This is a genomic window from Krasilnikovia sp. MM14-A1259 (genome assembly GCF_047159535.1).
Classification (GTDB): domain Bacteria; phylum Actinomycetota; class Actinomycetes; order Mycobacteriales; family Micromonosporaceae; genus Actinoplanes.
This window is the reverse complement of record NZ_BAAGAJ010000002.1, coordinates 2,348,859-2,406,529: the sequence shown is the minus strand read 5'-3', so window position 1 is coordinate 2,406,529 and position 57,671 is coordinate 2,348,859. Positions and strand designations below refer to the sequence as shown.

The 57,671-nt window shown below is 72.8% G+C and carries 52 protein-coding genes (1 of these 52 only partly in view); 43 read left to right on the top strand and 9 right to left on the bottom strand.

Translation table 11 applies throughout. From position 1 onward, the window contains the following. Positions 1-252: 252 nt before the first annotated feature. From ACMCNK_RS10485 to ACMCNK_RS10475, 3 genes are all read left to right on the top strand, one after another. Entirely contained in the window at positions 253-2,664 is a 2,412-nt protein-coding gene (locus ACMCNK_RS10485; RefSeq protein WP_412736196.1) for a protein kinase domain-containing protein, read from the top strand. Between the two features lie 526 nt (positions 2,665-3,190). Then, a complete protein-coding gene (locus ACMCNK_RS10480; protein WP_412736195.1) occupies positions 3,191-3,448 on the top strand; it encodes a hypothetical protein in 258 nt (85 codons plus the stop codon). Positions 3,449-3,571: 123 nt separating this feature from the next. Next, positions 3,572-4,474 carry a sigma-70 family RNA polymerase sigma factor gene (locus ACMCNK_RS10475; RefSeq protein WP_412736194.1) on the top strand — a complete coding sequence of 301 codons (903 nt, stop codon included), beginning with the start codon at positions 3,572-3,574 and terminating at the stop codon, positions 4,472-4,474. Positions 4,475-4,485: 11 nt separating this feature from the next. Here the strand turns inward: ACMCNK_RS10475 and ACMCNK_RS10470 are convergent, their stop codons facing one another. Genes ACMCNK_RS10470 through ACMCNK_RS10460 form a run of 3 tightly spaced genes read right to left on the bottom strand, consistent with a single transcriptional unit; the run spans position 4,486 to position 6,784 of the window. Next, positions 4,486-6,078 carry an urease subunit alpha gene (locus tag ACMCNK_RS10470; RefSeq protein WP_412736193.1) on the bottom strand — a complete coding sequence of 531 codons (1,593 nt, stop codon included), beginning with the start codon at positions 6,076-6,078 and terminating at the stop codon, positions 4,486-4,488. Next, positions 6,075-6,485, bottom strand: coding sequence for an urease subunit beta (locus tag ACMCNK_RS10465; protein WP_412736192.1), 411 nt, complete (start codon positions 6,483-6,485; stop codon positions 6,075-6,077). The genes ACMCNK_RS10470 and ACMCNK_RS10465 overlap by 4 nt, the downstream gene beginning before the upstream one ends. After that, positions 6,482-6,784: an urease subunit gamma gene (locus tag ACMCNK_RS10460; RefSeq protein ID WP_412736191.1), complete on the bottom strand. Its 303-nt coding sequence runs from the start codon at positions 6,782-6,784 to the stop codon at positions 6,482-6,484. The genes ACMCNK_RS10465 and ACMCNK_RS10460 overlap by 4 nt, the downstream gene beginning before the upstream one ends. Positions 6,785-6,985: 201 nt before the next feature. Between ACMCNK_RS10460 and ACMCNK_RS10455 the strand changes: the two genes are divergently transcribed. The 11 genes from ACMCNK_RS10455 to ACMCNK_RS10405 all read left to right on the top strand — a co-directional run bounded on the left by ACMCNK_RS10455 (position 6,986) and on the right by ACMCNK_RS10405 (position 22,060). Beyond that, positions 6,986-8,230: an alanine racemase gene (locus ACMCNK_RS10455; RefSeq protein ID WP_412736190.1), complete on the top strand. Its 1,245-nt coding sequence runs from the start codon at positions 6,986-6,988 to the stop codon at positions 8,228-8,230. A gap of 91 nt (positions 8,231-8,321) precedes the next feature. Continuing rightward, entirely contained in the window at positions 8,322-10,124 is a 1,803-nt protein-coding gene (gene aspS / locus ACMCNK_RS10450) for an aspartate--tRNA ligase (protein WP_412736189.1), read from the top strand. Positions 10,125-10,166: 42 nt separating this feature from the next. Further along, positions 10,167-10,904, top strand: coding sequence for a hypothetical protein (locus ACMCNK_RS10445; RefSeq protein ID WP_412736188.1), 738 nt, complete (start codon positions 10,167-10,169; stop codon positions 10,902-10,904). 78 nt (positions 10,905-10,982) lie between these two features. Further along, positions 10,983-12,425: a replication-associated recombination protein A gene (locus ACMCNK_RS10440; RefSeq protein WP_412736187.1), complete on the top strand. Its 1,443-nt coding sequence runs from the start codon at positions 10,983-10,985 to the stop codon at positions 12,423-12,425. Further along, the gene (locus ACMCNK_RS10435) at positions 12,422-16,009 is read left to right on the top strand and encodes a hypothetical protein (protein ID WP_412736186.1); all 3,588 of its coding nucleotides are present in this window, start codon (positions 12,422-12,424) and stop codon (positions 16,007-16,009) included. The genes ACMCNK_RS10440 and ACMCNK_RS10435 overlap by 4 nt, the downstream gene beginning before the upstream one ends. An 83-nt stretch (positions 16,010-16,092) precedes the next feature. Further along, positions 16,093-16,542 carry a DUF948 domain-containing protein gene (locus tag ACMCNK_RS10430; RefSeq protein ID WP_412736185.1) on the top strand — a complete coding sequence of 150 codons (450 nt, stop codon included), beginning with the start codon at positions 16,093-16,095 and terminating at the stop codon, positions 16,540-16,542. Positions 16,543-16,596: 54 nt separating this feature from the next. Beyond that, the gene (locus ACMCNK_RS10425; RefSeq protein ID WP_412736184.1) at positions 16,597-16,893 is read left to right on the top strand and encodes a hypothetical protein; all 297 of its coding nucleotides are present in this window, start codon (positions 16,597-16,599) and stop codon (positions 16,891-16,893) included. After that, on the top strand, positions 16,893-19,574 hold the full coding sequence (gene alaS, locus ACMCNK_RS10420) for an alanine--tRNA ligase (RefSeq protein WP_412736183.1): 2,682 nt from the start codon (positions 16,893-16,895) through the stop codon (positions 19,572-19,574). The genes ACMCNK_RS10425 and alaS overlap by 1 nt, the downstream gene beginning before the upstream one ends. 19 nt (positions 19,575-19,593) lie before the next feature. Then, complete coding sequence (gene ruvX / locus ACMCNK_RS10415; protein ID WP_412736182.1) at positions 19,594-20,055, top strand: Holliday junction resolvase RuvX; 462 nt, start codon at positions 19,594-19,596, stop codon at positions 20,053-20,055. Continuing rightward, the gene (gene mltG, locus ACMCNK_RS10410) at positions 20,052-21,227 is read left to right on the top strand and encodes an endolytic transglycosylase MltG (protein WP_412736181.1); all 1,176 of its coding nucleotides are present in this window, start codon (positions 20,052-20,054) and stop codon (positions 21,225-21,227) included. The genes ruvX and mltG overlap by 4 nt, the downstream gene beginning before the upstream one ends. Then, positions 21,224-22,060: a shikimate dehydrogenase gene (locus tag ACMCNK_RS10405; RefSeq protein WP_412736180.1), complete on the top strand. Its 837-nt coding sequence runs from the start codon at positions 21,224-21,226 to the stop codon at positions 22,058-22,060. The genes mltG and ACMCNK_RS10405 overlap by 4 nt, the downstream gene beginning before the upstream one ends. A gap of 90 nt (positions 22,061-22,150) precedes the next feature. On the opposite strand, the gene ACMCNK_RS10400 is transcribed toward ACMCNK_RS10405, so the two are convergent. Further along, positions 22,151-23,347 (bottom strand): multidrug effflux MFS transporter, encoded by a 1,197-nt coding sequence (locus tag ACMCNK_RS10400; RefSeq protein WP_412740811.1) that lies wholly within the window; start codon positions 23,345-23,347, stop codon positions 22,151-22,153. Between the two features lie 166 nt (positions 23,348-23,513). Between ACMCNK_RS10400 and aroC the strand changes: the two genes are divergently transcribed. Both aroC and ACMCNK_RS10390 read left to right on the top strand, forming a co-directional pair. Then, positions 23,514-24,692 carry a chorismate synthase gene (gene aroC, locus ACMCNK_RS10395; protein WP_412736179.1) on the top strand — a complete coding sequence of 393 codons (1,179 nt, stop codon included), beginning with the start codon at positions 23,514-23,516 and terminating at the stop codon, positions 24,690-24,692. Further along, positions 24,692-25,195, top strand: a complete 504-nt coding sequence (locus ACMCNK_RS10390) for a shikimate kinase (protein WP_412736178.1) — start codon at positions 24,692-24,694, stop codon at positions 25,193-25,195. The genes aroC and ACMCNK_RS10390 overlap by 1 nt, the downstream gene beginning before the upstream one ends. 61 nt (positions 25,196-25,256) lie before the next feature. Here the strand turns inward: ACMCNK_RS10390 and ACMCNK_RS10385 are convergent, their stop codons facing one another. Further along, complete coding sequence (locus ACMCNK_RS10385) at positions 25,257-26,327, bottom strand: glycoside hydrolase family 26 protein (RefSeq protein WP_412736177.1); 1,071 nt, start codon at positions 26,325-26,327, stop codon at positions 25,257-25,259. A gap of 301 nt (positions 26,328-26,628) precedes the next feature. On the opposite strand from ACMCNK_RS10385, the gene aroB reads away from it, so the two are divergent. Genes aroB through nusB form a run of 4 tightly spaced genes read left to right on the top strand, consistent with a single transcriptional unit; the run spans position 26,629 to position 29,193 of the window. Next, a complete protein-coding gene (aroB, locus tag ACMCNK_RS10380; RefSeq protein ID WP_412736176.1) occupies positions 26,629-27,705 on the top strand; it encodes a 3-dehydroquinate synthase in 1,077 nt (358 codons plus the stop codon). Further along, positions 27,702-28,160: a type II 3-dehydroquinate dehydratase gene (gene aroQ, locus ACMCNK_RS10375; protein ID WP_412736175.1), complete on the top strand. Its 459-nt coding sequence runs from the start codon at positions 27,702-27,704 to the stop codon at positions 28,158-28,160. Before aroB ends, aroQ begins: the two co-directional genes overlap by 4 nt. Positions 28,161-28,201: 41 nt before the next feature. Continuing rightward, on the top strand, positions 28,202-28,759 hold the full coding sequence (efp, locus tag ACMCNK_RS10370) for an elongation factor P (RefSeq protein WP_412736174.1): 558 nt from the start codon (positions 28,202-28,204) through the stop codon (positions 28,757-28,759). Positions 28,760-28,782: 23 nt separating this feature from the next. After that, positions 28,783-29,193: a transcription antitermination factor NusB gene (nusB, locus tag ACMCNK_RS10365; RefSeq protein ID WP_412740810.1), complete on the top strand. Its 411-nt coding sequence runs from the start codon at positions 28,783-28,785 to the stop codon at positions 29,191-29,193. Between the two features lie 218 nt (positions 29,194-29,411). Here nusB and ACMCNK_RS10360 read toward each other — a convergent pair whose 3' ends face one another. Further along, entirely contained in the window at positions 29,412-29,900 is a 489-nt protein-coding gene (locus ACMCNK_RS10360) for a transcriptional regulator (RefSeq protein ID WP_412736173.1), read from the bottom strand. Positions 29,901-30,193: 293 nt separating this feature from the next. On the opposite strand from ACMCNK_RS10360, the gene pyrR reads away from it, so the two are divergent. The 17 genes from pyrR to ACMCNK_RS10275 all read left to right on the top strand — a co-directional run bounded on the left by pyrR (position 30,194) and on the right by ACMCNK_RS10275 (position 49,930). Next, positions 30,194-30,751, top strand: a complete 558-nt coding sequence (pyrR, locus tag ACMCNK_RS10355; RefSeq protein ID WP_412736172.1) for a bifunctional pyr operon transcriptional regulator/uracil phosphoribosyltransferase PyrR — start codon at positions 30,194-30,196, stop codon at positions 30,749-30,751. Next, positions 30,748-31,668 carry an aspartate carbamoyltransferase catalytic subunit gene (locus ACMCNK_RS10350; RefSeq protein ID WP_412736171.1) on the top strand — a complete coding sequence of 307 codons (921 nt, stop codon included), beginning with the start codon at positions 30,748-30,750 and terminating at the stop codon, positions 31,666-31,668. Before pyrR ends, ACMCNK_RS10350 begins: the two co-directional genes overlap by 4 nt. After that, positions 31,668-32,936, top strand: a complete 1,269-nt coding sequence (locus ACMCNK_RS10345) for a dihydroorotase (protein WP_412736170.1) — start codon at positions 31,668-31,670, stop codon at positions 32,934-32,936. The genes ACMCNK_RS10350 and ACMCNK_RS10345 overlap by 1 nt, the downstream gene beginning before the upstream one ends. Beyond that, on the top strand, positions 32,933-34,048 hold the full coding sequence (gene carA, locus ACMCNK_RS10340; protein ID WP_412736169.1) for a glutamine-hydrolyzing carbamoyl-phosphate synthase small subunit: 1,116 nt from the start codon (positions 32,933-32,935) through the stop codon (positions 34,046-34,048). Before ACMCNK_RS10345 ends, carA begins: the two co-directional genes overlap by 4 nt. After that, complete coding sequence (carB, locus tag ACMCNK_RS10335; RefSeq protein WP_412736168.1) at positions 34,048-37,359, top strand: carbamoyl-phosphate synthase large subunit; 3,312 nt, start codon at positions 34,048-34,050, stop codon at positions 37,357-37,359. The genes carA and carB overlap by 1 nt, the downstream gene beginning before the upstream one ends. Beyond that, on the top strand, positions 37,356-38,390 hold the full coding sequence (locus ACMCNK_RS10330) for a quinone-dependent dihydroorotate dehydrogenase (protein ID WP_412736167.1): 1,035 nt from the start codon (positions 37,356-37,358) through the stop codon (positions 38,388-38,390). The genes carB and ACMCNK_RS10330 overlap by 4 nt, the downstream gene beginning before the upstream one ends. Before the next feature lie 41 nt (positions 38,391-38,431). Further along, the gene (locus ACMCNK_RS10325) at positions 38,432-39,685 is read left to right on the top strand and encodes an adenosylmethionine--8-amino-7-oxononanoate transaminase (protein ID WP_412740809.1); all 1,254 of its coding nucleotides are present in this window, start codon (positions 38,432-38,434) and stop codon (positions 39,683-39,685) included. A 19-nt stretch (positions 39,686-39,704) separates the two neighbouring features. Further along, positions 39,705-40,535, top strand: coding sequence for an orotidine-5'-phosphate decarboxylase (pyrF, locus tag ACMCNK_RS10320; protein WP_412736166.1), 831 nt, complete (start codon positions 39,705-39,707; stop codon positions 40,533-40,535). Between the two features lie 183 nt (positions 40,536-40,718). Beyond that, entirely contained in the window at positions 40,719-41,036 is a 318-nt protein-coding gene (gene mihF / locus ACMCNK_RS10315) for an integration host factor, actinobacterial type (protein WP_130508107.1), read from the top strand. Between the two features lie 32 nt (positions 41,037-41,068). After that, positions 41,069-41,668, top strand: coding sequence for a guanylate kinase (gene gmk, locus ACMCNK_RS10310; RefSeq protein WP_412736165.1), 600 nt, complete (start codon positions 41,069-41,071; stop codon positions 41,666-41,668). A 51-nt stretch (positions 41,669-41,719) separates the two neighbouring features. Further along, positions 41,720-41,983 carry a DNA-directed RNA polymerase subunit omega gene (gene rpoZ, locus ACMCNK_RS10305; RefSeq protein WP_130508105.1) on the top strand — a complete coding sequence of 88 codons (264 nt, stop codon included), beginning with the start codon at positions 41,720-41,722 and terminating at the stop codon, positions 41,981-41,983. Between the two features lie 99 nt (positions 41,984-42,082). After that, complete coding sequence (gene coaBC, locus ACMCNK_RS10300; protein WP_412736164.1) at positions 42,083-43,297, top strand: bifunctional phosphopantothenoylcysteine decarboxylase/phosphopantothenate--cysteine ligase CoaBC; 1,215 nt, start codon at positions 42,083-42,085, stop codon at positions 43,295-43,297. A 65-nt stretch (positions 43,298-43,362) separates the two neighbouring features. Further along, positions 43,363-44,553: a methionine adenosyltransferase gene (metK, locus tag ACMCNK_RS10295; protein ID WP_412736163.1), complete on the top strand. Its 1,191-nt coding sequence runs from the start codon at positions 43,363-43,365 to the stop codon at positions 44,551-44,553. 35 nt (positions 44,554-44,588) lie between these two features. Then, positions 44,589-46,712: a primosomal protein N' gene (locus ACMCNK_RS10290; RefSeq protein WP_412736162.1), complete on the top strand. Its 2,124-nt coding sequence runs from the start codon at positions 44,589-44,591 to the stop codon at positions 46,710-46,712. Between the two features lie 242 nt (positions 46,713-46,954). Then, positions 46,955-47,518: a peptide deformylase gene (gene def, locus ACMCNK_RS10285; RefSeq protein ID WP_412736161.1), complete on the top strand. Its 564-nt coding sequence runs from the start codon at positions 46,955-46,957 to the stop codon at positions 47,516-47,518. 4 nt (positions 47,519-47,522) lie between these two features. Then, positions 47,523-48,449 carry a methionyl-tRNA formyltransferase gene (gene fmt, locus ACMCNK_RS10280; protein ID WP_412736160.1) on the top strand — a complete coding sequence of 309 codons (927 nt, stop codon included), beginning with the start codon at positions 47,523-47,525 and terminating at the stop codon, positions 48,447-48,449. Further along, positions 48,446-49,930 carry an RsmB/NOP family class I SAM-dependent RNA methyltransferase gene (locus tag ACMCNK_RS10275; protein WP_412736159.1) on the top strand — a complete coding sequence of 495 codons (1,485 nt, stop codon included), beginning with the start codon at positions 48,446-48,448 and terminating at the stop codon, positions 49,928-49,930. Before fmt ends, ACMCNK_RS10275 begins: the two co-directional genes overlap by 4 nt. A 94-nt stretch (positions 49,931-50,024) precedes the next feature. Here the strand turns inward: ACMCNK_RS10275 and ACMCNK_RS10270 are convergent, their stop codons facing one another. Beyond that, positions 50,025-50,900, bottom strand: a complete 876-nt coding sequence (locus ACMCNK_RS10270) for a septum formation family protein (RefSeq protein WP_412736158.1) — start codon at positions 50,898-50,900, stop codon at positions 50,025-50,027. 103 nt (positions 50,901-51,003) lie between these two features. Here ACMCNK_RS10270 and rpe point away from each other — a divergent pair, with 103 nt between their 5' ends. From rpe to ribH, 6 genes are all read left to right on the top strand, one after another. Next, positions 51,004-51,681, top strand: coding sequence for a ribulose-phosphate 3-epimerase (gene rpe / locus ACMCNK_RS10265; protein WP_412736157.1), 678 nt, complete (start codon positions 51,004-51,006; stop codon positions 51,679-51,681). 22 nt (positions 51,682-51,703) lie between these two features. Further along, positions 51,704-52,726, top strand: coding sequence for a response regulator (locus ACMCNK_RS10260; protein WP_412736156.1), 1,023 nt, complete (start codon positions 51,704-51,706; stop codon positions 52,724-52,726). 379 nt (positions 52,727-53,105) lie between these two features. Next, positions 53,106-54,161, top strand: coding sequence for a bifunctional diaminohydroxyphosphoribosylaminopyrimidine deaminase/5-amino-6-(5-phosphoribosylamino)uracil reductase RibD (ribD, locus tag ACMCNK_RS10255; protein WP_412736155.1), 1,056 nt, complete (start codon positions 53,106-53,108; stop codon positions 54,159-54,161). Further along, positions 54,161-54,763: a riboflavin synthase gene (locus ACMCNK_RS10250; protein WP_412736154.1), complete on the top strand. Its 603-nt coding sequence runs from the start codon at positions 54,161-54,163 to the stop codon at positions 54,761-54,763. The genes ribD and ACMCNK_RS10250 overlap by 1 nt, the downstream gene beginning before the upstream one ends. Then, positions 54,726-55,979: a bifunctional 3,4-dihydroxy-2-butanone-4-phosphate synthase/GTP cyclohydrolase II gene (locus ACMCNK_RS10245; RefSeq protein WP_412736153.1), complete on the top strand. Its 1,254-nt coding sequence runs from the start codon at positions 54,726-54,728 to the stop codon at positions 55,977-55,979. Before ACMCNK_RS10250 ends, ACMCNK_RS10245 begins: the two co-directional genes overlap by 38 nt. Positions 55,980-56,066: 87 nt before the next feature. Continuing rightward, the gene (gene ribH / locus ACMCNK_RS10240) at positions 56,067-56,540 is read left to right on the top strand and encodes a 6,7-dimethyl-8-ribityllumazine synthase (protein WP_412740808.1); all 474 of its coding nucleotides are present in this window, start codon (positions 56,067-56,069) and stop codon (positions 56,538-56,540) included. Between the two features lie 13 nt (positions 56,541-56,553). On the opposite strand, the gene ACMCNK_RS10235 is transcribed toward ribH, so the two are convergent. Further along, positions 56,554-57,297, bottom strand: a complete 744-nt coding sequence (locus ACMCNK_RS10235; protein WP_412736152.1) for an amino acid ABC transporter ATP-binding protein — start codon at positions 57,295-57,297, stop codon at positions 56,554-56,556. Beyond that, positions 57,297-57,671 carry the 3' portion of an amino acid ABC transporter permease gene (locus ACMCNK_RS10230; RefSeq protein ID WP_412736151.1) on the bottom strand. Its footprint extends 471 nt past the window's final position, so the window shows 375 of its 846 coding nt (coding positions 472-846); its start codon lies beyond the right edge, outside the window; it ends in the stop codon at positions 57,297-57,299. The genes ACMCNK_RS10235 and ACMCNK_RS10230 overlap by 1 nt, the downstream gene beginning before the upstream one ends.

Below are 57,671 nucleotides of genomic sequence, written 5' to 3'. Positions count from 1 at the left end.
AAATGCCTCTGACCTGGGATTTCTCTGATCCACCATGGAGTGGCTCCGGGCTTTGGCAGGCGAGAACGGAGAGTGACGGCGCGCGGGCTGTCACTGTCATTGATCGGTCGAAGTAGTGCCCGATCGTCGGCTAACATCCACGCCGTCGATGGGGAATGCTTCGGTCCAACGGCGGGCCGATCACCGCCCCGACGTCGAGCCAGCATGGCGGTGCGAGTTCGACGTTTCTTCCGATCGCGCATGTGGGGGCACATGAGCACGACGGACCTGCCCGGGTCGAGTCTGCTTGCCGGTCGATACCGACTGGTCGAGCGGCTCGGGGCCGGCGGGATGTCAGTGGTGTGGCGAGGGTTCGACGAAGTGCTCGGCCGCCAGGTCGCGGTGAAGGTCCTGCCGCCGTCGACCAGCGCCGATCCGTCATTCCGGCGTCGGCTGCGCGCGGAGGCCCAGGCGGCTGCCCGGCTCAGCCATCCGCACATCACCAATGTGTACGACTACGGCGAGGCGACCACGGTCGACGGCGAGCCCGTCCCGTACGTCGTCATGGAACTGGTCGACGGCGAATCCCTCGCCGCCGCGCTGGCCCGGGTCCGGCGGCTGCCGTGGCCCGCCGCCGTGCGCATCTGTGCCGAGGTGTCCGCGGCCCTGGCCGCCGCGCACGCCCGTGGCATCGTGCACCGCGACGTCACCCCGGCCAACGTCATGCTGACCTCGTCCGGCGTCAAGGTCGTGGACTTCGGCATCTCCGCCCTGATCGGCGAGAACGACATCGACCCCGACGGCAGCCTGCTCGGCACGCCGGCCTACCTCGCACCGGAGCGGCTGGAGGGCGGCCAGGTCAGCCCGGCCACCGACGTGTACGCGGTCGGCCTGCTGATCTACCGCACGCTGATCGGCCAGCTCCCGTGGGACGTCGGCACCACCACCGCGCTGCTGCGCGCCCATCAGTACACCGAGCCCGAGCCACTGCCTCCCGTCGAGGGTCTGCCGGCCGCGGTCGAGGCGCTCGTCGGCCGCTGCCTGGAGAAGCGCCCCGACGACCGGCCCTCCAGCGCCGAACTGGCCCACGTACTGGCGGGCATCTCGGCGGGCGCCCCGCCCGCGCGCGGCTTCGTCCCCGACTGGGCCGACAGCAGTGAGGACACGACGATCCTGCCGTCGCGGTGGCAGACCGACGGCGTCCTCGGCCGGGTGCGCCCGGGGCATGCCCGGGTCGCCGACGCCGCCCCGGCGCAGGCCGGGCGCGGAGTCGCGGCGGTGCCCCCGGGATTGGCCGGCCTCGGCGGGATGGCCGATGTGGACATTCCCGGCTCGCCGCCGTCCGGTGTCGCGGACTGGCGCGCCGACCCCGCGGCCGCCGCGGTCGCGGACCCGTTCGCCGACAGCATCGGGTTCCCGGCGCCGACCGGCCCCGCCGAGCTCGATCCGGCCGGCCCGGCGGGCGGCCACGGCGGCCCGGCCCGGCCCACACCGGTCCAGGGACGCAACAGCCGATTCGCCCCCGCGGCCCGCTCCGGCCTCGCCGCGGCGGCCGGCTCCGGCGGTGAAGCACTCGACACCGCGACCCGCCATGGCCCCGGGGCCGCGACCGATCCTTGGGACGAGCACCGCGCCGCCGCAAACCCGTGGGCCGGCCAGGGCCCCGACGCGCCGACGCGAGCCGGGAAGGGCGCGAGCCGCAACGCCGCGCCCGGTGGCGTACCGGCCACGATCCGGCCCCCTGCCGGGCCGGACGGCCTCGGGTCGCACAGCGGTCAGCCGTTCGTGCCGATGCCGCGGCCCGGCGAGGCCCCGCCCGTCCCGGCCGGCCGCGGCGTGCCGACCCAGGCCCGGCGTGCGCTGATCCTGACCGGCGTGCTGGCCGCGTTCGGCGCCGGTGCGTGGGCGATGGCGGGTACGGGCGCCGACCGCAACGACGCGGCGCACGTGGCTCCGCAGCCGTCCGTGCTGGCCGCCAACGGCAAGTGCGTGGTGAGCTACACCGTCTGGTCGGACGACGGGAAGAAGTTCAAGGCCGCGGTCACGGTCGCCAACCGCGACACCGTGCCGGTCAACGACTGGAACCTGTGGTTCGTCATGCCCGGCGACCAGACCATGTCCGGCAACGGCAAGCTCAAGCTCGACCAGCAGGACCGCGGCGTCACGGTCACCTCGGAAGCCCCGCTCAGCCCGCTGCGGACGACCACGATGCAGATCACCGGCCGCTACGACCAGAGCAACGCCGCGCCGATGGTGTTCCAGCTCGACGGCAAGACCTGCGAGACGTTCGTGTCGGGCAAGCCCGGCGAGCCGTCCCGCCCGGTCGAGCACCTGGCCGGCGGCGGTGTCCGGCTCGGGCCGGTGCCGACGACCAGCAACCCGGTGCCGGGGATCTCCATCGCGCCCAACGGGGTCGCGGTGCCCGTGCCGGTGACGTCGAACCCCGCGGGGGCCACCACGGCGCCGCAGAACGTCACGCCGCCGGCCGGCGCGCCCGGTTCGACACCGCCCAGTACCCAGTCCTCGTCGTCGCCGACACCGCCGCCGCCGAAGCCGCCGGACGAGCACCCCACCACCAACCCGACCACGGAGTCGACCTCGGCACCCCCGACGACCAACGCCCCGCCGCCCAGCCCTTCGCTTCCCCCGCCCGACCCGGCGGACCAGGACCCGGCCGACAGCTGACCCGCCCGACATCGGGCCCGGCGCCGGCCGGCCCCGGATGACGGCGGTCGGCCGGATTCCGGGTGTCCAGCCGGTGGCGACGATCTGACCGACCGGAAAATCGCGGTCGGTCGGCCGATCGCCGCGATACGGTTGCGAGTGACACCAGACACTTTCCGGGCTGGACCGCGTGGTGGGTGACGACGAGACCGCCGCGGGCCCCGGATGTCGCATCGGGACGACCCGACGTACCGCCGCCTCGCCCTCCGATGCGGGCGGGGCTCCGCCCTGTCTCGCCGAGCCACCCCGGCACGGCGAGTTCCGTGCGTGGATCGGGTCACGGCGAAGATCCGCCGGCCGGTCCGAGTGCGGTGAAACGTACGGATCCGAGCGCGCGACCTGCGTCGTGCACCCGGGGCCGTACCCGCGGAAAATGCATCGGCGTGCCTGCCGGGCACCGTGGCACATGCGAGGAAGATGAGGCTGATCGGTCCTAGCGCATGTGTCCGGCCGGATTCGCACGTCGTCGCACATCGGGGAGTTCGACATGATCAGCACCGTTCGGGAGCTGGCCGCGGAAGCGTTGTTCGTTTCCAACCTGCAGCCGTCCGAGGACCCCAGCCGGCAGTCGATGGAGGAGGCCGTGACCGCGATGATCTTGCGGCACGGCAGCGAGGGATGCGCCGCGGGCGTCGCCACGGAGTTCGGGGACCACCCCGAGATGGCCGTCCGCCGCATGTTGTGGGTCTGCGGTCAGCTCGACCGGCTGATGGCCCAGGAGCGTCACCCCCACTACGCAAACTGAGGATTTTCAGCAAAAAGCACCAGAAAAGCAACCGAGTTCGGCTGCCCCTGCACCTGGGGGCGGCAAGGGTTCTCCTCGGAGGCCGGCGTCGACCGGTCCCTCGTACGCGCGAGGAGGAGCACCGTGACTGCCGCGACCACACTCCCCGCCGCCCCCGGCACGACTCACGATGCGCCGTCCGCGCGAGATCTCGAGGACCTGATCCGCGAGCACATGCCGATGGTGGGCTACCTGGTCCGGGAGTTGCAGACCCGGGTGCCGGGCCACGTGAACGCCGACGACCTGTCATCCGCCGGATTCGCCGCGCTGCTCGACGCCGCCCGCTCGTTCGACGTCACCCGGGGCATCCCGTTCCACCGCTTCGCGGCGGTACGCATCCGCGGCGCGCTCCTCGACGAACTGCGCGGCCAGGACTGGGCCAGCCGGCTCGTACGGGCCCGTGCCCGCCGCAGCACCGCGGCACGCCAGGAGCTCACCGCCGCCCTCGGGCGTACCCCCACCGACACCGAGGTGGCCGACTTCCTCGGCATCCGGGTCTCCGAGCTGGCCGCGGTCGAGGACGACGTACAGAAGGCCGCACTGCTCAGCCTCCAGGGTTTCCCCGCGGGCGCCGCCGAGGAGATGATCGCGGAGACCGCCGAAGGCCCGGAGGACCTGCTGCTGAAGCGGGAACGCCTGGGGTACCTGCACCAGGCGATCCAGGCGTTGCCCGATCGGCTGCGGATGGTGGTCACGCAGTCGTTCCTGCAGGAACGGCCGCTCAGCGAGGTCGCGGCCGAACTCGGGGTCACCGAGTCGCGGATCTCCCAGCTGCGCACCGAGGCGCTGCGGATGCTGCGGGAGGGCCTGAACAGCTCGCTGGCCCCCGAACTGCTCACGGTCGCCGCGGGCGGACCGCGTACCCGCAAGGGGTGCGTGCAGCGGCGCAGCAGCGAGTACTTCGCGCGCGTCGCCCGGGAGGGCAATCTGCACACCCGGCTGGCCCTGACGGACAGCCACGGCGTGCCGGTCGCGGTCGCGGCCTAGAATCTCGGCTGTCAGAACAGGAAATACCGCTGCGCCATGGGCAGCTCGGTGACCGTTGCGGGTTCCACGGCCTCGCCGTCGACGCGTACCGCGAACGTGCCCGGCTCCACCTCGATGCGCGGCTGCGCATCGTTGAGCGGCAGGTCCGCCTTGCCCACCGCGCGGGTGTCCGCCACCGGCACGAGCGTCCGCCTGACCGCGATGCGGTCGCCCAGCAGCGCGTCGATCGCCGCGGGTGCGACGAACGCGAGCGACGTCTGCGCCGGGACGACGCCGTACGCACCGAACATCGGGCGGGGCAGCACCGGCTGCGCGGCGGGGACGGCGGCGTTCGCGTCGCCCGCCTGCGCGTACGCGATCATGCCGCCCTTGAGCACCATCGCCGGGCGGACGCCGAAGAACGCCGGGTCCCACAGCACCAGGTCGGCCAGCTTCCCCGGCTCGACGGAACCGATCAGCTCGGCCAGCCCGTGCGCCAGCGCGGGGCAGATCGTGTACTTGGCGACGTACCGCCGGGCGCGCAGGTTGTCCGCGGCGTCGTCGCCGGGCAGGGCGCCGCGGCGGGCCTTCATCACGTGCGCGGTCTGCCACGTACGCACAATCACCTCGCCGGCCCGGCCGGTCGCCTGGGCATCCGACCCGATCATCGAGATCGCGCCGAGGTCGTGCAGCAGGCCCTCGGCGCCCATCGTGGACGCCCGGACCGGGTTCGTCGACGACGGCAGCACGGTGGGCTGCCCCGCGACCGTGACGAGGTCCGCCCCGTCGGTGAGGTACGCGTGGACCGAGCGGCCCGCGACCGCCCGCCACGTCTCCTCGACGAAACCCGCCTCGTTGCGCGAGTCGGTGTGCAGGGTGACCTGCACCCCGGACTCGTCCGCCACCCGCAGGCACGCGTCGACGGCGGCCGGGGTGCTGCCCCAGTCCTCGTGCAGCGTGAAGCCGCCCGCGCCGCCGCGCATCTGCTCCCACATCGACGCCTCGGACACGGTGTTGCCCTTGCCCAGCAGCAGAACGTTGAGCGGCCACGCGTCGACGGCCTCCAGCATGCGGGCCAGATGCCACGAGTTCGGCGTGACCGTGGCCGCCATGGTGCCCTCGGCCGGGCCGGTGCCACCGCCGATGATCGTGGTGATGCCGCTGGCCAGCGCGGTGTCGAGGAGAGTCGGGCTGATCAGGTGCACGTGGCCGTCGATCGCGCCCGCGGTGAGGATCCGGCCGTTGCCGGCGATCACCTCGGTGCCCGGGCCGATGACCAGCGCCGGATCCACCCCGTCCATCGTGTCCGGGTTACCGGCCTTGCCGAGCGCCGCGATGCGCCCGTCGCGGATGCCGACGTCCGCCTTCACCACCCCCCAGTGGTCCAGCACGACCACGCCGGTGATCACCGTGTCGGGGGTGCCCTCGCCGCGGGTCGCCCGGGACTGGCCCATCGACTCGCGGATCACCTTGCCGCCGCCGAACACCACCTCGTCGCCCGGGTGCGGGCCCGCGCTCAGATCCTGGTCGATCTCGATGAGCAGGTTCGTGTCGGCCAGGCGGATCCGGTCGCCCGCGGTGGGGCCGTACAGGGCGGCGTAGCGGCCACGGTCGAGCACGGTCACCGGCTGCTCCCGTTGCTCAACGGGCCTTCACCCTCGTCCTCGTCCAGCGAGCCCGCCGGTTCGATGTCGTCCACCTCGACCGGTGGCGGTGGCGGTTCGACGTCGAGGCAGCCGGCGGCCAGACCACGCAGGCCCGGCACCACCCGCCGCCCGCCCAGCGGGACGAGCTGCACCTCCCGGGGCAGCCCCGGCTCGAACCGCACCGACGTCCCGGCCGGTACGGCGAGCCGGTGCCCCCAGGCCGCCTGCCGGTCGAACTCCAGCACCGCGTTGCACTCCGCGAAGTGGAAATGCGAGCCGACCTGCACCGGCCGGTCACCGGTGTTGCGGACCGCCACGGTCCGCACCGGCCGATCGGGGTTGATCGTGATGTCGCCGTCGCCGGGCAGGATCTCGCCCGGGATCACGAGATCGGCCCAAGCACCGTGACCAGCTGCGTCCCGTCCGGGAACGTCGCCTCGACCTGCACCTCGGGCAGCATCTCGGGCACCCCGGCCAGCACGTCGTCGCGGCTGAGCAGCCGGCGGCCCGCGGCGGTCAGCTCGTCGACCGTACGGCCGTCGCGGGCACCCTCCAGCAGGAACGCGGTGATGATCGCGGTGGCCTCCGGATGGTTCAGGCGCAGTCCCCGTTCCCGCCGGCGCCGGGCCACGTCCGCCGCGACGTGGATGAGCAGACGTTCCTGCTCGTGCTGGCTGAGGAACAAGCCCGACCTCCCTGATCGCCGGTGCTCCGGCGCTCGCGCCGATCATCCGATCAAAGCACGCCGGGGGCCGTGACGCTGGACGACACTCAGCCGGGGGACCGCAGGCCCGGGCCGGTGTGCGGCGTGCGGCCTCCACACCGGCCGGTCCCGGCGATAGCGTGCACAGCGTGCGGGCCGCTGTCCCCGCGCTCGGAGGTGACCGTGACACTGGACCTGCCGGACGAGCGGATCGACTGGCGCAGCAAAGGTTTCTGGCTGCCGGACACGTCGGTGTCCGCGGCCGGGTTCGCGGCCGCGCGGCCCGGGCTGTTCGACGGCGGGTTCACCTGGCCCGTGCTGGTGCTGCGCCGCTCGGCCGCCGAGGCGAACATCGCGACGATGGCCGCGTACTGCGCCCGGCACGGCCTCGATCTCGCGCCGCACGCCAAGACGTCGATGGCTCCCGGGCTGCTCGCCGCCCAGCTCGACGCCGGAGCGTGGGGCATGACCGTGGCCACCGCCAACCAGGCGCTGGTGCTGCGCCGCCTCGGCGTGCCGCGGGTGCTGCTGGCCAACCAGGTGCTCGACCCGACCGCGCTGCGCTGGCTGGCGGCCGAGAGTGCCCGCGGATGGGAGGTGTACCTCCAGGTCGACTCCGAGGCGGGGGTGGCCGCGGCCGCCACGGCACTCGACGCGACCGCATCAGCCGGGGGACGCCTGCGGGTTCTGGTCGAGCGGGGGTACTCCGGCGGGCGCACGGGCTGCCGTACGGTCGAGCGGCTGCTCGTCGTGGCCCGGTCCGTGAGCGGGGTCGCGGGCCTGGAGCTGGCCGGGGTCACCGGCTACGAGGGCGGCCTGGGCGAGCAGGCCGCGGTGGACGCGTTCCTCGGCGACCTCGCGGCCGGGGCGGCGGCTCTGGCCGGGGCCGGGCTGCTGGGACCGAGGGTGCTGGTGTCGGCGGGCGGCAGCGCCTGGTTCGACCGGGTGGCAGCGGTGCTCGCGGGCGACCGGCTGCCCGGCCACGAGCGGCAGACGGTGCTGCGCAGCGGCACCTCGGTGACGCACGACGACGGCCTGTACCGCGACTGCACGCCGTTCCTGCGGGTGCCCGCCGAGGGCCCGCTGGTCGCCGCGCTGGAGCTGTACGCCCAGGTCCTGTCCGTCCCCGAGCCGGGTCTGGCGCTGGCCGGGATGGGCAAGCGGGACGCCCCGTGCGACGCGGGGCTGCCCGTGCCGCTGTCCGTGCGCCGCGCCGACGGCGGTGCCGTCGCCGCGGACGGGCTCACCGTGACCCGGCTCAACGACCACCACACCTACCTGGAGGTGGCCCCGGGGGCGAGGCTCGCGCCGGGTGACATCGTCCGGTTCGGGATCTCGCACCCGTGCACGGCGTTCGACAAGTGGCGGCACATCCCGGTGGTCGACGACGCGTTGCGGGTCGTGGACGTGCTGCACACGTACTTCTGATCGACGAGTTTCGGCCCGCGTCGCGGCCGGGCCCGGCGCGACTGACAGAATGTCGGGTGCGCCCTGTGACACCGTGTGAGGAGACGTTTCCGTGATCCGTACCCATGACGCCGGCAGCCTGCGTGCGAGCGACGCCGGCACGACGGTGACGCTCGCCGGGTGGGTCGCCCGCCGGCGCGACCACGGTGGGGTCATCTTCGTCGACCTGCGCGACACCTCCGGCATCGTCCAGGTGGTCTTCCGGGAGGAGGACGCGCACGCGCTGCGCAACGAGTTCTGCGTCAAGGTCACCGGCGCGGTGTCCGCCCGCCCGGCCGGCAACGAGAACCCGGAGCTGGCCACCGGCGCGATCGAGGTGGTGGCCAGCGAGCTGACCGTGCTGTCCGAGGCCGCCGCGCTGCCGCTGCCGGTCGACGACGCGGTCACCGCGTCCGACGACCTGCGCCTGAAGTACCGCTACCTGGACCTGCGCCGCAGCGGTCCGGCGAACGCCATGAAGCTGCGCAGCCGCGCCAACCAGATCGCCCGCGAGGTGCTGCACGCCCGCGACTTCGTGGAGATCGAGACGCCGACGCTGACCCGATCCACTCCCGAGGGCGCCCGCGACTTCCTGGTCCCGGTCCGCCTGCAGCCGGGCACGTGGTACGCGCTGCCTCAGTCCCCGCAGCTGTTCAAGCAGCTGCTGATGGTCTCCGGACTGGAGCGCTACTACCAGATCGCCCGCTGCTACCGCGACGAGGACTTCCGCGCCGACCGGCAGCCCGAGTTTACCCAGCTCGACATCGAGATGTCGTTCGTCACCCAGGACGACGTCATCGAGCTCGGCGAGCAGATCGTGTCGAAGCTGTGGGGCGAGCTGGCCGGTGTCGAGGTGCCCACCCCGATCCGCCGGATCACCTGGCACGACGCGATGAACCGGTACGGCTCGGACAAGCCCGACCTGCGCTACGGCCTGGAGCTGACCGAGCTCACGGACTACCTGCGCGGCACGGAGTTCCGGGTCTTCGCGGGCGCCATCGACGCGGGCGGCTACGTGGGCGCGGTCGTGATGCCGGGCGGCGCGTCGCAGACCCGCAAGGAGCTGGACGGCTGGCAGGACTGGGCCAAGGCGCGCGGGGCGCGCGGGCTCGCGTACGTGGTGCTCGACGAGTCGACCGGCGAGCCGCGCGGGCCGGTCGCCAAGAACCTGTCCGCCGCACACCTGGCCGGGCTCGGCGACGCGGTCGGCGCCAAGCCGGGCGACGCGATCTTCTTCGCGGCGGCGAACCACCGCCGGGAGGCCCAGGAACTGCTCGGCGCGGCCCGCATCGAGATCGCCAAGCGGGCCAACCTGATCGACGAGTCTGCGTGGGCGTTCTGCTGGGTGGTCGACGCGCCCATGTTCGAGCGTACGGACGAGGGCGGCTGGACGGCGGTGCACCACCCGTTCACGTCGCCCAACGCGGAGTGGATGGACAACTTCGAGGACGGTCCCGACCGGGCGCTGGCGTACGCGTACGACATCGTGTGCAACGGCAACGAGATCGGTGGCGGCAGTGTGCGTATCCACCGGGCCAGCGTGCAGAGCCGGGTGTTCGACCTGCTCGGCATCTCGCCCGAGGAAGCGCAGGACAAGTTCGGGTTCCTGCTGGAGGCGTTCAAGTACGGGCCGCCGCCGCACGCCGGCATCGCGATCGGCTGGGACCGTACCTGCATGCTGCTGGCCGGCGCCGACTCGATCCGCGAGGTCATCGCGTTCCCGAAGACGCGGGGCGGGTACGACCCGCTGACCGGGGCGCCCACGCCGATCACCGCCCAGCAGCGGCTGGAGGCCGGCATCGACGCGAAGCCCAAGCCGACCGCCGGTCTGCCCGGCACCGACGGCCAGGCCGTACCGGTGGAGCACTCGAACTGAGGTCGCGCTGCATCCGCCGCGCGCAACTGTGAGACTGGCCGGGTGCAGCCGGACTCCGACGACGACCTGATCGAGCGGCTGGCCCGCATCGAGCGGCTCGTCACGCACGACGTCGAGGACGCGGTGCGGCCCGCCTGGCGGCGCGCCACGGCGGGCGAGCACCGGTGGCCGTTCGCGCTGGCCATCCTGGCGATGATCGGGCTGCAGGTGATGCTGCCGGACCGGCTGACGCTCGGCTCACGATGGCTGCTGCCCGTGGTCGAGATCGTGCTGATGGCGGTGCTGGTCGCCGCGAACCCCGGCCGGATCGAGCGGCCGGCGCCGTGGCTGCGCCGCCTCGGGCTGGTGCTGATCGGCGTGGTCAGCCTCAGCAACGCGGGCTCCGTGGCGTTGCTCGTGCGCGACATCGTCACCGGCCACGGGCCGTCCAGCGCCGCCCAGCTGCTCGCCACGGGCGGGGCGATCTGGCTGCTGAACGTGTTGACGTTCGCAGTCTGGTACTGGGACTTCGACCGGGGCGGCCCGCGAGCCCGGGCCGCCGGCCTGCACGATTACCCGGACTTCCTGTTCCCGCAGCTCGCCGACGAGCGGCTGGGGAAGGACTGGGAACCCCAATTCCTGGACTACGTGTACCTGGCATTCACCAACGCGACCGCGTTCAGCCCGACGGACACGATGCCGTTGTCGCGATGGGCGAAGTCCGCGATGTTGCTGCAGTCGGCGATCTCCGTGGTGATCGCGACCCTGGTCGTGGCCAAGGCGGTCAACGCGCTGGCGTGACCCGGTCGATTGGCCCCCTCAAGCTGCGCGTTCGGTGTATTTCCGGCAGTGACGGGCGTGCCGGTACCCTCGGTGCCGATGGAATCCGACGGGCTGTTTCCGCTGACCGGGCCGGGGGGCGTGCGCACCGCGGCCCCGGCCGGTGCCGAACCCATCGGATTCACCGCCCCCACCCGTGATTCGCCGCTGCCGGTGCGGATGCGTCCCGCCGGCATCGACGAGCTGGTCGGCCAGGATCACCTGCTCGCGCCGGGCGCCCCGCTGCGCCAGCTGGTCACCGGCCGGACCCCGATGTCGGTGATCCTGTGGGGGCCGCCCGGCACGGGCAAGACCACGATCGCGCACCTGGTCGCCGCGGCCACGGACCGTACGTTTGTGGCCATGTCGGCGCTGTCGGCCGGGGTCAAGGACGTGCGCTCGGTCATCGACGCCGCGCGCCGCGCCCGCCGGGCCGGGGGGCCGCCGACGGTGCTGTTCATCGACGAGGTGCACCGGTTCAGCAAGACCCAGCAGGATTCGCTGCTGGCCGCGGTCGAGGACCGGACGGTCACGCTGCTCGCGGCGACCACGGAAAATCCGTACTTCTCGGTCATCTCGCCGCTGTTGTCGCGTTGCGTCCTGCTCACGCTGCATGCGCTGACCGAGGACGACGTCCGGGCGCTCGTGCGGCGTGCGGTGGCCGACGAGCGGGGCCTGGCGGGCGCGGTCACCCTCAGCGCCGAGGCCGAGGAGCACCTGGTCCGGCTGGCCGGGGGCGACGTACGCAAAGCCCTGACCGCGCTGGAAGCGGCGGCCGCGTCCGCGCAGGCGGTCGGGGCCACGGAGATCGACCTGGCCACCGCCGAGCGCGCCGTCGACGTGGCCGCGGTCCGCTACGACCGCGACGGCGACGCCCACTACGACGTGACCAGCGCATTCATCAAGAGCATGCGGGGCAGCGACCCGGACGCCGCCCTGCACTGGCTGGCCCGGATGCTGGTGGCGGGGGAGGACCCCCGGTTCATCGCCCGCCGGATCGTGATCTTCGCCAGCGAGGACGTCGGCATGGCGGACCCGCAGGCGCTTCAGGTCGCCACCGCGGCGGCCCTGGCGGTCCAGCAGGTGGGCCTGCCGGAAGCCCAGCTGAACCTCGCCCAGGCGGTCGTGCACCTCGCTACCGCCCCCAAATCCAACAGCGTCACCACGGCGCTGGCAGCAGCGTTGTCCGACGTGCGGGCCGGGCGCGGCGGGGCGGTCCCCGCCCACCTGCGCGACGCGCACTACCCCGGGGCGCGTGGTCTTGGTCACGGTACGGGCTACCGCTACCCGCACGACGACCCGCGGGGTGTTGTTGCACAGCAGTATGTGCCGGATGATCTGATCCGCACGGAGTACTACCGGCCCACCGACCACGGCGCCGAGCGGGCGGTTGGAGAGCGGTTGCCCCGGCTGCGCAGAATCGTGCGGGGAGTGCACGGACCGTCGGCCGACGATCCGGACGCGGGCGAGCGCGGCGACGCCGCCGGAGGGGAACAGCTGTGAGAGCGCGCGGTGCCGACGGGCCCGACGACGAGACCGGCCAGCGCAACGAGCAGGCCGGACGGAGCCGTCGGCGCTTCGGGCGTGGCCGGCCGGAGCCGGTGACGCCGGAGGAGGTCCCGCAGGAGGAGACCGGCTGGCTCGACGACCTGCGTACGGCGAAGGAACAGCGCACTGCAATCGGCCCCGGCGCGGCCGGGGGCGAGGCCCGCACCAGCAAGTCCGGGCGCACGGCGCCCGGCCCGGACGACGCCGCCGGTCCCGACCCGTTCGGGCCGCCCGACGACACTGCCGGTCCCGGCCCGTTCGGGCCACCGGAGGCTGCTGCCGGTCCCGGCGCGTTCGGGCCACCGGGGGTCGCTGCCGGTTCCGGTTCGTTCGGTCCGCCCGACGCCGGCGTACGGCCGGTCAGCCCGCCACCGGGGCCCCGGGCCACCAGCGGTGCTCCCGCCGGTGCGGCCACCCGCGGTCCGGGCGGGCGCGAGACCGGCCGGTCCCGCTCGTGGCAGGACGGCTCCGGCGAGTACGCCACCGGTGGCTGGCCCGCCGTCGACCCGGCGGCGCAGCCGGGATCGCGGCACGGCGCACCACCGGCTGCCCCGGCCTCACCGGGCGCCCCCCGCCCGCCCGCCGCCTCCGCCCCACCGGCCGCGCCCGGTGGCCGTGCCCCGGCGCCCGCCCCACGCTCGGCCCCTCCCGCCACACCGCCGGGGTCCGTGCCCCCGTCCGGGCCCGGCGCGCTCGGCAGTGCCCAGCCCGACCGCCCGGGCGTGCCCGTCGCACCACCACGCCCCCAGACCGAACGCGGCCCCGGCCAAGGACGCCGCCAGATCGAATCAGGCCTGCTCCCCGGCCAGTCCGCCCCGGGATCACCGGCCGTGCCGGTGTCGCCGACCGGGGCCCCGCTGGTCCCGCTGTCCGGCAACGCGCCGGAGCTGCCGACGGCCGGCCGTCGCGCGGCGCCGGCAGCGCGCGGGCGCCGGGCCGCGGCTGAGCCGGGTGCCGGCCCCGATACGACGCCGGGCGCGACGGCCGGCAATCCCGCCGTCGGCCCGTCCGCCGGTCGGCGACCCGCCGGGCACGCGCGTCCCGAACCGGTGGGTGGCGGATTCCCCTCCGCGGGCCGCCACCCCGACAGCCCGCCCCGCCACGAATATCCCGCCGCGGGCGGCGCCGCCCGCCCGATCTCCGCAGTGCCCGGTGCCGACGACACCGGCTTCGGATCCCGCAACGCCGCCACGGGCGGTCGCGGCCGTCCCGGCTCCCGACAGCCCGTCGGCGACGGGGTTCGCGGCGAAGGGGTTCGCGGCGGCGTTCGCGACGACGGGGCTCAGGACGGCGGCGGGCGCCACGGCGTGCCCGAGCCCGGGATGCACTCCGCGGCGGAGCCGCAGACCCGGCGCCCCGGCGGGAACCAGGCCGGCCGCCGCGGGCGGGTCGCCGATCAGCGCGCCGGGGACCAGCGTTCCGCAGGTCCGCCCGGGTCCGCCCCGAACTCCCCGGCCGGCCGCCCCGGCCAGCTCCCTCCCGGCCAACTCCCTCCCGGCACTTTCCCGCCGGGCCAGCCCGGACCTTCGGGCGGCCGGGCCGCGCCGTTCCCGCCGGGCCGGCCCGGATCGTCGGGCGCTCAGGCCGCGCCGTTCCCGCCCGCACGGTCGGGCGGGCTCCCGCCCGGTCAGGCTCCGTCGAGCGGCCAGCCGGGACGAGCGCCTGCGGGCCGCTCCGGCCGGCCCCCGGCAGGGCAGGGTGGCCGGCCCGCCGCCTCCGTCGCCCCGCCGGTCGTGCCGGGCCGCGAGGGCGTACGGAGTCCCGCCGTGCCCGGCCGCGCCGGGGCGATGGCGGGCAACACCTCCGGTGCGGTTCCGGTCATCGGGGTTTCCCCACGTACCGGCGGGACCGGCCGCCCGGCCGTACGTGGCGGCGGGCCCGGCCGAGTTCCGCCCGGGCAACCGGACCAGGCCCACCGGCAGGGTCCGGCGGAGCCGCCCACGCGCGAGCCGGCTCACGGCGGCCCTGCCCACGGTGCCCCTGCCCACGGCGCCCCTGCCCACGGGGCACCCGCCCAGGGTGGTCCCGCCCATGGTGGCGCCGCGCATGGTGGCGCCGCCCATGGCGCGCCCGCTCACGGCGCCCCTGCTCACGGGGCGCCCGCCCATGGCGTGCCCGCTCACGCGGCGCCCGTCCTGCCTCCGGGCGACGCGGCCGTCCGGGCTACCGCGGCACCGACCGGTGCGTCAGGGCGTGTCGCGCCGCCTGACGCCGCACCCAGACGCGCCCAGAGACCTGGCGAGATGCCGGGGCGGGCCCTGCCGCCCGGTCCGGCCCCCGCTCAGGCTCTACCCGGTCAGACGCCGCCACGAGCTCTGCCGCCGGGTCAGGCTGCGCGGGCTCTGCCCTCCGCGGAGGCGCCCGGCCGCCCCTTGCCGCCCGGCGAGATGACTTCGCGGGCCCTGCCGCCCGCTGACGTGCCCGCCCGGCCGCTGCCGCCCGGCCGTGGAGCCGCGCGGGCGCTGCCGCCTGGCGACGCAGCCGGACGGGCACTGCCGCCCGGCGACGCGGCCGGACGGGCACTGCCGCCCGGCGACGCGGCCGGGAGGGTGACGGGCGCCGCCTCCGTCGCCGCGCCCAGCCGTGCACCCGAGGCCGGCCCGGTGCCCGGTCGCGCGCAGGTCACCGGTGCAGCTGCCCCGGTGCGTGCGGCCGCCTCCGTCGCTGCCGCGGCCATCGGTGCGGGCCCCGCGAACACCCCGGCCGGGACGGTGCCGCCCGCCGCGGGCGCCGCCGGTGCCGGGACACGCGGTGCCGCGGCGAGTGGTGCGGTCGCGACTGCCACCGCGAGTGGCGCCGTACCCGCTGCGGCCAGCGCCGCGGCGACCCGCCGGCCATCCGCGGACGGCGCACTGGGTGGCCTGCGCGAGGCCCGCTCCGAGCTGCGGCAGAAGATGCGTACCCAGCGGCGGTTGCGGGTCATCACGCTGATGTCGCTGGCCGTCGTCGTGCTGGGCCTGCTGCCGCTGGTGTTCGGCATCCGTTCGGCCACCAGCGACCCTGTGTTCACCTCGCTGGACGCGCTGCACGTGCCGTCCTGGGCCGCCATGCAGGTCAAGGACCGCGGCAGCGGCAGCCAGTGGTGCTTCATGGACTGCCGGTTCCGTGAGCGGACCGCCCAGTCGCAGCAGCCGTACCAGGAGACCACCAAGGTGTACTCCACGGCGCTGGCGGACGCCGGGTGGCACCGCTGGCAGGTCGCCGAGTGCCCGGAGCAGCCGGTCACCGACGGCAGCTACACGTGCTGGCGGCGCGACGAGTTCACTCTGGACCTGCGCGTCGGCCCGCCCGAGTGCGCGATCGACGCGGTCGCCGCCCAGGATCCGGCGGTGCTGCCGTCGGCGGGCGCGGACGGTGTGGTGCCCACGACGGACCCGAAGAAGTGCACCGGCTCCAGCGTGAGCATCAAGGTGCAGAACGCCATTACCGATCTGCGCGGCAAGCCCGAGCCGGCGCCGAACCCGTCGCTGGTCGGCGAGACTCCCGACCCCGTTCTCAGTGATGATCCCCTGTTGGAGCCGACACCCTCCCGGTCGTGACACGCGCGGGCGATGACGGACGGTAGGGTCTGCACGGTTGCTCACGCACGCCGTACACGGCCGCCAGTAGAGGAGACGCGTTCATGAACGCCGGAGAAATCGCAGGGCTGATCGCGGCGGGCGCGTTCCTGATGCTCGTGCTCGTGCTCGCCGTTCCGATCCTCAAGCTGCGGCACACCGTGGACGCGGCGACCCGGGCGATCAACGACCTGACCGATCGCACCGGCCCGCTGCTGGGCAACGTCAACGAGACGGTCGAGAACGTGAACACGGCGCTCGGCCAGGTGCAGGTCTCTTTGGACGGTGTGAACCTCCAGCTGGCGAAGGTGGACGCGATCACCGGCCACGCGCAGAACATCTCGGCCAACGTCGCGAACCTGGTGGCCGTCGTGTCCGCCGCGGCGGCGAACCCGTTGGTCAAGGTGGCGTCGTTCGGCTACGGCCTGCGCAAGGCCACTGCCGCGCGTCGGCACGCCGAGGAGGAGCGCGAGGTCCGCGAGACATTGAAGCGGCGGCGCCGGGCCGCCCGCTGAGCCGACTGGAGATCATCCGCGGCGACGATGCGCCGCCGAGAAAGGAACGCCGCCATGAAGCGCCTGCTCTGGCTCGGCATCGGTCTGGCGGTCGGCGCGGTCGTCGTCCGCAAGCTGACCCGCAAGGCCGACGAGTTCACCCCGTCGGGCATCGCCGCCTCCCTGTCACAATCCGCTGGCGGCCTCGTCGAGTCGCTGCGTAACTTCGTGGAGGACGTCCGCGACGGGATGGCCGAGCGCGAACAAGAGATCCACGAGGCCTTCGCTGCCGGTGAGCTGTTCGACGACCAGTTCGCCGACGTGCGGGACGACGACGGTACGCAGGGGCGGCACGCCCAGAAGGGGTCATGATGAGAACGGCGGAGATCAAGCGGCGCTACCTGGCGCATTTCGAGGCCAACGGGCACACGGTCGTGCCGAGTGCCCCGCTGCCGGCCATCGACGACCCGAACCTGCTGTTCATCAACGCCGGCATGGTGCAGTTCGTGCCGTTCTTCCTGGGGCAGCGCACCCCGCCGTACCAGCGGGCGGTCAGCGTGCAGAAGTGCATCCGCACCCCGGACATCGACGAGGTCGGCAAGACCTCCCGGCACGGCACGTTCTTCCAGATGAACGGCAACTTCTCGTTCGGCGACTACTTCAAGGCGGGCGCGATCCCGCTGGCGTGGGAGCTGTCCACCAAGCCGGTCGAGCAGGGCGGTTTCGGGCTGGACCCGGAGCGGATCTGGGCGACGGTGTACCTGGACGACGACGAGGCCATCGACATCTGGCGCCAGACGGGCATGCCCGCGGAGCGGATCGTGCGCCGTGGCAAGAAGGACAACTTCTGGTCGATGGGCATCCCCGGGCCCGCGGGCCCGTGCTCGGAGCTGTTCTACGACCGTGGCCCGACGTACGGCGCGGAGGGCGGCCCCGAGGTCGACGAGGACCGGTACATGGAGTTCTGGAACCTCGTCTTCATGCAGTACGAGATCACCGACGTGAAGTCGAAGGAGGACTTCACGATCGTCGGCGACCTGCCCGCGAAGAACATCGACACCGGCATGGGCCTGGAGCGCATCGCCTCGATCCTGCAGGGCGTCGACAACCTGTACGAGATCGACGAGGTCCGCCCGATCCTGTCCCGGGCGGCGGAGCTGACCGGCAAGACGTACGGCGCGCATTCCGGGCACGCGGCGAACCAGTCGCACCCCGACGACGTGCGGCTGCGGGTGATCGCGGACCACGTCCGCACCGCGCTGATGCTGATCGGCGACGGCATCGTCCCCTCCAACGAGGGCCGCGGGTACGTGCTGCGCCGCATCATGCGCCGCGCGATCCGGGCGATGCGCCTGCTCGGCTGGCAGGCCCCCGCGCTGCCCGAGCTGCTGCCGGTGGCGCGCGACTGCATGGCGCCGTCGTACCCGGAGCTGGCGGAGGAGTTCGGCCGCATCTCCACGTACGCGTACGCGGAGGAGGACGCGTTCCTGTCCACGCTGCGGGCGGGCACCACGATCCTGGACACCGCGATCACGGACACCAAGACCGCGGGCGGTTCCACGCTGACCGGCGCGCAGGCGTTCCAGCTGCACGACACGTACGGTTTCCCGATCGATCTGACCCTGGAGATCGCGGCCGAGCAGGGCCTGCAGGTCGACCAGGAGGGTTTCCGCAGGTTGATGGCCGACCAGCGGGCGCGGGCGAAGGCGGACGCGGCGGCGCGCAAGACCGGCCACGCGGACCTGTCGGCGTACCGTGCGGTCCTGGACGCGGGCGGCCCGGTGGAGTTCACCGGGTACGCGGAGGTGTCCCGGGAGTCGCGGATCCGCGCGGTGCTCGGCGGCGGCGCGAGCGTCGCGGCGGCGGGCGAGGGCGAGTTCGTGGAGCTGATCCTGGACGCGACCCCGTTCTACGCGGAGGGCGGCGGCCAGCAGGCCGACACTGGCCTGATCAACGTGGGTGCGGGGCAGGTCGAGGTCGTCGACGTGCAGCAGCCCATCCCGGGGTTGATCGTGCACAAGGCGCGCGTGGTCCGCGGTGAGGTCCGCGCGGGCGAGGCCGGGTTCGCGGAGATCGACGTGACCCGGCGCAAGGCGATCTCCCGTTCGCACACCGCGACGCACCTGATCCACCAGACGATGCGGCACTTCCTCGGCGAGTCGGCGACCCAGGCGGGTTCGCTGAACGCGCCGGGCCGGCTGCGCTTCGACTTCAACACCCCGGGCGCGGTGCCGCAGGCAGTGCTGCACGACGTCGAGCAGCAGGTCAACGAGGTGCTGCTGCGTGACCTGGAGGTGCACGCGTTCATCACCAGCCAGGAGGAGGCCCGCCGGCTGGGTGCGATGGCGCTGTTCGGTGAGAAGTACGGCGACGAGGTCCGCGTCGTGGAGGTCGGCGACTATGCGCGCGAGCTGTGCGGCGGCACCCACGTGTCCCGTTCCGGGCAGCTCGGCCTGGTGAAGGTCCTGTCCGAGTCGTCCATCGGTTCCGGGGTCCGCCGGGTCGAGGCGCTGGTCGGCATCGACGCGTTCGGCTTCCTGGCCAAGGAGCACCTGCTGGTGTCCCGGCTGGCGGAGCTGTTCCGGGTGCCCGGCGACCAGGTCGCGGAGCGCGTGGAGCAGACCGTGACCGCGCTGCGCGACGCGGAGAAGGAGCTGGAGAAGCTGCGCGCCCAGATGGTGCTGGGCGGAGCGGCGGCGCTCGCGAGCGGGGCGAAGGACCTGCGCGGCGTCGCGTACGTCGGCACCGAGGCCCCCGAGGGCGCGGCCGGGAACGACGTGCGCACCCTGGCCCAGGAGATCCGTGGAAAGATCGACCCGGCGCGTCCCGCGGTGGTCGCGGTCGCGTCCCGGGCGAACGGCAAGGCGTCACTCATCGTGGCGATCAACGCGGCTGCGAAGGGTCGCGGGTTGTCCGCGGCCGACCTCGTCAAGGGGGCGCTGTCGGGACGCGGCGGCGGCAACGCCGACCTCGCTCAGGGCGGCGGCGTGCCCGCCGATCAGGTATCGGCCCTGTTGGTCGCTGTGGAGAAGGCGGTCGGCGACGCTGCGTGACGTTGGAGAGGGTGGCCCGATGAAGACACCACCGCGGGGTAGGCGGCTGGGCGTCGATGTCGGTAAGGTCCGTGTCGGGGTTGCGATCTGTGACCCCGACGGGATCCTGGCCACCCCATTGGTCACGGTGTCCCGGGACATGGGGGCGGCCGCCGATTCCGTACCCGCCGATATAGCCGAGCTCAGGCGCCTCGTGGAGGAGCACGAGGCGGTGCAGATCGTGGTGGGTCTTCCGGTGCGCCTGTCGGGCGCGGAGGGGACAGCCGCGGTAGACATTCGTGCGTACGCTGACCGGCTGGCACGTGCGGTCGGGGACGTGCCCGTCGTACTGACGGACGAGAGGATGTCGACCGTGGTGGCAACTCGCAGACTTGCCGAACGTGGTGTCCGGGGACGGCGCCAGCGGGCGGTGGTCGACCAGGTGGCCGCCGTGGAGATCCTGCAGAGCTGGCTGGACGCGCAGCGGAGGCAGACGAGATGATCGACGAGCTTGATCTGGCGTTCGACGAGAACGCCGAACGGACCAAACCGCGGCACCGGCGCTCGCGTGGTGGCAAGGGCAAGTCGGCCGTCGCGTTCCTGCTGGCCTTCGTCCTGCTCGGCGCGCTCGGCGGCGGGGTGTATCTGGGCTACAGCAAGGTCCGGGACTTCTTCACCGCCGCCGACTACGACGGTCCGGGCACCGGTACCGCGCAGGTGCAGATCAAGGAGAGCGCGACCCTCACGGACATGGGTAACGCGCTGGTCGACAAGGACGTGGTCAAGAGCACCGCGGCGTTCGTCAACGCGGCGGACGCCAACCCGCAGGGGCACAACATCCGGGCGGGCACGTACAACCTGCGCAAGCAGATGGCCGCCAAGGACGCGGTGACGCTGCTGCTGGACCCGAAGTCGCGGGTCAGCACGGGCGTCACCATCCCGGAGGGCAAGACCGCCAAGCAGGTGTACGAGCTGCTGTCCAAGGCGACGAACATCCCGGTCAAGGACTTCGAGGCGGCCGGAAAGGACCCGGTCGCGCTCGGTGTGCCCACTTTCTGGTTCAACCGGACGGACGGGCAGAAGGTGAACCGGTCGATCGAGGGCTTCCTGTTCCCGGACACCTACGAGTTCCAGCCCAAGGGCACCGCCACGGACGCGCTGAAGACGATGGTGACGCACTTCCTGAACGTCGCTCAGAAGATCGACTTCGTCGACCGGGTGCAGAAGGAACGCAAGATCAGCCCGTACGAGGCGCTGACCGTGGCGTCCCTGGCACAGGCCGAGGCGGGCAACCAGGAAGACCTCGGCAAGATCGCCCGGGTCGCGTACAACCGGATCTACGGCGGCAACTTCCCGTGCAGCTGCCTGCAGTTCGACGTCGGGATCAACTACTACTACCAGCTCACCGGGCGGCCGACGAAGCCGTCGAAGGACATGACGCTGGCCGAGCTGACCGACCCGAAGAACCCGTACCGTACGCACGGCAAGAGCGGCCTCACGCCCACCCCGATCAACAACCCGGGCCAGGCGGCGCTGGAAGGCGCGATGAATCCGCCCGCCGGCCCGTGGCTGTACTTCGTGGCGATCGACAAGCAGGGTCACTCGGCGTTCGCCACCACGCTGGACGGCCAGCGCAAGAACGAGGCGACTGCCCGCAAGAACGGCGTTCTGTGACGGGTGCTCCCGCCGCGCATCGCGCCGCGGTCTGCGGCACACCGATCGGGCACTCGCTGTCTCCGGTGATCCACCGGGCAGGGTTCGCGGCGGCGGGACTGGCCGACTGGTCGTACGAGGCCGTCGAGTGCGCCGAGGCCGACCTGCCGGGCCTGGTCGCGGGCCTGGGCCCGGAGTGGGCCGGGTTGTCGCTGACCATGCCGCTCAAGGAGACCGCCCTGGCCTTGGCGACCTCCGCCACCGACGTGGCGCGGGCCACCGGCGCCGCCAACACGCTGATCCGCCGCCCGGACGGCTGGCACGCGGACAACACCGACGTGTCCGGAATGGTGCGGGTCCTGCGCGACGCCGGCGTCGGCACGGCGCCGTCGGTGACCGTGCTCGGCGGCGGTGGCACGGCGCGCGCCGCGCTGGCCGCGGCCGCTCGGCTCGGCGCCTCGACGGTCACGGTGGTGACCCGGCGCCCCGCCGCGGTGACGGAACTGGGTGCGGCCGCCGACGCGCTGGGGGTGACGCTGTCCGGGGTCGCCTGGGAGGCGGCGACGGCTGCGTTCGATGCCGACGTGGTCGTCTCGACCGTGCCGAAGGGCGCCGCCGACTCCTTCGCCCCGGTGGTCGCGTGGCGTTCGGGCACGGTGCTGTTCGACGCGATCTACGACCCGTGGCCGACGCCGCTGGCCGCCGCGGCCACCGCCGCCGGCCTGCCGGTCGTCTCCGGCCTGGACCTGCTGCTGGCCCAGGCGCTCGGCCAGTTCGAGCAGTTCACCGGCGTACGCCCGGCCCCCGAGGCGGCCATGCGCGAAGCGCTGCACGCCGCAGCCGCGTTGCGCTGACCGGCGGAGCAGCCGCGTTGCGCTGACCGGCAGACCGGATCACGCCGCCCGGCCCGGGTGCTGCCGAAGCCCGGCGATGCCTGCGGACGCTCAACCCCGGGTGCGCCGCCCACGATGATCACGGAGGTCGGCCGGCCGCCCCCCGGGCCGCCGCGGCGCAACGAGCGTCCTGGTCAGCAACGCCAGCACGGCGAATCCCACGATCACCACACCCATCGGTACGCCGGTCCCCGCGTCACCCACGCCCGCCAGCGGGGCCGCGACCGACGCGACGACGGACTGGATGCCGCCGAGCAGCGCCGCCGCGGTCCCGGCCCGCTCCGGGTACCGGTCCAGCGCCAGCGCGGTCCCGTTGGGCATCACCGCCCCGATCGACGCGACCACCACGAAGAGCCCGGCAGCGAGCCCGACCAGGCTGCCCACCGCCGCCGCGACCAGTACGGCCACTGCGGCCACGGCCTGCGTCACCAGCGCGCCGGTCAGCAGCGTGGCGGGCGGGAAGTGGTCCAGCAGCCGCCGGTTCGCCTGGCTGAGTGTGATGAGCCCCGCCGCGTTGAGCCCGAACAGCAGGCTGAACGCGGTCGGTGAGACCCCGTACCCGTCCTGGAAGACGAACGACGACGCCGAGATGTACGCGAACATCGCCGCGAACGCGCACCCCTGCCCGAGGGCGAAGCCGAGGTACTGGCGGTCGGTGAGCAGCGTGCGCGCGGCCCGGGCCGTCTCGGCGAACCCGCCCTCCGCACGCCGCTGCGGCGGCAGCGTCTCCGGCAGCCGCAGCGCCACGAGCGCGGTGAGCAGCGCGGCGATCACGCCCAGCGTGACGAAGATGCCGGGCCACGGGGCCACCTTGAGCACCGCACTGCCCAGCGCGGGCGCGGCGATCGGCGCCACCCCGAAGATCAGGGTGAGCCGGGAGAAGAACTTCGCGGCCTCGACGCCGGAGTACAGGTCACGCACCACCGCGCGGGCCACCACGACGCCGAACCCGCCCGCCATGCCCTGCAGCAGCCGCAGCGCCACCAGGACGGGTGCGGCCGGGGCCAGCGCGCACGACAGCGAGAAGATCGCGTACGCGGCGACGCTGAGCACGATCGGCCGCCGCCGCCCCCACCGGTCGCTGAGCGGGCCTCCGGCGAGCTGCCCGAGGGCCAGCCCGATCAGGCAGGTGGTGAGCGAGAGTTGCACCTGCGCGTCGGGCACCCCGTAGTCGGCCGCGATCGCGGGGAACGCCGGCAGGTACATGTCCAGCGACAACGGCCCGATCGCGGTGATCAGCCCGAGCATCACCACCAGCAACGGTCCGTGCGGCGCGGAGCGGTGTTCGGTGGACGATGCGGGCACGCCCGCACCGTACCTCCGGCTCCGCGTCCTTGATCGGCCGGTGTTCCGCAGGACGGGACGCCCCCGGGGGGTGTACGCCGCGCCAGGGCGGCGTGCCAGACTGTGACCCGTGTTGCGCTGGTTGACCGCAGGTGAATCCCATGGCCCCGCGCTCGTCGCCCTCCTTGAAGGCGTGCCCGCCGGGGTGCGGGTGACGAGCGACGACATCCGTCGCGATCTTGCTCGCCGCCGCCTCGGCTACGGCCGCGGCGCGCGGATGGCGTTCGAGCAGGACGAGGTGGAGATCGTCGGCGGGCTCCGGCACGGCGTCACGCTGGGCAGCCCGGTCGCGATCCGGGTGGGCAATTCCGAGTGGCCCAAGTGGCGGACCGTGATGGCCGCCGACCCGGTCGATCCGGTGGAGCTGGCCGCGCAGGCCCGCAACGCCCCGTTGACCCGTCCCCGCCCCGGCCACGCCGACCTGGCAGGCATGCAGAAGTACGGGCACGCCGACGCCCGGCCGATCCTGGAGCGCGCCAGCGCCCGCGAGACCGCGGCACGGGTCGCGGTCGGCGCGGTCGCCAAGGCGATGGTCCGGCAGGCTATCGGGGTGCAGATCGTCTCGCACGTCGTCGAGCTGGGTTCCGTGGCGGCCAAGCCCGGGGTGATCCCGGCGCCCGAGGACGCCGAGCGCGTAGACGCGGACCCGTTGCGCTGCCTCGACCCCGAGGCCAGCGTCCGCATGGTCGCCGAGGTGGACGCGGCCAAGAAGGACGCCGACACGCTCGGCGGCATCGTCGAGGTGCTCGCGTACGGGGTGCCGCCGGGCCTCGGCTCGCACGTCCAGTGGGACCGCAAGCTGGATGCGCGGCTCGCGACGGCGCTGATGTCGATCCAGTCCGTCAAGGGCGTCGAGATCGGCGACGGCTTCACTCAGGCCCGTTCGCGCGGCTCGGTGGCGCACGACGAGATCATCCCCACGCCCGAGGGGGTGCGGCGGGTCACCGACCGGGCCGGTGGCCTCGAAGGCGGCATCACCAACGGTGAATACCTGCGGGTCCGGGCGGCCATGAAGCCGATCTCCTCGCTGAACCGCGCGCTGCAGACCGTCGACGTCTCCACCGGCGAGCCTGCCACGGCCATCAACCAGCGTTCCGACGTCTGCGCGGTGCCCGCCGGTGCGGTGGTCGCGGAGGCGATGGTGGCGCTGGTGCTCGCCGAGGCGGCCACGGAGAAGTTCGGCGGCGACTCCGTCACCGAGATCCGCCGCAACCTGGCCGGCTACCTCGACAGCCTGCTGATCCGCTGATGGCGCCGGTCTGCGTGCTGGTCGGGCCGCCCGGCGCCGGCAAGTCCACGGTCGGCCACGCGCTGGCCGCCCTGCTCGACGTGCCGTTCGCGGACACGGACGCGCAGATCGAGGAACGGGCAGGCAAACCGATCCCGGACATCTTCGTCGAGGACGGCGAGCCCGCGTTCCGGGCGCTGGAGCGGGTCACGGTGGCGGACGCGCTCGCGGACTTCGACGGGGTGCTCGCCCTCGGCGGCGGCGCGATCATGAACGCGGACACCCGTGCGGCCTTGGCAGGGCACGTGGTCGCGTACCTGTCGGTCGAGTTGAGCGATGCCGTCAAGCGCGTCGGCCTGGGCGCCGGGCGTCCCATGCTGAGCGTCAACCCGCGGGCGACCCTCAGGTACCTGATGGATCAGCGCCGCCCGCTGTACGAGTCCGTGGCCACGCACACGATTGCGACGGACGGCCGTACCCCGCAGGAGATCGCGGAGTTGCTGGCCGGAGAGCTCGGCAGCTGAGTAGCACGGCACGAGCCGCCCGGTGTGTCGCCGGGCGGCTCGTGGAATGCGCTGTTGTTTGTCAGGCGATTTTGACGTTGAAGAGGGGGTTGGCGGCGAGCTTCTTGAACGCGGCGAGGTTGCCCGGTGTGCTGTCGATGCTGATGTCGCGGTCGCCTTGGTCGTCGTGCTTGGTGTCGAAGTAGACGATGGCCTTGATCCCGGGGCGCTTGGCCAGCTCCGGCAGGACGCTGTTGTAGCCGGCGCTCTTGTCGACGGGGTGGCCGATGCGGTGGTAGACACCCCACTCGGCGATCATGATCGGCTTGCTGGGGTGGTTGGTGACGGCCCAGTCGTACCAGCCCAGTCCCTTACCGGTCGACGCTTTGCGGTCGAGCAGGTCGGCGAACTGGCCGTAGTGGTAGTAGCCCTTCTCCGCGGACACGTAGGAGTCCAGGCCGATCCAGTCGACGACGTCGTCGCCGGGGTAGAGGTCCTTCCACCAGGACTGGGCCATCCACTTCTCGTTACCCATGTAGGCGAGCACGTTGACCGCGTTGGTCACACCCTGCGCTTTGAGCCGGGTGATGGTGTGGCGGTACATGGCGGCGAAGTCCTTGGCTTCCATGCCGGAGCCCTTGCGGGCGATGACGTCGTTCTCCGGTTCGTGGTTGAGCACCAGGAAAAACTTCTGCGGGTAGCTGGTTTTGATCCGCTTCGCGAACGCGTCGATCCGCTTGTCCTGCTCGCCCTTGGCGACCTTGGCCCAGGTGGAGCCGTAGGCGATCTTCCAGTTGACCAGCAGCGCGCGGGGGTGGGCGGGGTCGGTGGTCATCGCGATCTCGCTCTGGGTGGGGAAGGCTTCGTCGCCCTTGTGGTAGGTGTGGAAGATCGACGCGGTCCGGCCGGACAGGGCCTCCCACTTCTTCAGTTCGGCGTCGCGGGGGGCGGAGGTGAAGCCGCCCGCGGCGGCGCCCCACAGGACTCCGCAGGTGGGGACGAGCTTGTCGCCGGTGACGCACTGCTGCTTGGCCTTCGGCTTGGCCGAGGACGCGGGAGCGGCGTGCGCCGCCCCGGCCGCGCCGACCACCGCGGTGGTCCCGGCCAGCATCGCACCCAGCAGCGTGACGACCTTGCGAACCTTGCGACCCAAAACGAATCTCCCCCGTTTGTTCCGGCCCACGTCGGCCGGTCACATGAAGAAGATTCGGGGTCAGGGGGAGCGCCCCCGGGTCCTGGAAGGTTTCCTAACGGTTGCAGCTCATACTTTCGGCCCGGCCGATGCCATGACCAGCCGATAGAGCCCCCACCGAACGGCGATCCGAGGCTTGCCGCCGCGCGATCGTCAGCGACGGAGACGGTCTTCGGCCATTCGATGCGCGGCGCCAGCGGGTGCAGCCCCCGAGGGGGTGTGGCGCCATGACCCCGCGGCGTGCCCACTAGGCTCGGCGTCGATGGACGACGTGACCCGAATCCCCGTGGCCGGTGACCGACCGTATGAGGTGCTGGTCGGGCGTGGGCTCGCCCCCGCCCTGGCGCCGCTGCTCGACGGCGCGGTCCGCGTCGCCGTCCTGCATGCACCGCCGATGCAGAGTCAGGCCGCGCACCTCGCGCAGGAGCTGACCGCGGCCGGGCTGCGGCCGACCCTGCTCCCCGTGCCCGACGCCGAGGCGGGCAAGACCGTCCAGGTCGCCGCGTCCTGCTGGGACGCGCTCGGCGAGGCCGGGTTCACCCGTACCGATGCGGTCGTCGGCGTGGGCGGCGGTGCGGTCACCGACCTCGCCGGTTTCGTCGCCGCGAGCTGGCTGCGCGGAGTGCGCTGGGTGCCCTGGTCCACCTCGCTGCTCGGCATGGTCGACGCGGCCGTGGGCGGTAAGACCGGCATCAACGTCGCCGCGGGCAAGAACCTCGTGGGCGCGTTCCATCCACCCGCCGGGGTGCTGTGCGACCTCGACATGCTCGACACCCTGCCGGGCGGCGACCTGGTCGCCGGGCTGGCCGAGGTGGTCAAGTGCGGCTTCATCGCCGACCCCGCGATCCTCGACGCGGTCGAGGCCGATCCCGCCGCGGCCACCGACCCGCACGGCCCGGTCGTCCGGGAGCTGATCGAACGCGCGATCCGGGTCAAGGCCGAGGTGGTGAGCGCGGACCTGCGCGAGTCCGGGCTGCGGGAGATCCTGAACTACGGGCACACGCTGGGCCACGCGATCGAGAAGCGGGAGGCGTACCGGTGGCGGCACGGGCACGCCGTGGCGGTCGGGCTGGTCTTCGCGGCCGAGCTGTCCCGCCTCGCCGGGCGGCTGGACGACGCCACCGCCGCCCGCCACCGCGCGGCGCTGGAGCTGTTGGGGCTGCCCACGTCGTACCCGGGGGACGCCTGGCCGGAGTTGCTGGCCGGGATGCGGGTGGACAAGAAGACCCGGGCCGACACGCTGCGTTTCGTGGTGCTCGACGGCCTGGCCAAGCCCGGCACCCTGGCCGGTCCGGACGACGCGCTGCTGGCCCGGGCGTACGAGGCGGTGTCCGCATGAGGCGGGTGTACGTGCTCAACGGGCCGAACCTGGGGCGGCTGGGCACCCGGCAGGTCGACGTCTACGGGCTGACCTCGTACGCGGATCTCGTGGCGATGTGCGAGTCCGCCGGGGCGGAGCTGGGCCTGGCGGTGCAGGTCCGGCAGACCGACGCGGAGCACGAGATGCTGGCCTGGCTGCACGCCGCCGCCGACGAGCAGGCCCCGGTGGTGCTCAACCCCGGGGCGTGGTCACATTATTCGTACGCGGTTCGCGACGCCTGCGCGTTGCTGCGGGCCCCCCTGGTCGAGGTGCACATCTCCAACATCCACGCCCGGGAGGAGTTCCGGCACCACTCGGTGGTCTCGGCGGTGGCCACGGGCGTCATCGCCGGGCTGGGGGTCGACGGCTACAAGCTGGCGTTGCAGCACATCGCGCGGAGGCCCGATTCGTCGGGTGACACGCCGCGCCGGTAAACTTTTCGGGTCACTTCATCGCGTCAAGATCAAGGCAGGACATGGCGACTACGAACGACCTGAAGAACGGCCTCGTGCTCAACCTCGACGGCGAGCTCTGGGCCGTCGTCGAGTTCCAGCACGTCAAGCCGGGCAAGGGCGGTGCGTTCGTGCGCACGACGCTCAAGAACGTGCTGTCCGGCAAGGTGGTCGACAAGACCTTCAACGCGGGGACCAAGGTCGAGACGGCCACGGTCGACAAGCGCACGATGCAGTATCTGTACCAGGACGGCGACGACTTCGTCTTCATGGACCTGGGCACGTTCGACCAGATCCACGTGCCCGGTGGCACCGTGGGTGAGGCGGCGAATTACCTGCTGCCCGAGGCCGAGGCGACCGTGGCGACCCACGAGGGCGTGCCGCTGTACATCGAGCTGCCCACCAGCGTCTTCCTCGAGGTGACGTACACCGAGCCGGGCCTGCAGGGTGACCGCTCCACGGGCGGCACCAAGCCGGCGACCGTGGAGACCGGCGCCACCGTGCAGGTGCCGCTGTTCATCTCCACCGGTGAGAAGATCAAGGTCGACACGCGCGACGGCCGTTACCTCGGCCGCAGCTGATGCCCGAGGCCCCCAAGCTGCAGATGCCCGCGCGCCGGAAGGCGCGCAAGCGGGCGCTGGACGTGCTCTACGAGGCCGACCTGCGAGATCTGCCGCCGCGTAAGGTGCTTGCGGGCTACCTGGAGCGGATCGTGCAGCCCCGCCCGGATCACCTCGAGTACACGATCGGGCTGGTCGAGGGCGTGGCGACGCATCTGGACCGGATCGACGAGCTGATCGCGAGCTACGCCGAGGGCTGGACGCTGCCCCGGATGCCGGTCGTGGACCGCAATCTGGCCCGCATCGCGGTGTACGAGCTGCTCTACGTGCCCGAGATCGACGACCCGGTCGCGATCACCGAGGCGGTCGAGCTGGCGAAGCAGATGTCCACCGATGACAGCCCGCGATTCCTCAACGGCCTGCTGGGCCGGATCGCCGAGTTCGCGAGCCGCTGACCCGTCGACGCCCGACGGCCCGGACCATCACGGTCCGGGCCGTCGGCGTCTGCGCTGCTGCGCGCCGGGCCGCCCGATGGCCTGCGCCGCCAGGCCGGGAGTCGATGCGCGCGGTCACCGCCGTGCTCGACCGGCCTGCGGGAGCGCCGTGGGTCGCGGACACGGCGAAGCCCACACCGCCGGGTGGCGATGTGGGCTCGGCCGCTGATTTCTGGTGATCAGGAGGCGAAGAAGGCCCGCGGGTCGGCGACCAGGACGCCCTGCTCGGTCAGGCGCTCGATGAGGCCGGACGGCGAGATGTCGTAGACGATGGCCAGCGCGCGCAGGTCGTCGGCGCGGATGGACAGCACCCGCCCGTTGTAGTCACCGCGCTGCTGCTGGATCGCCCGGGCGTAGCGCGCCACGTAGGCGAGGTCCTCGTTGGTGGTGTCGTACAGCTTCTCGAGGTCGAGAACGATCTTGTTGGTGGCTTCGAGCCGGACCCCGCTGCCGTCGGGCAGCAGCTCCGACACGGGGACGCGGTAGAAGTCGGCGAGCTCGGCCAGACGGGACACGGTGACCGCACGGTCGCCGCGCTCGTACGAGCCCACCACGACGGCCTTCCACCGGCCGTTCGACTTCTCTTCCACGCCCTGCAGAGACAGGCCCTGCTGCTGGCGGATGGAGCGCAGGCGGGCGCCCAACGACTTGGCGTACTCAGACGGCATACGGTCACTCCCAGTGCTGTGCTGGCGCGGGGGGTTCTTCCCCCGCGGATCGCTACGCAGCGTGACGGTACGGAGTTTGCGACCCCTGGTCAAGTGCCGGTTACCGATGAGACGCGGGAGTCGCGTAACTTGACCACTTTAGCCCCTTTCCGCGACGGGTAGGGCACGTCACCATCCTGCACGCAGCGTTCACTGGTAACGTGTCGACAGCCATTGGGTTGACCCCTGCCAGGGGGTTTCCCGCCAGACGTCCTTTAACGACCCGTCCCGTGAGGCGGGGAAGGAGGTCAGCCGTGGCACACCCACGCGCCGACACCAAGATCATTCTGTCCGAGGCGGATCTCCACCGGGTGGTGGATCGGATCGCCCATCAGATCCTCGAGAAGACCTCCGGTGCGACCGGCACGGTCCTGCTCGGCATCCCGACCCGCGGCGTCCCGCTGGCCCGCCGCCTCGCCGCCCGGATCCACGCCTTCGAGGACGTCGACGTCCCGGTCGGCTCGCTCGACATCACGCTGTATCGCGACGACCTGCGGCTGCAGGCCACCCGGGCGCTCGGCAAGACCGAGCTTCCGCCCGGCGGGCTCGACGGGCGCCGGGTCATCCTGGTCGACGACGTGCTCTTCTCCGGGCGTACGGTCCGGGCCGCGCTGGATGCGCTCAGCGACGTCGGCCGGCCCAGCTCGGTGCAGCTCGCGGTGCTGGTCGACCGCGGCCACCGGGAGCTGCCGATCCGCGCCGACTACGTCGGCAAGAACATCCCCACCGCCCGGTCCGAGAGCGTGCGCGTGTCGCTGGCCGAGACCGACGACGGTACGGACGAGGTCCGGCTGACCGGAGGTGACAAATGATCAAGCACCTGCGCTCGGCGGCCGATCTGGACGCCGCCACCGCCACCCTGATCCTGGACACCGCGGCGGAGATGGCCGCGCTGGCCGGCCGCGAAGTGAAGAAGCTGCCCACGCTGCGCGGGCGCACCGTGGTCAACCTGTTCTACGAGGACTCCACCAGGACCCGGATCTCGTTCGAGGCCGCCGCCAAGCGCCTGTCCGCGGACGTCATCAACTTCTCCGCCAAGGGCTCCAGCGTCAGCAAGGGCGAGAGCCTCAAGGACACCGCGCTGACGTTGCAGGCCATGGGCGCGGACGCGGTCGTCATCCGGCACTCCGCCTCGGGCGCCCCGCACCGGCTCGCCAACTGGATCGACGGCTCGGTGGTCAACGCGGGCGACGGCACCCACGAGCACCCGACGCAGGCGCTGCTGGACGCGTACACGATGCGGGCGCGCCTCGGCCGCCTCGCCGGGCTGCACGTGGTGATCGTCGGCGACGTGCTGCACAGCCGGGTGGCCCGGTCCAACACGCTGCTGCTGTCGACGCTCGGCGCCAAGGTCACCCTGGTCGGCCCGCCCACGCTGATCCCGCTGGACATCGCGGCGGCGCTGGCTCCCGGCACCGAGGTCTCGTACGACCTGGACGCGGTGCTGCCCACCGCGGACGTGGTGATGATGCTGCGGGTGCAGACCGAGCGGATGCAGGACTCGTTCTTCCCTTCGGCCCGGGAGTACTCCCGCCGGTACGGCCTGGACGCCGCACGCATGCACCGGCTCGGAGAGCACGCGATCGTCATGCACCCCGGGCCGATGAACCGCGGCATGGAGATCACCCCGGCGGTGGCCGACTCGCCCCGCTCCACGATCGTCGAACAGGTCACCAACGGCGTCAGCGTCCGGATGGCCGTTCTCTACCTGCTCCTCGGAGGCAAATGATGTCGGCGGCGTACCTGATCAAAAGCGTCCGGGTGCTCGGCGGTGAGCCGCGCGACCTGCTGATCCGCGACGGCGTGATCGCCGACGGCGACCCCGCGGGCGCCGAGGTGATCGAGGCCGCCGGGCTGGTCGCCCTGCCCGGCCTGGTCGACCTGCACACCCACCTGCGCGAGCCGGGCCGCGAGGACGCCGAGACGGTCGAGACCGGCTCGCGGGCCGCGGCGCTGGGCGGCTACACCGCGGTCTGCGCGATGGCCAACACCTCCCCGGTCGCGGACACCGCGGGAGTGGTCGAGCAGGTGTGGCGGCTCGGCCACGAGGCCGGGCTGGTGGACGTGCAGCCGATCGGCGCGGTCACGGTCGGGCTGGCCGGCAAGCAGCTCGCCGAGCTGGGCGCGATGGCCGACTCCGCGGCCCGGGTGCGGATCTTCTCCGACGACGGCTTCTGCGTCGCCGACCCGCGTCTGATGCGCCGCGCCCTGGAGTACGTGAAGGCGTTCGGCGGGGTGATCGCCCAGCACGCCGAGGAGCCCCGGCTCACCGAGGGCGCGCAGATGCACGAGGGCGAGGTCTCCACCCGGCTCGGCCTGACCGGCTGGCCCGCGGTCGCCGAGGAGGCGATCATCGCCCGCGACGTGCTGCTGGCCGAGCACGTCGGCAGCCGCCTGCACGTCTGCCACGTCTCCACCGCGGGCAGCGTCGAGGTGCTGCGCCAGGCCAAGGCCCGCGGCGTCCGGGTCACCGCCGAGGTGACCCCGCACCACCTGTTGCTCACCGACGAGCTGGCCGCCAGCTACGACCCGGTGTACAAGGTGAACCCGCCGCTGCGTACCGCCGCCGACGTCGAGGCGCTGCGCGCCGCGCTGGTCGACGGCACGATCGACATCGTCGCCACCGACCACGCCCCGCACGCCGTGGAGGACAAGGAGTGCGAGTGGGCGTACGCCCGCCCCGGCATGGTCGGCCTGGAAACCGCGCTGCCGGTGGTGCTGTCCGTCCTCGGGGAGCAGTGGGATCTCATCGCCGAGCGGATGTCGCGCGCCCCGGCCCGGATCGCCGGGCTGACCGGGCACGGCGGCGACCTCACGGCCGGTACGCCGGCCAACCTCACGCTGGTGGACCCGTCCGCCCGCCGGGTCGTCGACCCGGCCGGGCTGGCGAGCCGCAGCCGCAACACACCGTACGCGGGCACCACCCTGCCGGGTCGCATCGTCGCGACCTTCCTTCGGGGAGAGCCGACAGTCCTGGACGGGAAGGCGACCAAGTGACACGCACCCCTGCGATCCTCGTGCTCGAGGACGGCCGCACGTTCGCCGGTGAGGCGTACGGAGCGGTCGGTGAGACCTTCGGCGAGGCGGTCTTCACCACCGGCATGACCGGCTATCAGGAGACCTTGACGGACCCGTCGTACCACCGGCAGGTCGTGGTGCAGACCGCACCGCAGATCGGCAACACCGGCGTCAACGCCGAGGACGACGAGTCGGACCGGATCTGGGTGTCCGGCTACGTGGTCCGTGACCCGTCGCGCCGCCCGTCGAACTGGCGTGCCACCGGCGACCTGGGCGAGCGGCTGGCCGCCGAGGGGGTGGTCGGCATCAGCGGCATCGACACCCGGGCGCTGACCCGGCACCTGCGCGAGCGCGGCGCCATGCGCGTCGGTGTGTCCAGCATGGACACCGACCCGCAGGCGCTGCTGGCCAAGGTCCAGCAGGCACCCGGCATGGTGGGCGCGGACCTCTCCGCGCAGGTGAGCACGCCGAAGCCGTACACGATCGAGGCGGTGGGCCAGCACCGGTACACGATCGCCGCGCTGGATCTGGGCATCAAGCGCAACGTGTCCCGGCGGCTGGCCGAGCGCGGGGTCACCACCCACGTGCTGCCGTCGTCGTCCACCCTGGACGACCTGCTCGCGGTCAACCCGGACGCGGTGTTCTTCTCACCCGGCCCCGGCGACCCCGCCACCGCCGACCACCCGGTCGCGCTGGCGCAGGAGGTGATGCGCCGCCGCATCCCGCTGTTCGGCATCTGCTTCGGCAGCCAGATCCTCGGCCGCGCGCTCGGCTTCGGCACCTACAAGCTCGGGTACGGCCACCGCGGCATCAACCAGCCCGTGCTGGACCGCACCACCGGCAAGGTCGAGGTGACCAGCCACAACCACGGCTTCGCCGTCGACGCTCCGCTCGACACGGTCGTCGGCACCGAGTTCGGCCGGGTCGAAGTCAGTCACGTGTGCCTCAACGACAACGTGGTCGAAGGGCTGCGGGCGCTCGATGTGCCCGCGTTCACCGTCCAGTACCACCCCGAGGCGGCGGCCGGTCCCCACGACGCGGACTACCTGTTCGACCGCTTCGTCGAGCTCGTCGAGAAGAGGGCTGCCTGATGCCGAAGCGTACGGATCTGAAGCATGTCATGGTGATCGGCTCCGGACCGATCGTCATCGGCCAGGCCTGCGAGTTCGACTACTCCGGCACCCAGGCGTGCCGGGTGCTGCGCGCCGAGGGCCTGCGGGTCTCGCTGGTGAACTCCAACCCCGCCACGATCATGACGGACCCGGAGTTCGCCGACGCCACGTACGTCGAACCGATCACGCCCGAGTTCGTGGAGCTGGTCATCGCCCGCGAGCGCCCCGACGCGATCCTGCCCACGCTGGGCGGCCAGACCGCCCTGAACACCGCGGTCGCGCTGCATGAGAGCGGCGTGCTCGACAAGTACGGCGTCGAGCTGATCGGCGCCGACATCGACGCGATCCGCCGCGGCGAGGACCGGCAGATCTTCAAGGACATCGTCGCGAAGGCGGGTGGCGAGACCCCGCGCTCGCGGGTGTGCCACTCGATGGACGAAGTCCGCGCGACCGTGGCCGAGCTCGGCCTGCCGGTGGTCATCCGGCCGTCGTTCACCATGGGTGGGCTGGGTTCCGGCATGGCGCACACCGACGAGGACCTGGAACGCATCGCGGGCGCCGGGCTGGCCGCCTCCCCGGTGCACGAGGTGCTCATCGAGGAGAGCGTGCTCGGCTGGAAGGAGTACGAGCTCGAACTGATGCGCGACAAGCACGACAACGTCGTGGTCGTGTGCTCGATCGAGAACATCGACCCGATGGGCGTGCACACTGGCGACAGCGTCACCGTGGCCCCGGCCATGACCCTGACCGACCGGGAGTACCAGCGGCTGCGTGACCTGGGCATCGCGGTGCTGCGTGAGGTCGGCGTGGACACCGGCGGCTGCAACATCCAGTTCGCGATCAACCCGGACAACGGCCGCCTGGTCGTCATCGAGATGAACCCGCGCGTGTCCCGCTCGTCCGCGCTGGCGTCGAAGGCCACCGGCTTCCCGATCGCGAAGATCGCCGCCAAGCTCGCCATCGGCTACACCCTGGACGAGATCCCGAACGACATCACGCTGAAGACCCCGGCCGCGTTCGAGCCGGCGCTCGACTACGTCGTGGTGAAGATTCCCCGGTTCGCGTTCGAGAAGTTCCCGGTCGCCGACCCGGAGCTGACCACCACGATGAAGTCCGTGGGCGAGGCGATGAGCCTGGGCCGCAACTTCGCCGAGGCGCTGAACAAGGCCATGCGCTCGATGGAGACCAAGGCCGCCGGATTCTGGACCGTCCCCGACCCGACGGACTCGCTCGACGAGACGCTCGCCGCGTTGAAGGTCCCGCACGACGGGCGGCTGTACACCGTGGAGCGGGCCCTGCGGCTGGGCGCCACGGTCTCGCAGGTGCACGAGGCCAGCGGCCGCATCGACCCGTGGTTCCTGGAGGAGATCGCGGCGCTGGTGGAGCTGCGCGCCGAGATCCTGGCCGCCGCGGTGCTCGACGAGGACCTGCTGCGCCGGGCCAAGCGATGCGGGCTGTCCGACCGCCAGCTCGCCGCGCTGCGCCCCGAGCTCGCGGGCGAGGACGGGGTCCGCACGCTGCGCCACCGGCTCGGCGTACGCCCGGTGTACAAGACCGTGGACACGTGTGCGGCCGAGTTCGCGGCGAACACGCCGTACCACTACTCGTCGTATGACGAGGAGACCGAGGTGGCGCCGTCGGACCGGCCCAAGGTCCTCATCCTGGGGTCGGGGCCGAACCGGATCGGGCAGGGCATCGAGTTCGACTACTCGTGCGTGCATGCCGTCCAGGCCCTCAAGGGCGAGTACGAGACCGTCATGGTCAACTGCAACCCGGAGACGGTCTCCACGGACTACGACACCGCGGACCGGCTGTACTTCGAGCCGCTGACGTTCGAGGACGTCCTGGAGGTCGTGCACGCCGAGGACGCGTCCGGCAAGGCGGCGGGCGGGCCCGGCGTGGTCGGGGTGGTCGTGCAGCTCGGCGGGCAGACCCCGCTCGGGCTGGCACGCCGGCTCAAGGCGGCCGGGGTGCCCATCGTGGGCACCTCCCCGGAGTCGATCGACCTGGCCGAGGACCGTGGCGAGTTCGGCGAGGTCCTGGCCGCGGCCGGGCTGCGCGCACCCGAGCATGGCACGGCCACCAGCTTCGGGCAGGCCAAGGCGATCGCGGACACGATCGGCTACCCCGTGCTGGTGCGGCCGTCGTACGTGCTCGGCGGCCGCGGCATGGAGATCGTGTACGACGAGCCGACGCTGGCCGCGTACATCGAACGGGCCACGGAGATCTCGCCGGACCATCCGGTGCTGGTGGACCGGTTCCTCGACGACGCCATCGAGATCGACGTGGACGCGCTCTGCGACGCCACCGGCGAGGTGTACCTGGGCGGCGTGATGGAGCACATCGAGGAGGCCGGCATCCACTCCGGCGACTCGTCGTGCTCGCTGCCGCCGGTGACCCTGGCCGGGGCGCACCTGGCCGAGGTGCGCCGCTACACCGAGGCGATCGCCCGCGGCGTCGGCGTGCGCGGCCTGCTCAACGTCCAGTACGCGCTCAAGGACGACGCCCTCTACGTGCTGGAGGCCAACCCGCGCGCCTCGCGTACGGTGCCGTTCGTCTCGAAGGCGACCGCGGTGCCGCTGGCCAAGGCCGCCGCCCGGATCATGCTGGGCGCCACGATCGCGCAGCTGCGCGCGGAAGGGGTGCTGCTGTCCGACGGGGACGGCGGCGACACCCCGCCCGGGGCGCCGATCGCGGTCAAGGAGGCGGTGCTGCCGTTCAAGCGGTTCCGCACACCCGCCGGCCACGGCGTGGACAGCCTGCTCGGCCCGGAGATGAAGTCGACCGGCGAGGTGATGGGCATCGACCCGGGCTTCGGCCCCGCGTTCGCCAAGAGCCAGGCCGCCGCGTACGGTTCGCTGCCGACCAGCGGCAAGGTGTTCGTCTCCGTCGCCAACCGGGACAAGCGCTCGATGATCTTCCCGGTGAAGCGCCTCGCGGACCTGGGCTTCACGATCGTCAGCACCACCGGCACGGGCGAGGTGCTGCGGCGCCACGGCATCGAGTGCGAGATCGTGCCCAAGCACTTCGAGAGCCCGGGCAAGAACGCGGTCGAGCTGATCCTCGCCGGGGAGATCGCGCTGGTCATCAACACCCCGCAGGGTTCCGGCGCGAGCGCCCGGGCCGACGGGTACGAGATCCGCAGCGCGGCCGTGGTCGCGGACATCCCGAGCATCACCACGGTGCCCGGCGTGGCCGCCGCGGTGATGGGCATCGAGGCGCTGATGCGCGGCGACATGACCGTCCGTCCTCTGCAGGAGCTGCACGCGAGCCTGCGGAGCGCTGGGTGAGCGCTTTCGAGCGACTGGTACGGCCGGTCCTGTTCCGCCTCGGCAGCGGTGACCCCGAGGCGGCGCACGAGTTCACGCTGCGGCGGCTGGCCGCCCTGAGTGGACAGCCGCGCAGCCTGGCGATGCTGCGCCGCCGGTACGCGGTCAGCGCCCCGGCCGAGGTGTTCGGGGTGCGTTTCCCGAACCCGGTGGGGCTGGCCGCGGGGATGGACAAGAACGGGGTCGCGCTGCCCGCGTGGCCCGCGCTCGGGTTCGGTTTCGTCGAGGTGGGCACGGTGACCGCGCACGCCCAGCCGGGCAACGACCGGCCGCGGCTGTTCCGGCTGCGCGACAGCGAGGCGATCATCAACCGGATGGGCTTCAACAACGCCGGGGCAGCCGCGCTCGCGCAGCGGCTGGCGAACCTCGGCCCGCTGCCGGTGCCGCTGGGCATCTCGCTGGGCAAGTCCAAGGTCACCCCGCTCGACGAGGCCGTCGATGACTACCTGACCTCGTACAACCTGCTCCGCCCGTACGCGGACTACATCGCGGTCAACGTGTCCTCGCCCAACACCCCGGGGCTGCGGGCGCTGCAGGACCGGGCCGCGCTGGCGAGGCTGCTCGGCGCGCTGGTCGGCAAGACCCCGGTGCTGGTGAAGATCGCCCCCGATCTCACCGACTCCGCGATCGCCGAGGTGCTGGAGGTCTGCGTGTCCACCGGCACCTCCGGGGTGATCGCCACGAACACCACGCTCGCCCGTGACGGGCTGGCCGCGGCCGACCAGCCGATGGCCGGCCAGGCGGGCGGGCTGTCCGGGCGGCCGCTCACCGAGCGGGCGCGGAAGGTCGTGCAGTTCGTGCACAACGAGACCGGCGGAACCCTGCCGATCATCGGGGTGGGCGGCATCCTCGACGCGGATGACGCGGCACGCCTGTTCGACGCCGGGGCGTCGCTGGTGCAGCTGTATTCCGGGTTCGTGTACCGCGGCCCGGGCCTGGTCCGCGCGGTCGCCCGGGGTGCCGCCGCGGCCGGGGATCGGGCCCGGCCGTGATTGGCCTGGCCGCCGCCGGGGACGGGCCGGATCCGGCGCGGCTGCTGCGGCTCGACCGGGCGCACGTCTGGCATCCGTACGGGCCGATGCCGGGGCGTTCCGACCCGTACGTGGTGGACAGTGCGGCCGGGGTGCGCCTGCGGCTGGCCGACGGCCGGGAACTGGTCGACGGCATGTCGTCGTGGTGGGCCGCCATCCACGGCTACCGGCATCCGGTGCTGGACGCGGCGCTGGCCGAGCAGAGCGGCCGGATGAGCCACGTGATGTTCGGCGGGCTCACCCACGCCCCGGCGGTCGAACTGGCCGCCACCCTGGTCGAGCTGACCCCCGAGGGCCTGGAGCACGTCTTCCTGTGCGACTCCGGCTCCGTGGGGGTCGAGGTGGCCGTCAAGATGGCGCTGCAGGCGCAGCGGGCGGTGCACGGCCCGGGCCGGCACCGGCTGGCCACCTGGCGCGGCGGCTACCACGGCGACACGTTCCACCCGATGAGCGTCTGCGACCCGGACGGCGGCATGCACCAGCTCTGGACCGGCGTGCTGCCCCGGCAGGTGTTCGCCGGTCCGCCACCGGCCGAGTTCGACCCCGGGTACGCCGCGGAGCTGACCGCGACCATCGCACGGCACGCCGGGGAACTGGCCGCGGTCATCGTCGAGCCGCTGGTGCAGGGCGCGGGCGGCATGCGTTTCCACCATCCCGAGTACCTGCGGGTGCTGCGCGAGGCCACCCGGGCGCACGGCATTCTGCTGATCTTCGACGAGATCGCGACCGGCTTCGGGCGTACCGGGACGTTGTTCGCGGCCGACCACGCCGGGGTGAGCCCGGACATCCTGTGCCTGGGCAAGGCACTCACCGGCGGCTACCTGAGCCTGGCGGCGACGTTGTGCACCACCGAGGTCGCGGCGGCGGTCTCGGCGGGCGAGGGCGGCGGCCTGGCGCACGGGCCCACGTTCATGGGCAACCCGCTGGCGTGCGCGGTGGCGAACGCCTCTCTCGGGCTGCTGGAGGCCACGGACTGGGCCGGTGCGGTCCGGCGCATCGAGTCGGGCCTCGCGGCCGGCCTGGAGCCGCTGCGCGGCGCCGCCGGGGTCGCCGACGTGCGGGTACGCGGCGCGATCGGCGTGGTGCAGCTCGACCACGAGGTCGACGTCGCGAAGGCCACCGCGGCTGCCGTGGCGGCGGGCGTGTGGCTGCGCCCGTTCCGGGACCTGATCTACACCATGCCCCCGTACGTGACGGACGACGACGATGTCGCCCGCATTACCGCGGCGATCGCCGCGTCGGTGGCAGCTACCTGACAGAAGGGGACTCGACCCGATGGAGACCTTCGGAGCCCGGTTGCACCGGGCGGTCGCGCAGCGTGGTCCGCTGTGCGTGGGCATCGATCCGCATCCCGGTCTGCTCGACCGTTGGGGGCTCCCGGACGACGTCGCCGGCCTGGAACGCTTCGCCCGTACGGTGGTCGACGCACTGGCCGATCGGGTCGCCGTTCTGAAGCCGCAGTCGGCGTTCTTCGAGAGATTTGGGTCACGTGGAGTCGCGATTCTTGAGTCAACTATCCGACAGTCCCGGGAGGCCGGCGCGCTCGTCCTGCTCGACGTGAAGCGGGGCGACATCGGCTCGACGATGGCCGCGTACGCCGCCGCGTACCTCGATCCGGCGAGTCCGCTGAGTGCGGACGCGATTACTGTGAGTCCCTACCTTGGGGTGGGTTCGTTGCAGCCGGCATTCGAGCTCGCGGCCGCTCACGGTGCCGGAGTCTTCGTCCTGGCGCTGACGTCCAACCCGGAGGGACCGGCCGTCCAGCACGCCGTCGCCGCGGACGGCAGGACGGTCGCGCAAACCGTCATCGACGAGATTTCCCAGGTCAACGCGGGTGCGGATCCGCTCGGCAGCGTCGGGCTGGTGGTCGGCGCGACGATCGGCGAGACCGGCCACGACCTGTCCAAGGTGAACGGCCCGCTGCTCGCTCCGGGCCTCGGAGCGCAGGGCGCGACGCCCGCGGACCTCCGTTCCGTCTTCGGTGCAAGCGTGCGGAACGTGCTGCCGTCGTACTCGCGGGAAGTGCTCGCGGCGGGACCCTCCGTGGTCGAGTTGCGGGCCGCGGCGCAGCGCGCGGTGGCCGATTGCCGGGCCGCGCTCGGGTGAAACCGGCTGCTTAGCAGGCCGCGCCCGAACCGGTCGGGGGGTACCCCCACGTTGCCGAAACCGTCGTTGACCGCTAGTTTTCCCGGCGCCGGGAACCACATGCCCCTTTGGTTCCCTGGCACACCACGTTTCACAGAAGCGCCGGTATTGGAGTACCGCCGCATAGGGACCTGAGGAGAACTGGTGCCGCTCCCGTCACTGAGCCCCGAGCAGCGTGCAGCCGCGCTGGAGAAGGCCGCGGAGATTCGCAAGGCCCGGGCCGAGCTCAAGGAACAGCTCAAGTCTGGCAAGACCACCCTCGCCGCCGTGCTCGAGCGGGCCGAGGGCGACGACGTCGTCGGCAAGCTGAAGGTCTCGGCCGTGCTGCAGGCGCTGCCGGGCATCGGCAAGATCCGAGCCACCCAGATCATGGAGAAGCTCAAGATCGCCGACAGCCGTCGCCTTCGTGGCCTCGGCGAGCAGCAGCGCAAGGCCCTCCTGGGGGAGTTCGCTGCGAACTGACTCGACGGCTCGTGTAGGAATGAGCCGTGAGCATGGATGACGAAGCGCGCCCGGCAGCCCGACTCACCGTCCTTTCCGGCCCCTCCGGGGTCGGAAAGGACAGCGTGATCGAGCTGATCCGGGCGCGTTCGCCATGGATCAAGCTGTCCGTCTCCGTGACGACCCGCAAGAAGCGCGACTACGAGACCGACGGTGAGCACTATCACTTCGTCACCCGTTCGGAGTTCCAGCGCCTGATCGACGGCGATCAACTACTCGAGTGGGCCGAGTTCGCGGGCAACCTCTACGGCACCCCGCGGGCGCAGGTGGAGGGCTGGCTCGCCCAGGGCCGCCCGGTCCTGCTGAAGATCGACCTGCAGGGTGCCCGGCAGGTTCGCGCCGCGATGTCGGACGCGCAACTGGTGTTCCTGGCTCCGCCCAGCGTCGAGGAGCTGCGGCGTCGGCTGATCGGCCGGGGGACGGACGACGAAGAGACGATCAAGCGCCGGCTGGCTCACGCCGACGAGGAACTGGCGGCGGAGACCGAATTCGACCGAACGGTGGTCAACGACTTCGTCGAGCGCGCTGCGGACGAACTGGTAGGATTGCTCGGTTCGTCATTCCTGACGCCTGCTCAAGCCCCCGAGGCCTGATAAGCCCAGGGGTCTGACCACTCAGCTCCCGACACTGAGGATTTCACCACCGTGGCAACCATCGCCAACCCCGAAGGCATCACCAACCCGCCGATCGACGAGCTGCTCGACAAGACCTCCTCGAAGTACTCGCTGGTGATCTTCGCGGCCAAGCGCGCCCGCCAGGTCAACGCCTACTACAGCCAGCTCGGCGAGGGTCTGCTGGAGTACGTGGGCCCGCTGGTGGAGACCACCCCCCAGGAGAAGCCCCTCTCGATCGCCCTCCGGGAGATCAACGCCGGCCTGCTCACGGCCGAGGCCACCGACCAGCCCTGACCCGGCCGCCGGGTGCCGGCCGTTCGACGGGCGCCCGGCTCCATGGACCCGCGTCCCGCCCCGGGGCGCGGGTTTTGTCATTTCTCCGGGGGAGAGACCATGACCGAGGTCGTGCTCGGCGTCTGCGGTGGCATCGCCGCGTACAAGGCGTGTGAGCTGCTGCGGCTGTTCACCGAGTCCGGGCACGGGGTGCGGGTGGTGCCCACCGCGTCCGCGCTCAAGTTCGTCGGCGCCCCCACCTGGGCGGCTTTGTCCGGCCGCCCGGCCACCACCGAGGTGTGGGACGACGCCCACGAGGTGCCGCACGTGCGCATCGGCCGGCACGCCGAACTGGTCGTGGTCGCCCCCGCCACCGCGGACCTGCTCGCCAAGGCCGCCCACGGCATCGCGGACGACCTGCTCACCAACACGCTGCTCACCGCCACCTGCCCGGTCGTGTACGCCCCCGCCATGCACACCGAGATGTGGGAGAACCCGGCGACCGTCGCCAACGTGGCGATCCTGCGCTCGCGCGGCGCCGTGGTGATCGAGCCCGCGGTGGGCCGGCTCACCGGCGCCGACACGGGCAAGGGCCGGCTCCCGGAGCCGGAGGAGATCTTCGCGATCGCCCGGCGTGCGCTGCGGCGGGTGCGGCCCGATCTGGCCGGGCGCCACGTGGTGGTCACCGCCGGCGGCACCCGGGAACCTCTGGACCCGGTCCGCTTCCTGGGCAACCGTTCCTCCGGCAAGCAGGGCTACGCGCTGGCGCGTACCGCGGTGGCCCGTGGCGCGCGTGTGACGCTCATCGCGGCGAACGTCGCGCTGCCCACCCCCGCCGGCGCCGACCTGGTCGAGGTCGGCACGACCGAGGAGCTGCGCAAGGCCGTACTGGAGGCGGCGGCCGGGGCCGACGCGGTGGTGATGGCCGCCGCGCCCGCGGACTTCCGGCCCGCCACGGTCGCGGATCGCAAGATCAAGAAAACCGACTCGGGTACGCCGCCGACGATCGAACTGGTCACCAACCCGGACATCGCGGCCGAACTGGGCGCTATGAAACGCCCGGGCCAGGTGCTCGTGGCGTTCGCCGCGGAGACCCACGACGCGCTGGCGAACGCGCGCACCAAGCTCGCCAGGAAACGCGCCGACCTGATCGTCGTTAACGAGGTGGGAATCGATCGCGTCTTCGGCGCCGAGTCGAACACGGTCACCCTCGTCGGCGCCGACGAAAGCCTTGCCGAGCTCGGCGAACTACCGAAAGACGATGTGTCGGATGCGATATGGGACGCGGTGCTCGCACGCCTGCATCCCCAGCTCGCCGACGATGGGACAGCATGACGAACTCCCTGCGGCGGTGACTACACTTCCGCGCAACGAACTATTCGACCAAGCTGAGGAGCACCGTGGCACGCCGCCTGTTCACCTCCGAGTCGGTCACGGAAGGCCACCCGGACAAGATCGCTGACCAGATCAGCGACGGTATTCTCGACGCCCTGCTGCGGCAGGACCCCCGCAGCCGCGTGGCGGTGGAAACGCTCATCACCACCGGTCAGGTGCACGTCGCCGGCGAGGTCACCACTCAGGCGTACGCCGACATCCCGACGATCGTGCGCGACACGATCCTGGGCATCGGCTACGACTCGTCGAAGAAGGGCTTCGACGGCGCGTCGTGCGGCGTCAGCGTCTCCATCGGCGCCCAGTCGCCCGACATCGCCCAGGGGGTCGACTCGGCGATCGAGCTGCGCAAGGGCGACTCCGAGCACGTGCTCGACGCGCAGGGCGCCGGCGACCAGGGCATGATGTTCGGCTTCGCGTGCTCCGAGACGCCCGAACTGATGCCGCTGCCGATCGCCCTCGCGCACCGGCTCGCCCGGCGGCTGTCCGCGGCCCGCAAGGACGGCACGATCCCGTACCTGCGCCCCGACGGCAAGACCCAGGTCACGATCGAGTACGACGGTCTGCGCCCGGTGCGCCTCGACACGGTCGTCGTGTCGTCGCAGCACGCCGCGGACATCTCCCTGGAGTCGCTGCTCACGCCGGACGTGCGCGAGCACGTCATCGCGCCCGAGCTGGAGGGCCTGGGGCTGGACACCGACGGCTACCGGCTGCTGGTGAACCCGACCGGCCGCTTCGAGATCGGCGGCCCGATGGGCGACGCGGGCCTGACCGGCCGCAAGATCATCGTGGACACGTACGGCGGGTACGCCCGCCACGGCGGCGGCGCGTTCTCCGGCAAGGACCCGTCCAAGGTGGACCGTTCCGCGGCGTACGCGATGCGCTGGGTGGCCAAGAACGTGGTGGCCGCGGGCCTGGCCGAGCGGTGCGAGACCCAGGTGGCGTACGCGATCGGCAAGGCCCACCCGGTGAGCCTGTTCGTCGAGACGTTCGGCACGGAGAACGTGCCGGTCGACCGGATCGAGAAGGCGATCAAGGAGGTCTTCGACCTGCGCCCCGCCGCGATCATTCGGGACCTGGACCTGATGCGCCCGATCTACCAGCAGACCGCCGCGTACGGCCACTTCGGCCGGGAGCTGCCCGACCTGCTGTGGGAGAACACCGACCGCGCCCAGGACCTCAAGGCCGCCGCGGCCTGACAGTTCTTGTCGGTGTCACCCGGCAGGATGATCGGGTGACACCCAGCGGCACGAAACGCGACCGGGAGCCGGCAGCACGGCTCCCGGTCGCGCGTGTCTGCGTCGATGTGCCGCTGGCCCACCTCGACCGCCCGTTCGACTACCTCGTCGCGGCCGCCGACGACGAGGCCGCCCAGCCCGGGGTCCGCGTGCGGGTCCGGTTCGCGGGCCAGCTCGTCGGCGGCTTCCTGCTGGAGCGCGTCGAGTCCTCCGCGCACGCCAAGCTCGCGTACCTGGACCGGGTTGTGTCGCCCGAGCGGGTCCTCGACCCCGATGTGGCTCGGCTCGCCCGCGCGGTCGCCGAGCGGTATGCGGGCAATCTCATCGACGTCCTGCGTCTGGCCGTCCCACCCCGCCACGCTCGCGTCGAGTCCCAGTCGTCGCCCCCGCCCACCCCTTCAGCCCCGCCCGCAACTCCGCCGGTTCCCGTCGAGCCCGGCCCCGTCGAGCCCGGTCCCGTCGAGCCGGGGACGTCCAGGGATGGATGGGGGGCGTACCGGGCCGGCGCCGCGTTTCTGGGTGCGCTCGCGGACGGGCGGCCGGCCCGGGCCGTGTGGTCGGCACTGCCGGGCGAGGACTGGGCGGCCCGGATCGCCGAGGCCGCCGCCGCCACGGCCGACGCCGGGCGGGGCGTTGTCGTGGTCGTGCCCGATGCCCGTGACCTCGATCGGCTCGACCGGGCCCTCGCCGCTGCGCTGGGTCCTGGCCGGCATGTCGCGCTCAACGCGGCCGCCGGCCCCGCGGAACGGTACCGCCGGTTCCTGGCGGCCAGCAGGCATCGGGTGCCGGTCGTGGCGGGCACCCGGGCGGCCATGTTCGCCCCGGTCGCCGCGCTCGGCCTCGTGGTGATCTGGGACGACGGCGACGACCTGCACGCCGAGCCCCGCGCACCGTACCCGCACGCCCGCGACGTGCTGCTCACCCGCGCCCAGCTGGCCGGGTGTGCGGCTCTGGTGGGCGGCTTCGCGCGTACCGGGGAGGGGCAGCTGCTGCTGGAGACCGGGTGGGCGAAGGAGATCGCCGCCGACCGGGACACGCTGCGCGCGCGCAGCCCCGCGATCTCCCCGACCGGGGACGATCCCCAGCTCGCTCGCGATCCCGGTGCCGCCACGGCCCGCCTGCCCAGCCTCGCGTGGCAGGCGGCCCGGCAGGCACTGCAGGCCGGGGCGCCGGTGCTGGTGCAGGTGCCCCGGCGGGGCTATCTGCCGTCGGTCGCGTGTGCGGACTGCCGTACCCCTGCTCGCTGTCCGCACTGCGCGGGGCCGCTGGGGTTGACCGGATCGCGAGCCGTGCCGACCTGTCACTGGTGCGGGCGCGCCGCCGCGGCGTACGCATGCCCTGCCTGTGGTGGGCGCCGCCTGCGCGCGTCCGTGACCGGGGCCCGGCGCACCGCGGAGGAGTTGGGGCGCGCGTTCCCGGGTGCGCCGGTGCGCACCTCCGGCCGCGACGAGGTGCTGGACGTCGTGCCGGCGGAGCCTGCCGTGGTGGTGGCCACCCCGGGTGCCGAGCCACGCGCCGAGGGCGGGTACGGCGCGGTGCTGCTGCTCGACACGTGGGCGCTGCTGACGCGTTCGGACCTGCGCGCCGCCGAGGAGACGATGCGCCGCTGGCTGAGCGCCGCTGCGCTGGCCCGTCCCGGTGCGGCCGGCGGCCGGGTGATCGTGGTGGCGGACGGGTCACTGGCCCCCGTGCAGGCGCTGCTGCGCTGGGACCCGGGCTGGTTCGCGGCCCGGGAGCTGGCCGAGCGCCGGGAGCTGGGCTTTCCGCCTGCGGCCCGGATGGCCAGCTTGACCGGCCACCCGGCGGCCGTGGCCGAGCTGCTCGACGCGGCCCGGCTGCCCGACGGCGCGGAGGTGCTCGGCCCGGTCCCGGCCGGCAGGGGCCGAGGTGCAGGACGCGGGCCCGGGCCGAACGCGCCCGCGTCGCGTGGCTCGGCGCCCGGGGAGGCCACGACCACGGATGTGCCGGATGCCGACGACCAGGAGCGGATGCTGGTCCGGGTGTCCCGCGGTGCGCTGCCCGAGCTGGCCAGGGCCCTGCACGAGGCGGCCGCGGTGCGCAGTGCCCGCAAGGCGGTCCAGCCGGTGCGGGTCCAGATCGACCCCGCAGACCTGTTCTGATGCCCGGGCGCAGGCGCGACTGCCCCCTCAGTCGCAGCCCACGCCGCCCGCCGCACGTCGTCCACAGCGCCGCCCGCCACGGGTATGTGCCGCGACCCGGGGCGTCGGCGAGTGCATCGGCCCTTCGAGCCGCGAATGGCCCCCGAGCCCCGCTCGATGGTGTGCGCGACCGGGCGGCGCGCCCGCTGCGGCGGACTCCGTAGACTGAGCCCGTCGTCCGTATCCGTAGGGAGTTGCACCGCGTGACCGTCCAGCCCATCCGTCTGTTCGGCGACCCGGTGCTGCGCACCCAGGCCGAGCCCGTCGTGGATTTCGACGCCGAGCTGCGCAGGCTCGTCGCCGACCTGATCGAGACCATGCGGGATGAGGGCGGGGCCGGCCTGGCCGCCCCCCAGCTCGGCGTCGGGCTGCGGGTGTTCGCGTTCGACGTGGACGACGTGGTGGGCCACATCGTCAACCCGGTGCTCGACTTCCCGGATGAGGAGGAGCAGGACGGCCCCGAGGGCTGCCTGTCGATCCCCGGCGTCTACCTGGACACCCGGCGCCGCCAGAACGTGGTGGCCCGCGGCTTCACCGAGCACGGCGACCCGATCCAGCTCGTCGGCACCGGCCTGATGGCCCGCTGTGTGCAGCACGAGACGGACCACCTGGACGGAGTGTTGTTCATCGACCGCCTCGACCCGGCCGCCCGCAAGGAGGCCATGAAGCAGATCCGCGCCGCGGACTGGTATGACGCGGGCGCTCCGCCGACGGTCAAGCAGAGCCCGCACGGGCGGGGCCTGTTCGGCCTGGGCCTGGGGCGGTGACCCGGTGCGCCTGATCTTCGCCGGCACCCCGGCCGTCGCCGTGCCCTCGCTGGACGCCATCGCCGCCTCCGGCCACGAACTGCTCGCGGTCGTCACCCGCCCGGACGCCCCCGCTGGTCGCGGCCGCAGACTGGTCCGTTCGAACGCCGGGGCGTGGGCCGACGAGCGCGGCATCGAGGTGCTCACCCCGCAGCGCCCACGCGAGCCCGAGTTCCTGGACCGGTTGCGTGCGCTCGCCCCGGACTGCGTTCCCGTGGTCGCGTACGGCGCGCTGGTGCCCCCGGCCGCCCTGCAGATCCCCAAGCACGGCTGGGTGAACCTGCACTTCTCGCTGCTGCCCGCGTGGCGCGGCGCCGCGCCCGTGCAGCACGCCGTTCTGCACGGCGACGAGGTGACCGGCGCCAGCGTGTTCGAGCTGGAGGAGGGTCTCGACACCGGCCCGGTGTACGGCACCGTCACCGACGAGATCCGCCCCGCGGACACCTCCGGTGACCTGCTGGAACGCCTCGCGGTGTCGGGCGCCGAGCTGCTCGTGGCCGTCCTGGACGCGATGGATGCCGGCACCGCCCGCGCCCACCCGCAGCCGGCCGACGGCATCTCGCTGGCCCCCAAACTGACCGTGGAGGACGCCCAGGTGCGCTGGGACGACCCGGCGTTCGCGGTCGACCGGCGCATCCGCGCCTGCACCCCGGCGCCCGGGGCTTGGACGACCCTGCGGGGGGATCGGCTCAAACTCGGTCCCGTCCATCCGGTCGCGAATGCGCCCGCGCTGGCGCCCGGGGAGCTGCGCGTCGAGCGCACCCAGGTGCTGGCGGGCACGGCGACGACCCCGGTCGTCCTGGGTGAGGTCCGGGCGGCGGGCAAGCGTGCCATGGCGGCCGTGGACTGGGCGCGCGGGCTGCGCCTCGCAGCGGGGGAGAGCTTCGCGTGACGGATCATCGCGCCGACCGTCCACACGGCTCCGGCCGCCCGCGCCGCTCCAGCGGCCCCGGCCACGGCCGCGGGCAGGATCGCGACGCCCGCACCGGGCGGGCCCCGCGCGGCGGGCGGCCGCCGTCCGACCCGGCACGGCAGGCAGCGTACGAGGCGGTCGCGGCGGTGCACCGCGACGACGCGTACGCGAATCTGGTGCTCGCCGACATCCTGCGCGACATGGGTCTGCACGGGCGGGACGCGGCGTTCGCCACCGAGCTGACGTACGGCACACTGCGCGCGGTCGGCACCCTCGATCTGATCATCGCGGCGGCGGCCGGTCGCGACGTGGCCCGCATCGACCCGCCCGCCCGGGATGCCCTGCGGCTGGGCGCGTACCAGCTCCTGCACACCCGGGTGCCCGCGCACGCCGCGGTGAACCAGACGGTCGACCTGGTCCGTTCCGTGGCGCCGGGCGCGGGCGGGTTCGCCAACGCGGTGCTGCGCGAGATCGCGGGCAAGGACCTCGACGCGTGGCTGGAGCAGTTGGCCCCGGCGTACGACGACGACCCGATCGCGCATCTGTCGGTGGTGCACCACCACCCGCAGTGGATCGTGCGGGCGTTCTCGGAGGCTCTGGGCGGCGACCTGGGCGAAACCACGCGGCTGCTCATCGAGGACAACCAGCCTGCCCCGGTGCACCTGTGCGCCCGGCCGGGCCGGGCCGATCCGGTGGAGCTCGCGGACGACGCCGACGGTGTGCCCGCGGCGTTCTCGCCGTACGCGGTGTACCTGAACGGCGGCGCGCCCGGTGACCTGGACGCGATCCGGCAGGGCCGCGCGCACGTGCAGGACGAGGGTTCCCAGCTGGTCGCCGCGGCACTGCTGGAAGCGCCGGTGGAGGGTTCGGACACCCGCTGGCTGGACCTGTGCGCGGGCCCGGGCGGGAAGACCGGTCTGCTCGGGTCGATCGCGGCGTTGCGCGGCGCCGAGGTGACCGCGGTGGAGGTGGCCGAGCACCGGGCCCGCCTCGTCGACCAAGCCACGGTCGGCCTGCCGGTGACCGTGCTGCCCACCGACGGCCGTACGGTCGGGCGCGACCCGGACCTGCCGGAAGAGTCGTTCGACCGGGTGCTGGTGGATGCCCCGTGCACCGGGCTGGGTTCGCTGCGCCGGCGCCCCGAGTCGCGTTGGCGGCGCCAGCCGGCCGACCTGCCCCCGCTGACCCGGCTGCAACGCGAATTGCTGGTGGCGGCGTTGCGTGCGGTCCGGCCGGGCGGGGTGGTGGCATACGTGACGTGCTCGCCGCACATGGTGGAGACACAGGTGACCGTCACCGAGGGGGCCCGCCGCTCCGGCGTCGACGTGGATTTCGTGGATGCCCGCCCGCTGCTGCCGCCGGGCATGCCCGGGCTGGGCGACGGCCCGACGGTGCAGTTGTGGCCGCATCGGCACGGCACGGACGCGATGTTCCTGGCGGTGCTGCGCCGCACCAGCTGACCGGCTGCCGAGCCGGGTCGCGCACTTCCACGGGCCCGCGCTGAGCGGGCCGCCCATGCCCCCAGGAGCTGACCGGGCGGCGCGAGCTGGGCGTTCAGTGCACCGGCAGCACCGTGGGGCCTGCGCCCTGCATCGACCGGTCGAGCGTGCGGTTGCGGAACCACAGGAAGCAGCGCACCCGCCGCTCGCCGAGCTGCCACTCGGTGCGGCTCGGCCGGTACGAGATCCAGCCCGCGCGGTACTGCACCTCGTCGTCGTCGGGCACGCCGGTGTACCGGGCGATGGCGCTGCGGCAGCCCCGCGCGGTACGGGTACGGTCCGCGCTCAGCGCCGCGTACGAGATCTCCGGCGCGGTCCACAGGCCGACGAACTCGGTTCGGTGCGGTTGCGTGCAGGCCACGGGTGTCATGGCCGTCACGGAGTCGCCGTTCACCCGGGCGTCGAAGCAGCCCAGCCGCAGCGGCGACGGGCCGCGCAGTGCCCCGGCCAGGCTGCCGGAGCGGCCGGTGGCGGCGAGCCCGTCGAGGCCTGTCTCGGTGAGGTCGCAGCGGAACCAGTGGGCCCCGCCGCGCCACCCGGCCCGGGACGGCCACAGCACCTGCACGGCGATCCGGGCACCCCGCCACGGCCCGCCCAGGAACGCCTCGGCCCGCTGCGCGCACTGCGCGTACGCCTCGCGGCTCTGCGCCGATCCCGGCGTGGGCGGCACGGGCGCGTCCGGGGCGTCGGCGACGTGGAACGTCTCCGCGACGTGCAGGTCGGTGCACGGCACCGGCCGGTACGTCGCCAGGGACGAGTCGGCCTGGAGGCTTTCGTGGCAGACCTTCGTCGCCGGGCGGAACGGCGTGGGCGCCCCGATCATCGCCCAGCCGCCGGTGAGGTCGCCGTCCGTGCCGTGCGTCGTGGTGCAGCCGGCCGCGGCGAGCAGGACCACCGTCGTCGCCGCGGCCGCGGCGAGCCATCGTCGCACCGATTCCTCCCCGCCTCGACGATCACGGATGCGTTTTCGAGTATCGCGGGCGGGCGCCACCGACGGCAGTCCCGGGTCCGGCGCGGGGTCATACACTTCAGCCGTGGAGCCTTCGCCGATCATCGCGCCCAGCATCCTCGCCGCCGATTTCGCCCGCCTCGCGCAGGAGGTGCATGCGATCGAGGGCGCCGCCGACTGGGTGCACGTCGACGTCATGGACAACCATTTCGTGCCGAACCTGTCGATCGGCCTGCCGGTGGTGCAGTGCCTGCGTTCGGCGACCAGCATCCCGTTCGACGTGCACCTGATGATCACCGATCCGGAGCGTTGGGCACCGGGGTACGCGGAGGCGGGGGCGTACAACGTGACGTTCCACGCGGAGGCGTGCGAGGATCCGGTGGCGCTGGCCAAGACGTTGCGGGCGGCCGGTGCGAAGGCCGGGCTGGCGATCGACCGGGACACGCCGGTCGAGCCGTACCTGGAGCTTCTGCCCTATGTGGACACCCTGCTGATCATGACGATCAAGGCCGGGTTCGGCGGCCAGAAGTTCATGCCCGAGATGCTGGACAAGGTCCGCGCGGTGCGCCGCCGGATCAGCGCGAAGGGGCTGCAGGTGCGGCTGGAGGTGGACGGCGGGATCGCGGCCGACACGATCGAGCAGGCCGCCGAGGCGGGGGCGGACGCGTTCGTCGCGGGCACCGCGGTGTACGGCGCGCAGGACCCGGCCGAGGCCATCCGGAAGCTGCGGGCTCTCGCGCTGGGTGCGACGGTGACCCCATGACCGGGTTGCGGGCGGGCAGCCGATGAACACCGGGGAGGTCCGGCATTCCGCGGACGAAGCCGGTCTGGAGCCCGAGGACCGGCCGGATCTCATCCTGGTGGTCGACGACGATGACGACATCGCCGGGTTCGTCGCGTTCAATCTGCAACTGCACGGCTTCGAGGTGATGCGGGCCCGCGACGGCCGCGAGGCCTTGGAGGTCATCGAGAGCCGACGGCCCGATCTCGCGGTGGTCGACTGGATGATGCCGACCATGGACGGTGTGGAGCTGACGCGGCGGCTGCGCGCCGAACCGCTCACGTCCGCCCTGCCGGTGATCATGCTGACGGCCCGCGGCATGACCGTGGACAAGGTCGTCGGGCTCACCGCCGGGGTGGACGACTACCTGGTCAAGCCGTTCGACACGGCCGAGCTGATCGCCCGGGTCTCCTCCACGCTGCGGCGCAACAAGGAGTTCCGGGAGGTCTCGCCGCTGACCGGGCTGCCCGGCAACGCCCGGGTGCGGCGGGAGATCGCCGACCGGATCCGGTCGGGCGCGGACTACGCGGTGGGCTACATCGACATCGACCGGTTCAAGAGCGTCAACGACGTGTACGGCTTCGACCGTGGCGACGAATTCATCACCGCGCTGGCCAGCAGCCTGCACCGGGCGGTCGCCGCCTCCGACCCGCCGTCGATCTTCCTCGGTCACATCGGCGGCGACGACTTCGTCTTCATCTGCACCCCCGACCAGGTGCTGCCGCTGACCAAGCGGGCGGTCACCGACTTCGAGGCGTCCGCGGACCGGCTGTACGACCCCGAGGACGCCCGTCGCGGCTACATCGAGGTGCCGGACCGGCGCGGCAACAAGCACCGCGCCGCCCTGATCACGCTGTCCATCGGGGTCGCGCAGGCCACCGCGGAGGGCCGCCGGCTGCTCGATCCGCGGATGGTGGTGGCGGTCGCCTCGGAGATGAAGAAGGTGGCCAAGAGCCAGCCCGGTTCGTACGTGGCGATCGACCGCCGCCGCGCCGAATCGGACGACGAGGACGAACGCGGACTGTGACCTGGGTCGCTCGCCTGGTTGCATCCTGCGCACGGCGTGCAAGACTCATGGATGACCCACCACGCGCTGGCGGGACTCGGTGAAATTCCGAACCGGCGGTGATCCACGGGCCGACTCTGGCCCGCGGTAAGCCCGCGACCCGGTCGTCAACACCACGACGCCCGGTGGACCTGGTGAAAATCCGGGGCCGACGGTTGATCGACGTGGCACATGTGCCACCCGGTCAGACAGTCCGGATGGGAGACAGCGCGCGGAGCAGGACGAGGGTGCGCCGTGGCGTACCCGCGCCGGGTCGGCGTCAGCCGTCCCGTCATGTCCGGTTCCCGTCGTTTTCTCCCTCTTTCCAGCGCGTGATCACGCCGTGCGGAGAGGGACGCAGATGGTGACCGAGGACGAGGCCATGGGCCGGGCGATCACGCTCGCCGCCCGCGGTCTCGGTACGACCAGCCCCAATCCGGTCGTCGGCTGCCTGCTGCTCGACCCGGACGGCGAGGTCGTCGGCGAAGGCTTCCACGCGTACGCGGGTGGGCCGCACGCCGAGATCGTGGCGCTGGCGCAGGCGGGCGAGCGCGCCCGCGGCGGCACCGCGGTGGTCACCTTGGAACCCTGCAACCACACCGGCCGTACCGGCCCGTGCGTGAAGGCATTGATCGGGGCGGGTATCCGCCGGGTCGTCATCGGCGTGGACGACCCGAACCCGGCCGCGGCCGGAGGCGCCGCGGCGCTGCGGGACGCCGGGATCGACGTGGTGGTCGGAGCGCGGCGGTCGGAGGCCGAGGCGGGCAACGTGGCGTGGCTGACCGCGGTGCGCCGCGGCCGCCCGTACGTGACGTGGAAGTTCGCCGCCACCCTGGACGGGCGCGCGGCGGCCGCGGACGGCACCAGCCAGTGGATCACCTCGTCTCCCGCCCGTACGGATGTGCACGCCCTGCGCAGCACGGTCGACGCGATCGTCGTCGGCGTCGGCACGGTGCTCGCGGACGACCCTCAACTGACCGTGCGTGATCTGCGCGACGGCAGCCTCGCCATCACCCAGCCGCTGCGCGTCGTGGTCGACACGGCGGGCCGTACCCCGGCCACCGCCCGCGTCCGGGACGCGTCCGCGCCCACCTGGATCGCCACCGCGGCCGAGCTGGGCACCGGCCCGGACGGGCGCGCGGACCTCTCCGCCCTGCTCACCACGCTGTACGGGCGCGGCGTGCGCAGCGTGCTGCTGGAGGGCGGGCCCACCCTGGCAGGCGCGTTCCTGGCTGCCGGGCTGGTCGACAAGGTGATCGGCTACGTCGCACCGAAACTGCTCGGCGCCGGGCTGCCCGCACTGGTCGACGCGGGTGTCGTCACCATCGCCGAGGCGATCGATCTGGATCTCATCGATGTGGCGCAGGTCGGCGACGACCTGCGCTTCACCGCAACACTGCGCCAGAAGGAGGCCTGATGTTCACCGGCATCGTCGAGGAACTGGGGGAAGTCGTCGCGCTGGTCGGCGCCGACGGCGACTCGGCAGTGCTCACCGTGCGCGGACCGCTCGTGACCGGCGACGTACGGCACGGCGACTCCATCGCGGTCAACGGCGTCTGTCTCACGGTCACCGAGGCGTCCGACGGCGCGTTCACCGCCGACGTGATGGCCGAGACGCTGCACCGTTCCGCGCTGGCCGCGCTGCGCGTGGGCAGCCCGGTGAACCTGGAACGGGCCGCCACCCTGGGCTCCCGCCTCGGCGGGCATCTGGTGCAGGGCCACGTCGACGGGGTCGCCCGGCTGCTGTCGCGCGAGCCCGGCGAGGCGTGGGAGGTGCTGCGCTTCTCGCTGCCCTCCGAGCTGGCCCGCTACGTCGTGGAGAAAGGCTCGATCACGGTCGACGGGGTGTCACTGACGGTCACCGAGGTCACCGACGACACGTTCAGCGTCAGCCTGATCCCGACCACCCTGAAACTCACCGTCCTCGGCCAGAAGGGGGTCGGAGACCCGGTGAACCTCGAGGTCGACGTCATCGCGAAGTATGTCGAGAAGATGCTGGGAGGCCACCGTGCTGGCTGACATCGAACGGGCCGTCAAGGACATCGCCGCCGGACGCCCCGTGATCGTCGTCGACGACGAGAACCGCGAGAACGAAGGCGATCTGATCTTCGCGGCCGAGCACGCCACGCCCGAACTGCTCGCATTCATGGTCCGCTACACCTCCGGCTACATCTGCGCGGTGCTGACCGAGGAGGAGGCGGACCGGCTGGACCTGCCGCCGATGTTCCACACCAACCAGGACCGGCGCGGGACCGCGTACGCGGTGACCGTGGACGCCCGCGAGGGGGTCAGCACCGGCATCTCGGCGGCCGACCGTGCACACACCATCCGGCTGCTGGGCTCCGCGACCACCCAGGCCAGTGACCTGGCCCGGCCGGGACACGTCGTGCCGCTGCGCGCCAAGCCCGGCGGGGTGCTGCGCCGCCCCGGACACACCGAGGCCACCATCGACCTGACCGTGCTGGCCGGCCTGCGTCCGGCCGGGGTGCTGTGCGAGCTGGTCAACGACGACGGCACCATGATGCGCCTGCCCGACCTGGAGAAGTTCGCGGCCGAGCACGGTCTCGCGCTGATCAGCATCGAGCAGCTCATCACGTACCGGCGGCGTACCGAGCGGCAGGTGGAGCGGGTTGCCGAGACCCGGCTGCCCACCGAGCACGGCATGTTCACCGCGTTCGGGTACCGCGCGGCGCCCGACGGCGCGGAACACGTCGCGCTCGTCTACGGCGACCTCGCCGACGGCGCGGACGTCCTGGTCCGGGTGCACTCCGAGTGCCTGACGGGGGACGTCTTCGGCTCGGTGCGCTGCGACTGCGGCCCCCAGCTCGATGCGGCCCTGCGCCGGGTCGCGGACGCCGGCCGCGGCGTGGTGCTGTACATGCGCGGGCACGAGGGGCGCGGCATCGGGCTGCTGCACAAGCTGCAGGCGTACCAGCTGCAGGACGCGGGATTCGACACGGTCGACGCGAACCTGCATCTGGGCCTGCCCGCGGACGCCCGCGACTACGGCATCGGCGCACAGATCCTGTACGACCTCGGGGTGCGCTCGATGCGGCTGCTCACCAACAACCCGGCCAAGCGGGCCGGGCTGGAGGGGTACGGGCTGACGATCACCGGGCGTGAGGCCATGCCGGCGCGCCTGCACCCGGAGAACGTGCGATACCTGCGCACCAAGCGGGACCGGATGGGACACCTGTTCGACGAGCTCGGCGAGGCGGGCCCGGCCGCGGGCTGAACCGGCCCCGGCCGAATGGCGAAACCCGGGGCCGCGGGCGCGGCCGCGGACGACAATCAGGATCACCTGATGAGGGGGAGGGCGGACATGGCCGGCTTCGGGGACCCGCACCTGGGCACAGTCGACGCTGCCGGGCTGCGGCTGGGCATCGTCGCATCGCGCTGGCACGCGAGCCTGGTCGATCACATGGTTGATCGGGCTCAGGCGGCGGCGAAGGCGTGCGGCGTGGACGACGTGATCGTGGCCCGGGTCGCGGGCTCGGTCGAGTTGCCGATCGTGGCGCAGGCGATGGCCAAGCGCTGCGACGCCGTGGTCGCGATCGGGGTGGTGATCCGCGGGGAGACGGCCCACTTCGAGTACGTGTGCGACGCGGTCACCGCCGGGCTGACCCGGGTCAGCCTGGACGAGCAGACACCGGTGGCGCACGGCGTACTGACCGTGGAGTCGATCGGTCAGGCCCGGGACCGCGCCGGACTGGAGGACTCGATCGAGGACAAGGGGTGGCAGAGCACGGTCGCGGTGCTCGACGCCGTCCTGACCATCCGCGGCCTGCCCGCGTAGCGCCTGCCGGGGGTCACAGCCGGCCGGCCTCGATGATCCGGGACAGGAACTGCCGGGTCCGGGGCTCGGCCGGGTCGCCCAGCACCTGCTGCGGCGGCCCGGCCTCCAGGATGCGGCCGGCGTCGAGGAAGACGACCTCGTCGGCGATCTGCCGGGCGAAACCCATCTCGTGCGTCGCCAGCACCATGGTCATCCCGTCGGCCTTCAGGTCGCGGATCATGGTCAGCACCTCGCCGACCAGTTCCGGGTCGAGCGCGGAGGTGACCTCGTCGAGCAGCAGCAGCCGGGGCGAGTTGACCAGGGCCCGCACGATCGCCACCCGCTGCTGCTGACCGCCGGAGAGCCGGTCCGGGTAGCTGTCCGCCTTGTCGGCCAGTCCGACCCGTTCCAGCCAGTCGCGGGCCTGCGCGCGGGCCGCGTCCCGGTCGCGGCGGTGCACCCGTACCGGGGCGAGGACGATGTTGTCGAGCACGCTCATGTGCGGGAACAGGTTGTACGACTGGAACACCATCCCGATGCGGCGGCGTACCGCGTCCGGGTCGGCCCGCGGGTCGGTGATGTCCTCGCCGTCCAGGTGGATGGTGCCGTCGTCGATCCCGGTGAGCAGGTTGATGCAGCGCAGCAGCGTCGACTTGCCGGAGCCGGACGCGCCGATCAGGGCCACCACCCGGTGCTCGTCCACGTCGAGGCTGAGGTCGTCCAGGACCACGGCGCCGCCGTAGACCTTGCGGACGCGCGCGCAGGACAGCACCGCCATCACAGCCCTCCCGACTGGCGGCGGGCGGCCCGCAGCGTCACCCAGTCGGTGACCACGATCAGCGGCAGCGCCAGCAGCACGAACAGCACCCCGGCCACCACGTACGGGGTGTAGTTGAAGTGCTCGGCCGTGGAGATCTGGGCCGCGCGTACCGCGTCGACCGGCCCGGCCAGCGACACCAGGCCGACGTCCTTCTGCAGTGCCACGGTGTCGTTGAGCAGCGGCGGCGCCACCCGCCGCACCGCCTGCGGCAGCACCACGAACCGCATCGTCTGCCGGTACGTGAGCCCCAGCGACCGGGCCGCGGCGAGCTGGCTGGGGTGCACCGACTCGATCCCGGCCCGGAACACCTCCGCCAGGTACGCCCCGTACGT

Coding starts and splice junctions, on each gene's coding strand:
- ACMCNK_RS10485 (WP_412736196.1), top strand. CDS start 253: ATGAGCACGACGGACCTGCCCGGGTCGAGTCTGCTTGCCGGTCGATAC.
- ACMCNK_RS10480 (WP_412736195.1), top strand. CDS start 3,191: ATGATCAGCACCGTTCGGGAGCTGGCCGCGGAAGCGTTGTTCGTTTCC.
- ACMCNK_RS10440 (WP_412736187.1), top strand. CDS start 10,983: ATGGAATCCGACGGGCTGTTTCCGCTGACCGGGCCGGGGGGCGTGCGC.
- ACMCNK_RS10430 (WP_412736185.1), top strand. CDS start 16,093: ATGAACGCCGGAGAAATCGCAGGGCTGATCGCGGCGGGCGCGTTCCTG.
- ACMCNK_RS10425 (WP_412736184.1), top strand. CDS start 16,597: ATGAAGCGCCTGCTCTGGCTCGGCATCGGTCTGGCGGTCGGCGCGGTC.
- alaS (WP_412736183.1), top strand. CDS start 16,893: ATGAGAACGGCGGAGATCAAGCGGCGCTACCTGGCGCATTTCGAGGCC.
- ruvX (WP_412736182.1), top strand. CDS start 19,594: ATGAAGACACCACCGCGGGGTAGGCGGCTGGGCGTCGATGTCGGTAAG.
- mltG (WP_412736181.1), top strand. CDS start 20,052: ATGATCGACGAGCTTGATCTGGCGTTCGACGAGAACGCCGAACGGACC.
- ACMCNK_RS10400 (WP_412740811.1), bottom strand. CDS start 23,347: ATGCTCGGGCTGATCACCGCGATCGGGCCGTTGTCGCTGGACATGTAC.
- ACMCNK_RS10390 (WP_412736178.1), top strand. CDS start 24,692: ATGGCGCCGGTCTGCGTGCTGGTCGGGCCGCCCGGCGCCGGCAAGTCC.
- aroB (WP_412736176.1), top strand. CDS start 26,629: ATGGACGACGTGACCCGAATCCCCGTGGCCGGTGACCGACCGTATGAG.
- aroQ (WP_412736175.1), top strand. CDS start 27,702: ATGAGGCGGGTGTACGTGCTCAACGGGCCGAACCTGGGGCGGCTGGGC.
- efp (WP_412736174.1), top strand. CDS start 28,202: ATGGCGACTACGAACGACCTGAAGAACGGCCTCGTGCTCAACCTCGAC.
- nusB (WP_412740810.1), top strand. CDS start 28,783: ATGCCCGCGCGCCGGAAGGCGCGCAAGCGGGCGCTGGACGTGCTCTAC.
- ACMCNK_RS10360 (WP_412736173.1), bottom strand. CDS start 29,900: ATGCCGTCTGAGTACGCCAAGTCGTTGGGCGCCCGCCTGCGCTCCATC.
- ACMCNK_RS10350 (WP_412736171.1), top strand. CDS start 30,748: ATGATCAAGCACCTGCGCTCGGCGGCCGATCTGGACGCCGCCACCGCC.
- ACMCNK_RS10345 (WP_412736170.1), top strand. CDS start 31,668: ATGTCGGCGGCGTACCTGATCAAAAGCGTCCGGGTGCTCGGCGGTGAG.
- carB (WP_412736168.1), top strand. CDS start 34,048: ATGCCGAAGCGTACGGATCTGAAGCATGTCATGGTGATCGGCTCCGGA.
- pyrF (WP_412736166.1), top strand. CDS start 39,705: ATGGAGACCTTCGGAGCCCGGTTGCACCGGGCGGTCGCGCAGCGTGGT.
- gmk (WP_412736165.1), top strand. CDS start 41,069: ATGGATGACGAAGCGCGCCCGGCAGCCCGACTCACCGTCCTTTCCGGC.
- coaBC (WP_412736164.1), top strand. CDS start 42,083: ATGACCGAGGTCGTGCTCGGCGTCTGCGGTGGCATCGCCGCGTACAAG.
- ACMCNK_RS10260 (WP_412736156.1), top strand. CDS start 51,704: ATGAACACCGGGGAGGTCCGGCATTCCGCGGACGAAGCCGGTCTGGAG.
- ribD (WP_412736155.1), top strand. CDS start 53,106: ATGGTGACCGAGGACGAGGCCATGGGCCGGGCGATCACGCTCGCCGCC.
- ACMCNK_RS10250 (WP_412736154.1), top strand. CDS start 54,161: ATGTTCACCGGCATCGTCGAGGAACTGGGGGAAGTCGTCGCGCTGGTC.
- ACMCNK_RS10245 (WP_412736153.1), top strand. CDS start 54,726: ATGTCGAGAAGATGCTGGGAGGCCACCGTGCTGGCTGACATCGAACGG.
- ribH (WP_412740808.1), top strand. CDS start 56,067: ATGGCCGGCTTCGGGGACCCGCACCTGGGCACAGTCGACGCTGCCGGG.
- ACMCNK_RS10235 (WP_412736152.1), bottom strand. CDS start 57,297: ATGGCGGTGCTGTCCTGCGCGCGCGTCCGCAAGGTCTACGGCGGCGCC.